This is a genomic window from Neobacillus niacini, assembly GCF_046591715.1.
In the GTDB taxonomy this organism is placed as follows: Bacteria; Bacillota; Bacilli; order Bacillales; family Cytobacillaceae; genus Neobacillus; species Neobacillus niacini_L.
This window is the reverse complement of the sequence record NZ_JAWVNQ010000007.1, coordinates 1-57671: the sequence shown is the minus strand read 5'-3', so window position 1 is coordinate 57671 and position 57671 is coordinate 1. Positions and strand designations below refer to the sequence as shown.

Genomic DNA, 57671 nt, shown 5'->3' with positions numbered 1-57671 from the left:
TTTCATAATGTTTGTGCCTCCTTTAATTTTTTGCGTATGGAGCTCTTCTTACAATTTGGCTTTAAGTTGAGAATCCCATACCTCGGTAATTAAATTACTCTACCCATCCTTTCAACAAATCTTTAAGTGGTTCGTTGTTGAAGATAAGTACCCGATATTTTCCTTTTCGCTTTGAATTTACGAGCCCTGCATCCTCTAAAACAGAGAGATGTTTAGCAATGGCTTGCCGCGAAATGGAAAGATTGTGCTTCATAACGAGACGAACCGTCAGTTCATACAACGTCAGTTCATTGCGGTCCGATAGTTCGTCTAATATAAGCCTTCGATTCGAGTCGCCCAGTGCTTTGAAAATAGCGTCTTTGTCCCAATTCATATCCTTAGTATAAGCAACTCTGTGGTTGCTTGTCAATGACATGCAACTGAAAAGTTGCGTGATACATGAACCTTAATATTCCCCCCTCGTAATAAGAAAAACGATTGTTATGATAACAAACATATAAGGGAGATTTTAAAATAAGTAAAAAATGACTATCAAATACATTTTGATAGTCATTTTTATTAATAGGGTCCGAACCGCCTACTTTGGCAGCTTTATTTTAAAAGTAGTCCCTTTTGAAGGATTGGGAATGACTTTTATCGTTCCCTTATGCTGCTCAACAATCCATTGGGCAATCGATAATCCCAGACCAACGCCTCCCGATTCACGCGTGCGGGCCTTATCCTCACGGTAAAAACGTTCGAAAATTTGCTTGTGATTTTCTTCTTTAATCCCGATTCCGGTATCACTCACCTCTAACACAATCCGGTTTTCCTCCGAATACATCTTAACCCCAATACTGTCATTTTCACTTGTGTATTTTAGGGCGTTATCCAATAAAATAACCAATAGCTGATGGAGGCGGACTTCATCGGCTTCAATCTGAAAGTCACTGCTTAAATTCAGCCAAAAGTGCTTGTCCTGAGATTCCGCAATTTCGCTGTAAGGAACACAGACATTTTGAACAAAGGAATCCACATGAATCATTTGTTTTACGAGCTGCGTTTCCGAAGAATCCGCACGCGCCAATGTCAGCAAGTCGGATGTGAGCTTTGACAGCCGCCGGGTTTCCGCCAGACTGAGCGCAATATTTTCAAATTTGCTCGCAATTTTCTCCTGTGGTGATGTAAGCAAAAGCTCAAGTTTGTTCTGGATAATGGTTAGTGGCGTCCTGAGTTCATGTGAGGCATTTTCAACAAATTCAGCCTGCTTATTCCAGGAGTGGATGATAGGTTTCATCATTTTTTTCGATAAAAGATAGCTTGCTGAAATCGACAAGACAATGAAAATGGCAGAACAAATAATGATGAGCTTTCCAAAATTGTTAAGGATTAATTGTTCTGGATCAACGTTAATCATCAGCTGCGTGTAGGCAATCTCATCGCCTTCATTGGTATCTTCAATCAGGATGTAGCGGAAATCATACAAGTCGTGAATTTGTGTCATCGTTACCTGATCAATATTTGTTTTATCAAGTTGATAATCGTATAAATAGTTTTCATAGAGAAGTGTCCCAATTTCATCCTTGTTCAAGATTTGTCCGTCCTCGCTCCATTTAACCACCATGATCCGGGGATTCGGATTCTTCTGCCTGCCATTTGGCGGACCATTAGGATCCAAACCCTTATTTGGCATAGGGGATTTCACTGCAGGATGATCACTAATTTTATTTTTAAAAGATAAAAGCTCTTCATCTGTTTTTGAATATAACGTGTTTTGGACTTGGCTAAAAATAATTACGCCGAATATCGCAAAAATAATGGTAAACGCCAGCAGGTTAAGAACCATGAACTTAAGCTGCTGCTGCCGGAAGATCTTCTTTTTGAACATTAGCTTTCATCCTCTTCGGTGAGCATGTAACCCAGTCCGCGGAAGGTCTTGATATAGTGATCGTACCCAACCTTCTTCAGGTTTTTCCGCAAGTTACTTGCATACACCTCGACCACGGTTGTCGAAGTATCGGACTCGAATCCCCAGATGCGGTCAAAGATCTGCTCTTTTGTTAAGATGGTATTTTTATTGTTAATCAAATACTCGAGCAGGTCGAACTGCTTGCCATTCAGCTTTACGGATTCTCCGTTGATCTCGACGGTCTTATTTTTTAAATGAAGCTTTAGTTCTTTAAAGGACAGGATGTTTTCCTTAAACCGGCCCCCGGCTCTCCTCACCATTGCCTCTAAGCGTAAAAGAAGTTCCTCGCGGTGAAACGGCTTCACCATATAATCATCAGCGCCGACTTTGAAGCCCTGTATCTTATCATCGATTCCATCTTTCGCCGTCAGCATGATGACCGGCGTTTCAATATTACTCTTCCGCAGCTCTTTTAAAACCTCATAGCCATTCATTCCGGGCATCATAATGTCCAAAATTATGACGTCAAAGATATTTTGTTCTGCCAGAAAAAGCCCTTCCTCGCCATCGAAGGCCTGAGATGTTTCGAACAAGTCCTGGGTGGTTTCGCGAATCGTATCTGAAAGATGCTTATCATCTTCTATGATTAATAGCTTCATGGACGTTCATCCTTTTCTATGAGCTTTTGATATGTCCGATTATAGAGGCAAACTTCAGAATTGCAAATGATTTTATTTTTTAAGGTTGCTTTAAGGTTTGTCCTTAATAATGTGGCGTATAGGGAAGACAACCAGCAAATTTTATCAAAAAGGAGCTAATCATATTGAAAAAGAAATTAAAGTTGGCTGCACCGCTTTTGTGCTCGGCGCTTCTTTTTGGCTGCAGCAATAATAGCAGCGAGAGTGACAATAGCAGCGTGACTACGGTAAAAGCAGAAAGTTTGAGCACCATTGGTGATAAAAATATTGCCGATGTCATTAGCGGAATCGTTACGTATGACAATGATGACCTTTACAGTGATTGGAAAAGTGAGGATCCCACAACCATTAATCTAACGGGCACTGGAGCGGAGGTTGATGAATCCGGTGGAGGGGCAATGGTTGATGGATCTATCATCACCATTAAAACGTCAGGAACCTATGTGATCAGCGGAAAGCTGAACGATGGGCAAATTATTGTTGATGCCGAAGACAAAGCAACTGTTCGGCTTGTCCTGAATGGGGCGGAAATCAATTCCTCTCAGAACTCACCGATTTATGTGAAGAAGGCGGAAAAAACGGTCATTTCTCTTGAGGAAGGGACGAAGAATTCAATCACGGATGGAAAAACCTATCAACTTGAAGGCTCGGAGGATGAACCGAATGCGGCAATCTTCAGCAAAGATGACCTCACGATTAATGGTACGGGGAAGTTGATGGTCACGGGAAATTACAATAATGGGATTACCAGCAAAGATGATTTAAAGATTACGGGCGGAGCCATTGAGATCGAGGCAGCTGATGATGGACTGATGGGCCGTGATTTATTGGCTGTTAAGGATGGAAAAATCACTATTCATGCAGGCGGCGATGGTGTAAAATCCACGAACGATAAAGATGCTTCTAAAGGAGTTATTGCCATTGAAGGTGGAGAATTTGATTTAGTTGCGGCCAATGATGGAGTCCAGGCGGTAACCTCGTTATTGATTGCTGATGGAGACTTTAGCATCTCAACCGGCGGCGGAAGCCCTGAAGTGGTTGGAAATAAAGGGGGCGGGGGCCAAAGTCCAGGCCAGACTGCAACCACTTCTACGACGGCTGCTTCCATATCGGAATCGGATAGTGCAAAAGGCTTGAAGGCTGGAACAGAGGTCGGCATTGGCGGCGGTACCTTTAAGATTGATTCCTTAGATGATGCTGTTCACAGTAATAACAGTGTAACGATCACGGGTGGAAAAATGGCCATTGCCACTGGTGATGACGGGATTCATGGCGATTCAGCGGTGTTTGCGAATGGCGGTGATATCAGTATTAGCAAAAGTTATGAAGGAATTGAGAGTTTGGTTATTACCATTGTAGCAGGGAACATCGAGATCAATTCAAGTGATGATGGTATCAATGTTGGCGGCGGTGTGGATGGGTCTAACCCTGACATGCAATCAACTACATCGGATAGCAACCTCCTTTCTATTCAAGGCGGTAATATTTACGTGAATGCACAGGGAGACGGTTTGGATTCGAATGGATCGATTGCGATGACAGGTGGAACCGTGATGGTCAGCGGTCCGACGAATAATGGCAATGGGTCTCTGGATTATGATCAAAGCTTTGATATTTCTGGGGGCTTGCTGATTGCTGCAGGAAGTTCTGGGATGGTGCAGGCTTCATCAGAGAGTTCAAAACAAAATTCCATTATAATGACTTATCCTGAAACACAGGCAGGAGGAACAATCCTGCATTTGGAAGACAGCAAAGGGAATTCGATTGCAACCTTTGCACCTGAAAAAGACTACCAAGCTGTATTCATCAGTTCTCCTGAGCTTGAAAAGGATGGAACTTATACACTTTACTCGCATGGCTCTGCGACCGGAAAGGAATCGAATGGGCTGTATACGGATGGAGAATATTCAGGTGGTAAGAAGGTAGTTGAATTTACAATTGCCGATTCTGTAACCTGGCTGGATGAATCTGGAGTTACTACCGCTAAAAGCTTCGGACCAGGCGGAAGCGGTGGTCCGGGTGGCGGCCGCGGAGGGCAGGCCCCGATGGATGGAGGCCAACCCCCAATGGATGGAGGTCAACCGCCAATGGATGGAGGACCTGGCGATATGTTTTCCAACCTAGATGAAGAAACAAAAGCAAAAGCACAAGAAATCATGGAAAAAGAACGTGCCGGAACCATAACCAGAGAAGAAGCACAAGCCCAGCTTGCAGAACTTGGGATAGAATTTGGAAGAAGACCGTAGGAAAGACCGTAGGGACGGTTCTCGTGGACACAATTAGCAAAAAAAGACCGGGAGAACCGTCCCTCTGGTCACCAACAAACAATTGAAAATTATTCTCAATTACCTATTGACACCAATTGTCTGAAAATATATCATATAAATCATGATAATGATAATCATTTTCAACTACAGCAAAAAACTAGGAGCTGATATAAATTTAGATTTAATTAATAGACAGATAGATTTTTAACTACCTAGAAGGAGCGATACAAACGGCTGTACATAAGTATCTTGAATAAATTTAATTAAAAGGAGACAAGACAGATGAAAAAACTACGGTTTATTTCTATTATGTTTGCATTTATTTTATTATTAGCTGCATGTGGCACCGCAGAGGAAACGAACAAATCTACAGGTTCTGAAGGAGAAAAGACAGAAGAAAAGTCAAAAGAAGTGACCATTACCCATAAATACGGAGAAGTAACCCTTGAAAAGAACCCTAAGAAAGTAGTTGTATTTGATTTTGGCGTACTTGATGCGTTAGATACATTGGGTGTAGAGATCGCGGCGCTTCCCCAAGCAATCGTCCCTAAGACGTTAGAGAAATATGCAGGTTCAGAATATACCAATGTTGGAAGCTTAAAAGAACCTGATTTTGAAGCACTGCATGAATTACAGCCAGATGTTATTTTTATCTCAGGAAGACAAGCTGAGCTTTATGACCAATTTGCTGAAATCGCTCCAACGGTATTTGTAGAGGTAGATTATGCAAACTATATGGGTTCACTAGAGAAGAATTTTAAACTCTTAGCTGAGGTTTTTGAAAAGGAAGACGAACTTGATTCCAAAATGAATGAGTTAACAGCAAGTATCGACGAGCTAAATAAGGAAGCATCCGCAGCTGACAGCAAAGCGTTGATCTTATTGGCGAATGAAGGAAAAATAAGTGCCTTTGGCCCAGCGTCACGCTATGGTTTTGTGCATGATGTGTTTGGTTTCAAAGCAGTAGACGAAAACCTTGAAGTGTCACAGCACGGTCAAAGCGTTACGTTCGAGTATATCTTAGAAAAAAATCCAGATGTTCTCTTTGTAATCGACCGCTCTGCCGCAATTGGCGGTGAAGTAGGGGCTAAAGAAACCATTGAAAATGAGTTGGTACAGAAAACAAATGCCTATAAAAATGGAAAAATCATCTACCTAGACGCCGTAAACTGGTACATTGCAGGTAATGGAATTACCTCAACAAAATCCATGGTAGATGAAGTAAAAGCAGCATTAGAATAGAAGGAAAGCCGGAACCATGTTCCGGCTTTTATTTTTGTGTCCAGGTGACCATGGGGACGGTTCTCGCGGTCACAATGAACACGGAAAGACCAAGAGAACCGTCCCCGCGGTCACACCCGCGATCACATTAACCCCAAAAAGACCAAGAGAACCGTCCCCATGGTCACCCATGGTCATTTTTTTCCTAGGATGGTATATTCTTAGTAAAAAGGCAGTGCCAAGGATGGGGGGTGTTTTATGTGCCGAAGGTATCTGCAGATTATAAAGCGAAGCGAAGGCAAGAGGTTATTGAGAGTGCTCTTTTATGTTTTGCAGAAAAAGGGTTTGAATCATCCACAATGGATGATATTGTTGAACGCTCTGGCACCAGCAAAGGGCTTGTTTATAACTATTTTAAAAGTAAAGAAGAACTTTATACTTCCTTAATGGAAGAAAGAAGCAGCAAAATGTTTTTCACTTTTAGGGAGAAATTTCAGCAGTTACATACAGCAACAGAGAAATTAAAGGAAATCTTTTCCTATTACCAAGAGGCCCTTAAAAAAGAGGGATATCAGGATTATTTAAAAGTCCATTTTGAATGGATTATTTATGCGTCAAGGAATGTAAAACTGAAACAAAAAATGGTTGATCGCTTTGAAAAAGAAGTGTGTGCATTTGTAGAAGAGATTATTAATGAAGGTATTGCAAATGGCGAATTTAATCCAAATCTTGCTACAGGTTCAGTGGCAGCCATTTTTTGGGCCAAAGTAGATGGAATATCACTGGCCTATGCTCTTACGGGGAATCAGGATCAGTATAGAGATAGCCTCATTGAATCAGAAAAGATGCTAATGAAGTACCTTACAACCCAGCTCAATAAATAAAAGAATGGCCAGCCATAAGGTGAAGATACTCTGAACTGGCCCGAATCAAGCTGGGTGGATTCTAAATTATTTGAAATTTCAAACCTAAATACTATACAAAATTTAAAGAAGTCACTTATAATAGACTCATCAGTCTATTTTATTTTTAGGAGGAGTATCCATGAAAAGCTTTGAAGATAAATTGGATCAATATGCTGAACTCGTGGTCAAAATCGGTCTTAACATCCAAAAAGGACAGAGATTACTAATCAATTCTCCAATTGAAGCCGCTGAATTCACACGGAGAGTTACAAAATATGCATATGAACTCGGATGTAAACGAGTGTTTGTAGACTGGGTTGATACCGGACTTAATCGAATTCATTATTTACATGCATCGGAGGATGTTTTAAAAGATTTCACTCAACCATGGGAAATTGATAAGTACAATAGCCTGGCAGATCATAACGACTGTATGTTGTTTATTGCAGGTACGGATCCAAATGCATACGCGAATATCCCGCCTGAACGAATTATGTATGTTCAAAAAAACGCAGGTGACAAACTGCAATCGATCTCTCAAAAAAGAATCAATGGTGATGTGCCTTGGGCAATCATTGGCTACCCTACTGAGGCTTGGGCCGAAAGTATTTTTCCAAATTTGAAAACAGACGAAGCGGTTGCTGCATTATGGGAAGCAATTTTTAAAACAGTAAGAATCGATCAACCCGATCCAATCGCAGCGTGGCAGGAACATTCAGCTGCTCTTACAAAAAAAGTTGATTATTTGAACGAACAGAACTTTAAAACACTGCATTACAAGTCAAAAGGAACCGATCTTAGCATCGATCTTCATCCCGATCACAAATGGGTAGGCGGGGGGCATCCATCCACTTTTGGAACCACTTACATCCCAAATCTTCCAACAGAGGAAGTGTTTACGACTCCTCATAAGTTTGGGGTAAATGGAACCGTGACGAGTAAGAAACCATTATCTGCATTAGGGAACTTGATCGAGAACTTCTCACTCACATTTAAAGAAGGAAAAGTGGTTGATTTTTCAGCGGAAAAAGGCTATGAGACGTTGAAACAGCTTCTTAATTTGGATGAAGGGATGCTCTATCTTGGTGAAGTGGCTCTTGTCCCACACGATTCCCCTATTTCGAACTCCGGTATTATCTTTAATAATACCTTGTTTGATGAGAATGCATCCTGCCACTTGGCGATTGGAAACGCGATTACCATGGCACTTAAGGATACAAACGTTTCGACTAAAGAGGACTATGCGAAAAGAGACATCAACCATAGCAGCGGTCACACTGACTTTATGATTGGTTCTGCAGATCTTGAGATTGAAGCGGAATATCATGATGGCAGAAAAATTCCCTTGTTCAGAAATGGAAACTGGGCAAATCTTTAAAGCAGTATGATTTAGGGGGGGATGGCGGAGAATGTGTACGATGACCGTGGGGACGGTTCTCGCGGTCACAATTTAACAAAAAGACCAGGAGAACCGTCCCCATGGTCTCCCCCATGGTCTCCTGGAATTTACCCCTTTCGAAAAAACCAGACACAAAATAAACGAGTGATAAATAACGCAAGGCCAATGGTAATGAGTGAAATATACCACTCCCAATGGATGTAATTGATGGTGTCGGTATATTTTTCAATAATGACTTCAGCGATTGTTAACGCGGAGCTGACTCCTAAGTAATACCCGAATTGAATAAATTTGCTTCGATTTTGGGGATACCAGACATTAAAGGCGGCACAAATGACTGGAAAAGCAAAAAATTCATAGGTGAAGCTCGTTCGATTGATAGAAGCAAAAAAACGAGTTGGATACTCTATCAGCCCAAATTCTACGACCAGTAATCCAAAAAGAAACGTAATCATCTGTTGGGACAAAAAGGCCACTACTGCCAATCGAAATCTATCTTTCGGAATGCAAAAAAGGATTCCTGCTGCAACTATGTATACGGATGATAGCAGCCACCATTCAATTCTCATTCATTTTCCACCGCTCCGTCTGAAACATGGATTGATCCTTAAAGAACCAATTACAACACACTTGACTCACATAAAAGAGAAATCCAATGTAGATCCACATTCCATACCATTTCAAAATTTCATACTCTAATAAATCCGTATATCGTTCAAGAACAATATCAAATAATGCAGCGGCAGTCACCCAAACAAAATAGTAGGTGAATCTGACTATCAGGCTGGCGCCTATTTTCCTATGGACATAATATATTGCAAACAATACCGGATAAAAAAAATAATCGATGGTAAGGGGGAGGTCAGCTGCTTTTGGAAGCTCTCGGAAAGGCGCCCTTAATAAATCATATTTAAAAGCAGGCATATCACAAAGCCAGATGATGGCTTGAAACATCAAGAATGCCAAGAACCCCTTGCGCCAATCTTTGCGAGGAACAAACAGAAAGAAGCCAATAATGCCAAACAGCCACATTGCAACCAGGATCATATGCTCCATTCGCATGGCAAAACTCCCCCTCACATGATTGAATTCCAAGCAATCTGTTCCATTCCACATGGTAACCTATAGAAATAAAAGGATATTAGTATTTATTTGCATATCTTTATTAATAAATACATGCTTAATGTGAGTGGGGGCAGGGGGACGGTTCTCGCGGTCACGAATATCTTTATTGTTATCGGTCCACGCAAAAAAAGACCATGAGAACCGTCCCCAAGGTCTTTTTCTCTTAATTTGTCTGCGCTGCAGGCTTGATTTGTGCGCGTCCCTGCTGTTCTAGTTTTCTGACGACATCTTCGCTTGTGTCGACGCGTTTGACGAATAGTGCTAATACTAGAGCGACGATGTTAATCACTAATGTCACATAGAAGGAGTATTGAATTCCGGCTAGTAAGGCTTGCTGTGTTAATAAAGCAGTTGATGCTTCGGTTAGAGTTGTTGGATCGACACCAGTCATCAGGCTTTGTGCTTCTGTTTTTGTAACAGAGTTCATAATTGTAACGAGAACCGCTGTACCGATGGAACCAGACACTTGCTGAGCCGTGTTGTTAATCGCTGTACCATGTGGATTTAACACAGTTGGTAACTGATTTAACCCGTTTGTCATAATTGGCATCATCACCATGGACATCCCTAACATACGCAGCGTGTACACCATAACAATATAGGTATAGCTAGAATCAATTTGTAAATGCGCCAGCATATATGTGGATAAGCCAGTAATTGTAAGCCCGATAACCGCTAGTACACGCGGACCAAATTTATCAAATAACTTACCCGTGATAGGCGACATAATCCCCATCACAACCGCACCTGGCAGCATCATTAAACCTGAATCAAGTGGTGAAATCCCACGAACGTTCTGTACATAGGCAGGTGTTAAAATCATCCCTGAGAACATGGCGATTGCGTTAACGATAGCAATTACTGATCCAAGAGCAAACATCGGATACTTATAGACACGTAAGTCTAACAATGGCTCATCCATTTTTAATTGGCGAACAATAAAGGCGATTAAAGCAATACCGCCAACGATGATTGTAGTTAAAACGATAGTATCGTCCCAGCCATCCGAGCTTGCAGAACTTACCCCATAAAGTAACCCGCCAAAACCGATCGACGACAATATTACTGATAGGTAATCTAGAGTGGCATTTTTGTTTTGTTCCATTACATTTTCAAGCTTCCAAACAGCTAATAATAAACTAATGACAGCTAATGGTAAAATCATTTCAAACAGTAAGCGCCAGTCGTAGTATTCTACGATATAACCGGAAAGTGTCGGTCCGATGGCTGGGGCAGTAATCATAACTAACCCGAAAATCCCCATTGCTGCACCGCGTTTTTCACGCGGGAAGCTGACTAACATAATATTCATTAACAATGGTCCCATCACAGAAGAACCAGCTGCTTGAATCATCCGCCCTGCTAATAAGAGGCCAAAGTTTGGTGCAAAAGCGGCTAGTGCTGTACCTAGTGTGAACAGTACCATTGATGTGATGTATAAACTGCGATTCGAAAAGCGTGTCAGCAAAAAGGCTGATGCCGGGATTAAGATTCCGCTGACGAGCATATAGCCTGTAGCCAGCCATTGTACGGTTGAATAGTCTTTAATGCCTAAATCAACCATGATTGAAGGCAGAGCCACATTTAACAGCGAGTTATTTAAAAAAGAGACAAATGCCCCAACAAATAAAATCGCAATCATTAAATATGGTGGTTTTTTTTGTAACGATGTATCCATATATGTTTTCTCCCCTTTGTGTTTCGTTATTTCTTCTGTAATCCTCTCTTAAGTAAATCTATTTGTGTCAGATAATTTCTTAGTGCTTCTTCATCGGTATAATCCTTCACGAAAAGTTGAACAATATTTTGGAAGGTCACGCCCATCAGAATTTTTAATACATGATGCAATTCTTGATCATCCTGTATGTTCAAATTGCTGGTATCGATTAATTTAAGAGTACTAAGAAACTGGTTCTTCTGATTTTCCTCGTAAACATTACTTGCTAAGGTCTTTTCATGCTTATAGTTCATATTTAAATAAACATTTTTGAAAAAGTTTTTGTGTTCCTCGTTTCGATGAACCTCAATCATAAATTGAAAAGTAGCAATAAACGTCTCAAATAAATCTCCATTTTTCTCATTTAGGACGGAAATAAATCGTTTATTATTCTTCTCAGCTAGTCGAGTCAGCAAGTAATAAAATAGATCGTCTTTATCCTCAAAATATTGATAAAAGCTGCCCCTAGGAATTCCAGCACTTTTGATGATGTTAGCAACGGAAGCTTCATGTAAGGGAGCTCGAGAAAATTCCTGTTTCGCAGCCTGAATTAATGTATCCTGTTTATCCTTCGATAAGTGAAAAAACGTTTGTTTTGGCATAAATTCATTCTCCTATCATTCAATGTGACACCCTGTCATAATTGAGCACCTACAGATTATATATGACACCGTGTCATAAAGTCAACAAAAAAGTGACACAGTGTCACAAAAGACCATGGGGACGGTTCTCGCGGTCACAACCAGACCAACATACACACTAACCAAAAAAGACCAGGAGAACCGTCCCTACGGCAACTGCATAAGTTAATTTGTAGAAAAAATATATAGATGAAGGAAGGAAATATTTATATGGTTACGAACTTGGACTATTCTTCATCCACAGCACAGTTTACCTTTGATATAAATACAAGCCCAGTAATGAAAAAGGATCATCAAAACTATATTAATGTTTTGGGGATTAAGCAGCTTAATACACTTGAAAATGTGTCTTTACTCGATATTTTCTTAAGTAAGGGTAACGTGATTGAACCACATTATCATCAGAATGCGGCGGAACTCGTTTACTGCATTTCTGGAGCCGCAGTGGTTTCAATCCTGAATCCATATACCAAGCAAATTCAAAATTACCCAATTACACCCGGTCAAGTAGCCAACGTCCCTCACGGCTGGTGGCATTATGAAGTGGCGACGGCTGATAACACACACCTATTAGCGATTTTTAATGCACCAACGCCTGAAGTCATTCTAGGATCCGACCTCATAAAGTTGACACCTTCGGATATTATGGCCCACACCTATTGCCTCGATGAAAACCAATGGAAAGAAGCAATCAAACCAGTTCAGCCCTCTACATTTATAGGTCCAACGAAATCCTGCGAAAGAAGAAAACGAAGAAACGAATCATATTTTGGTAACCACAACCAAACCACCGGTTATATTGCACCAACATATTATCAACCACAGTATCGGAATCCTTATTGGCCGGAATATTAAAAGACCATGGGGACGGTTCTCGCGGTCACCAACACGAGCAAAAAAGACCAAGAGAACCGTCCCCATGGACACCCATGGACACTTTAATGTTTTAGTAGTTGAATTAAAATGATGTAAGCGTTATACTAAGTATGTACAGAATACGAGATTTTGTATATTGAGAATAAAGAGGTATTTACATGAGTCGAATTTGGGAAAGTTTATATTCGAAAAATGGTTTAGCAGCAAAGTTTATTGCGAAGGAATTAATCCAGGTTCTTGAAGGGGAGAGAATCCCGAGAATTAGTGATTTTACAGAAAAACTTTCATTAGGAAGAGGAACGGTTCAGGGAGCGTTAAAGGTGTTGGAGGATTTACATGCGATTTCTCTAGAATCAAGGGGTCATCTTGGTACATTTTTAATAAAGCGGGATCTTAACCTTCTTTATGAAATTGCCGGAATCGGACCAATTGTTGGTGTTATGCCATTGCCGTACTCGCGGAAATATGAAGGTTTAGCAACAGGGATTGTCGAAGGAATCGAGAAGATTCAAAAAAAGTCCGCTCTTGCTTTTATGAGAGGAGCAAAAAATCGCCTGGAAGCACTTAAATCCCGACGTTATGATTTTGCTATTATGTCTGTTTTGGCAGCTGAAGAAGCCATTACAGAATCTGACAACTTGGAAATTCTTCGGGCACTTGGTCCAGAAACGTATGTTACGTCACATAAAGTCTTCTTCTCCGACCAGAAGCAAAAACAAATTACAGCTGGTATGCGTGTGGGAATAGATTATTCATCACCTGACCAAGCCAATATCACCCTCTTGGAATGTGAAGGGCTGGATGTTGAATTTATCGAAGTGAATTATATGCATCTGTTCTCCATGTTGAAAAACGGCAGTATTGATGCGGCGGTGTGGAATTCAGATGAAACAAGGGCACTAAGATCGCTTGCTTCTTCAGGATTTCAATCGAAAAAGGCACAGGAACTTGCAGAAAAAGCATCGATGGCCGCACTGGTGATTGAATCCGAAAGACAGGGGATTAAAGAGCAGCTGGATATGCTGGATTATCACATGGTTATTGAGATACAAAAGCTGGTGGAAGCGGAAAAGAAGTACCCCCACTATTAAACTGGTGGGATATTTCTCTAATGCTATCAATATACTAAATACAGTATACTGGAGGATACAAAAAATGAATTTAACTGATTTAAACGAGAGACTGGACATTCTGTTAACGTCCGCTGTCATCACAAAGAAAGCTGCAGAGGTTGCGACAAGCGCATTTACCCATCTTCAGTCCACTTTGAAAAAGGATGAAATTGACCAGGCTGAAATGCTGTTTACGCATCTGCCAATGGCGCTCTCAAGAATTGAAAAAGAGGAAAAGGTGGAAGCACCGCATCCAGATATGTTAACAGAAGTTAAGAATTCACCATATGCGCCACAGGCGGGCAGGGAAATCGACTATATCCAATCTTTATGGAGTGGGAGATTACCTCAGGAGGAATTAGATTACTTATTGATTCATTATGCGACATTATTACAAGTAAACGAAGGAGGAAATGAATAATGAAGATTGTTATTGGAGGACAGGTTGATAAAAAGGAAATTGAGCAATTAATCAAGGGGCTGGACAGCTCGATTACGACGATGGTTAAATCCGATCTTGAAGCAGCGATGGCAGTGAAAACAGGTCAGGCTGATTATTATGTCGGCGCATGCCATACTGGAGGCGGCGGTGCGCTCGCGATGGCGATTGCCCTATTAGGAATGCCAAATTGTGAAACCGTTTCAATGCCTGGACACCAGCCATCGGCTGAAAAGATTGAAAGCGCTGTAAAGGCAGGGAAAAAAGAGTTTGGCTTTACAGCTGACCATAAGGATCAAGCGGTTCCAATGATTATTAATGCCTTGAAAAATAAATAAAAAATAGGTGTTGGGGGGAATAGAAACATGGAAATGGCGTTTATTATTTTAATTGGTGCGATTGCTGCCATGTTAGCAAATCGAAGTATTGCGGTTTTTAATGACGGGCTTCGCCCCATTGTCTCTGAGCACGTAGAAGGACGGATGACGCGAAGAGACCTTGGCTTCACAGCCTTTGCCATGAGCTTTGGGCTTGTAATCGGCTTCGGAATACCGTTTACCCTTTCCGCTAGTATTATCCTTGTTCATAGTATTTTACTTGGAACAGATATTATCGGTTTAATGACTCCAAAGAATAAATGGGGAACGCCGCTTGCAGCCCTTATTGGCGGTGCTTATGGAGCAGGATTGTTAGTAGGCTTGGAAGGCTTTGTTAAGCTGTTTGATTACCTGCCGCTAAACTTCCTAGAAGCAATGGGAGGCGTTGGAGCACCGGTTGTTGTTACGTTCATGGCATTCCCTGCGTTAGCTGTAGCGATGCAGTTTAGTGTCAAAAAAGGTGTTATCACGTTTATTGTTGCTGCTCTTGTTCGTCAGCTGGCTGTTTGGTTAAATGGCACGGAAGTTTTAAATTTCTCTGGTACTCCTGTCGTACTGAACCAAGAAGGTATGGCGCTTATTGCCGGAATGATCTTTTTAGTTGTATTTGCCATGAAGGAAAAATCAGAAGAGGGTGCTGGTGTTAACCTAGCAGCCATCTTCAGTGATAAGGTTGCGAAAATCAGAAAGAATGTTGTGTTTTTTATGGTGATCGGCGGATTAATCGCTGCTGCAACCAATCTTGCGATTATGGCTGGAGATCCAATTTCGCTGCAATTATTGGCAGATGGTAAAGGATCTGAAGCTGGTTTGGCCGCTGCGGCTCGTGCGCTTGGATTTATTCCGCTAGTAGCGAGTACCGCTATTGTTACCGGAGTATACAGTCCGGTAGGATTTACACTTATCTTCGTTGTCGGCTTCTTCGCGCCGAATGTATGGGTTGCTTTAGTACTTGGAGCGATCATTATCGCGTTAGAAGTTTTCCTATTAAGCTCAATTGCTAAATTCCTAGATAAATATCCTGGTATCCGTAATTCTGGTGAAAACATCCGCGGTGCCATGACGAAGCTCCTTGAAGTGGCGCTATTAATCGGCGGTGCAAATGCTGCTAATACGATTGCCCCAGGATTTGGTTTCTTCTTCATTGCAGGTTTCTATCTGCTGAATGAAATTGCCGGCCGTCCAATTGTCCGCATGGCTGTAGGTCCTGTAGGTGCTATTGCTGTTGGGATTATCGCCAATATCCTTGTTGCGCTTGGATTAATGGTCATTCCGCAGTAGTTTTTGAAAAAAATTGTTTAGAGGCCCTCATTAGCAGGGCCTTTGCAACTAACTCACATCAGAGAAACGGAGTGGAACAAAAATGATACAAACCGTTCTTGGAAAAATTTCGCCTGAAGAATTTGGAGTTTGCTCAGCACATGAGCATCTCTCGATCGATTTATCAAGAATTAAGAAAGACCCTGATACGATTTTAGATGATGAACAGGGCATGATAGAGGAGCTTGAAGACTTCTACCGCCTGGGCGGCAGGTCAATGGTCGAAGTGACCAACGACGGAATGGGCCGAGATGTACTGCGTTTAAAGAGACTAAGTGAAGCGACCGGTGTTCATTTGGTTACATGTACTGGTTTTTATAAGGATCCATTCATCCCTGAATTTGCACATGGCTGGAAGGCTGAACAGTTTGCTGCGCATTTTATCAAGGAAGCAACAGAGGGGATCGGTGACACCGGAATCCTGCCGGGCGTGATTGGTGAAGTAGGTACAAGTCATAATGAAATCAAGCCCATTGAAAGAGAACTGCTGATTGGAGCGGCTATTGCTGGAAAGGCTACGGGTCTTCCTGTCACTACGCACACCACACTAGGAACTCTTGGGTACGAGCAGGTTCAGCTCCTAACGGAATATGGACTGCCGGTCGACCAAATTATTATTGGACATCAGGATTTGAATGCCAATAAGAATGAAGTACTGGCAGTATTGGAAACCGGTGCGTACATTGCATTCGATACGATTGGGAAAGTGAACTATCGTCCTGATGAAGAGCGAGTGGAGTTTTTGCTTGATTTTATTAAGCTTGGATTTGAAAAACAGATTCTACTGTCTGCTGATTTAACACGCAAGTCGCATTGGAAAAAGCACGGAGGTCCTGGGTATGGACTGGTCCTTGAAGACTTTATTCCAAAAATGAAGGCAGCAGGCATTTCACAGGAATTGCTTGATCAATTTTTAATATTGAATCCATCTAGAGCCTTTTCCATAAGGGAGCGATAAAACATGACAACATATAATCGGGCGGAATTAAAGTATGCGTATTCCGTTTTGCCTAGTTTATCTATAGAAGAAGCACAGGAAAAACAATTTAAATTGGTTCATATGATGAGCCGCCATTTTGAAGGAAGACAGTTCCTTTCCATGGGGGACCTTGGGGTTGCTCCAAAATATAAGAGGCCGGAACAGACATATCTTGTTGAAAGAGTGTTAGCTGATTTCTTTGGAACAGAAGATTGTGCCCTGGTCCGAGGTGCCGGAACTGGCGCGATTCGCAACATTTTAAGTATGCTCATGTCGGCAGGTGAGCAGATGTTCATTCATACCGCTCCTGTTTATACGACGACAAAAGAAACGATTCGGATATTAGGGATTAAAACGGTCGCTGCAGATTACAACGATTTGGACAATGTTCGTGCGGCGATTCGAAACCATCCTGATGTAAAAGTGTTTTATGTCCAGCATGCCCGTCAGCAGCCAACAGACCATTACAATCTCGAAGACGTGATCAAGACCGTTAAAGAGGAACGACCTGATTTACCAGTCGTCGTGGATGATAACTATTGTGCGATGAAAATGAAGGGAATTGGTGTAGAGCTGGGGGCAGATTACTCTACATTCTCTGGCTTTAAGCTGCTTGGGCCTGAGGGGATCGCTGTTATTGCAGGGAAAAAGGAAGGTATTGAACGCGTTCATCAGTATAACTACTCTGGCGGCGGTCAGGTACAAGGCTATGAGGCAATGGAAATGCTCCGGATGATGACTTTCGCTCCTGTATCTCTCGCGATCCAAGGGGAGCAAGTGGAAAAGCTTTGTCAGGAATTAAATGAAGGCGCGGTCGATGGAATTCGTACAGCATATATTACCAATGCCCAATCGAAAAACGTAATCGTTGAGCTTGAAGATCCCATTGCACAAGAGGTTATAAAACTAAGTGACACGCACGGTGCAGCGACACACCCAGTTGGAGCGGAATCTAAATATGAAATCATACCGATGATCTACCGCGTCTCTGGAAGCTTTCTAGAAGCTCAGCCTGAATTAAAAGAATATGGATTGCGGATTAATCCGATGAAATCAGGTGCTAACACGATTATTGATATTTTACGAAAAGTAATCCCTTTAGCAAAAGAAAACAAATGATGATCAACTAACTAGAAACTCGTAAAGAAAGGGGGAACTTCGATGTTTTTAGATGTTACTAAGCGTAGAAATCCAAAACTGATCCAAGCAGGTGTGAAGCTGCATCAAGGCGGGGTAATACCCCCGAATACGTATGTGATTGACTTGGATCTTTTAAAAGAGAATGTGGAAGCTTTGGCCAGAAAGGCAAGTGAGCATGATTTCCAGCTTTATTTTATGAGCAAGCAGCTCGGCAGACTTCCCTTTATTGGCCAGTTTATTGCAGAACATGGCATTAAAAAAGCGGTGGCGGTTGAGTTTGATGAAGCAAAGACCCTTTTTGATGGCGGCGTTGAAATTGGAAATGTCGGTCATCTTGTCCAGCCAGGGAAAAATCAATGGCCAGAGGTTTTGTCCTGGAACCCGGAAGTGGTCACACTGTTTTCTTACGACCGTGCGTTGCAGCTTTCGTTAGCAGCGGAAAAAGCAGGGAAAGTCCAGGATGTGATTCTGAAGATTTATCGACCTACAGATTTGATTTATTCTGGGCAGGAAGGCGGTTTTCTGTTAAGCAAACTAGGTGAGGAGATTGAGCAATTAAAGAACCTCAAGGGGATTTCTGTGGTGGGTGTCACAACCTTCCCTAATTTTCAGCTTGCACAAGACAAAACCAAAATGGTGCCTACCTCTAATTTTGAAACCTTATTACAGGCTAAAAAAGTCCTTGAAGATCATGGTATAGAAGTAAAGCAGGTGAACGGACCAAGTGCTACGAGCTGCGAAACGATCCCATTTTTGGCTGAGCAGGGTGTGACACATGGTGAACCAGGACATGCCCTAACGGGAACGACCCCTCTGCATGCTTATTATGACCTAGCAGAGAAGCCGGCGATTGCTTATGTAACAGAAGTCTCGCATGAAGATGAAGAACATTATTATGTGATTGGCGGAGGCTATTATGGCCGTTCGAATCTAACAGGCTGCCTTGTCGGTCATGATGAGAACACCATAATGGAACAGTATGTACCTGCGATTGAACCATCACCAGAAGCGATTGACTACTATGGAGCCATTGAAAAGCCAGAGGGTTTTTCGATTACGGCAGGTGATACAGCAGTTTTCTCCTTTCGAACACAGGTGTTTGTGACGAGAGCGCATGTTGCGCTTGTTAAAGGAATCCAAAGCGGCAAGCCGGAATTGGTTCACTTTGAAAGGAAATGGTAAGAATGGCAAAAGCAATACTACTCGTATTGGACAGCTTCGGGATTGGGGCAATGGATGATTGTGAAAAATTTAACCCAGCAGACTGTCATGCCAATACGTATAAACATATTCGAGAAACTGTTAGCTTTTTAAATATTCCGACATTATATGGACTGGGTCTCGGTACTCTTGTAGACAGACAGGAGGCACCGTTGAATGCCTATGGATCCTCTAGGCTTGCCCATCACGGAGCAGATACGTATTTGGGACATCAGGAAATTGCAGGAAGCTGCCCAAAGCGTTCGAACAAAAGATTGATGAAAGATATTCATGGTATGCTCGCTGGTGCACTAAGAGAAGCGGGTTATCATGTGGAATATCCATGGAGTGAACGACCGGTCTTACTTGTAAATGGTGCATGCGTGATAGGAGATAATCTCGAATCTGCAGTCGGAAACATTATCAATTTAACTGCGGATTTTAAAAAAATGCCCTTCTTTGAGTTAAAGGAAGTGGGCAAGATAGTTCGGCAGCATGTTGATACGAGCCGAGTGATTGCCTTTGGTGGACCATATACGTCGATTGAGCATATCCTGTCTACCGTCCATGAGAAAAACCCTGGACAGTGGGGTGTGGATGCGCCCAAAGCCAATGTATATGGAAAAGGCTATGAGGTCTATCATATGGGCTACGGGGTAAACATTGATGGTCAATTCCCGATGATTGCTGCACAAAATGGATTAAAGGTTTATCGAATTGGAAAAACAGCGGATGTCTTGCATGGCGAAGGTCCTTCTTATCCAATAGTAGATACAGAGGCAGTTTTAGGAGTTTTAGAGGAAACATATTTGAAAGAAAGTGGAGAGGCAGCTTTTCTCGTCAATGTCCAAGAAACCGATTTAGCTGGACATGCGGAGGATGCAGAGTGGTATGCAAAACTATTAAATACCACAGACAAGTGGCTGGCGAACTTCCTGCCTAAAATGGAAGAAGAGGATATCCTTATCATCATGGCAGACCATGGGAACGATCCAACCATTGGGCACTCCAATCATACAAGAGAATACGTACCGTTAATGATCGCAGGCCGCAAAGTCAAGGCTGCTCATATTGGCAGAAGAAACTCAATGGCTGACGTCGGAGCCACACTAAGTGAATTCTTTGGACTTCCACAGACAGAAGAAGGAGAAAGCTTTTACAGTGTGATTCTCTAATAGAAAGACCATAGGGACGGTTCTCGCGGAAAGACCATGGGGACGGTTCTCGCGGTCACAAACACTGGCAAGAAGACCATGGGGACGGTTCTCGCGGTCACAAACACTTGCCAAAAAAGACCAAGAGAACCGTCCCCCTGCCCCTATTCCGCACCCAGCCTGCTCTTAAATTGCTTCGGTGTTACTCCGGCAAATTTTTTGAAGATTTTTGTGAAGTAGCTTTGGTCATGGAAGTTTAGTAGGCTGCTGATTTCTGTCAGGCTGTGTGATGTGTAGGTGATTAAGTTTTTTGCTTCGTTAATCTTGGCACGTTGGATATACCCGCTAATTGAGATCCCCACTTCTTGTTTAAAAAGGGCGGAAAGATAACTAGGGCTCATTGCAGCAATTTCCGCCAGCTGATTCAACGTAATATCCTCATAGAGATGAGTGAAGATATAATTTTGACAGGCATAGATGGGGGCAGAAAACTGCTCCCGTTTGCTTTGCTCCACCCGTTGGCTGAATTCCAAAAAGGCACTCTCCAGCAGTTGATCTACTCCCTTACTGTCATGTATTTCCTCCATGTTTTGGATGTATAAATCACTCAGTGTATAGGCGATTTCAGGGTAAAGCCCTCCATCTAAAGCGGCGCGAGTGGCCAGTGTAATACCGGCAATCGCCAGGTTTTTTTGGCTGCGTAAATGACTTTTTTTCGATAAGACACCCGCTTCTCCTGTTTCTCCAAAGGCCTTCATCGCATTGATGACCTCAGCTGTTTTCCCCTCGCGAATACAATCGAAAAACTTCTTCTCTGCCAATGGGTCTTGGTGCACCTTAATATTTTGGCGTCGTTCAGCAATTTCCACATCAGGCTGCTCTATTTCCACTTTTTCGCTTTCCAGCTGTTTATTTTTCTGTAAAAGTTCAACCAAATCTAGCTGCTGTTGAAAAAGCATATAGTAAAACACCATACTCATATTGATAAAGTTTAAATTACTTAAAACGGGAAGAGCTTGATAGTACTGAATTATTTCTTCTCTATTACCCTTTTCATGAAGGTCATGACTGAGGCCCTTAATAGAAGCCTCTGACAGCTTTGAATAAAGGACAGGTCCGACCAGGAGACTTCCTTGTGAAGGGATTTGAATAAGAAAAAAGTTCTCCAGAGTGGTAGTCGATTTAAATATTGGAAAAGTGTAATGGTTGTCTTCGGTGATCAATAGATCTATTTTTGAATGGAAAAGGTGAAAAGAATGCTCGTTAAGTGAGTGTTCCACAGCCAAATTCCCGTTGTGATCAAAAAAAGAAATCGGTATTTTGTAGGTGTTAAACAGCAGTTTGCAAATATAATCAATCTCTTCTACTTTCAAAAACTCCATCATTTTCCTCCCAAAGCTTTAAATATTCCATAAAATAATACCATTTTTCTAAAAAATGTACCATTATTCTGAAAAAAGACACCCTATAATAAAAAACAAGAAATCGCTTTCTAAAAAACTTTCACGAGGAGGATATTCATGGTAAGAGATATAAAAAAATTGATCGCTGAAATGACCCTGGAAGAAAAAGCAAGCTTATGTTCTGGATTGGACTTTTGGAATACGAAAGGAATTGAACGGTTAGGTATTCCTTCCATCATGGTAACGGATGGACCGCACGGCCTTAGGAAACAAGCTCAGGGAGCCGACCACTTAGGAATTTATAATAGTGTTCCTTCTACTTGTTTTCCATCTGCAGTAGGTTTAGCCAGCACATGGAACAAAGAATTGATTCATCAAGTAGGGGAGGCTTTAGGTGAAGAATGCCAGGCGGAAGATGTAGCCGTGCTGCTTGGACCTGGTGCCAATATTAAGCGTTCGCCGCTTTGCGGAAGAAACTTTGAATATTTTTCAGAAGATCCTTACCTTTCTTCAGAAATGGCTGCAAGTCACATTAATGGTGTTCAAAGTCAGGGAGTCGGAACTTCACTCAAGCACTTTGCTGCCAATAATCAGGAGCACCGCCGGATGTCAACGGATGCTATCGTCGATGAGCGGACACTCCGTGAAATCTATTTAGCTAGTTTTGAAGGCGCTGTTAAGAAAGCGCAGCCATGGACTGTAATGAGCGCGTATAACAAGGTAAATGGCGAATATGCCTCTGAAAATAACTATCTACTAAATGAAATTTTAAAAGATGAGTGGGGCTTTGAAGGATTTGTCGTTTCCGACTGGGGCGCAGTGAATGAACGTGAAGCTGGTTTAGAAAACGGGTTAGAGCTGGAAATGCCTTCAAGCAATGGGATTGGTGATAAGAGGATTGTTGAAGCTGTCAAAAACGGTCAGTTATCTGAGGAAAAATTAGACACTGCCGTTGAACGCCTTCTCAACATCATCTTTAAAGCTGTTGACAATAAAAAAGAGAATGCCAGCTATAGCAAGGATGCTCACCATCAGCTTGCTAGAGAAGTAGCAAGAGAAAGCATGGTTCTATTAAAAAATGAAGATGCTATTCTTCCATTGAAAAAAGAAGGGAAAGTAGCTGTTATTGGCGGATTCGCGCAAAACCCTCGCTACCAAGGCGGCGGAAGCTCTCATATTAATCCTACGAAACTTGAAAATATTTTAGAAGAAATTGATACTGTTTCAGGTGAAAATACAACTGTTTTATATGCGCAAGGATACAACCTTGCAAGTGATGAGACAGATGAAGCCTTGATTAAGGAAGCAAAAGAAGTGGCTGCTTCAGCAGACTCTGTGATTTTATTTGTCGGTCTGCCTGACCGCTATGAGTCAGAAGGATATGACCGCGAGCATTTACGCATGCCAGAGAATCATATTCAGCTTATTCATGCGATTGCAGAAGTACAAAGCAATATCGTGGTCGTTTTAAGTAATGGTGCTCCGATTGAAATGCCGTGGATTGGTAAAGTAAAAGCAATCCTGGAGGGTTATTTAGGTGGACAAGCACTTGGCGGTGCGATTGCCGATTTATTGTTTGGTGAGGCAAATCCAAGCGGAAAACTTGCAGAAACCTTCCCGAAGGTTTTAAGCGACAATCCTTCCTATTTAAACTTCCCTGGTGAAGGCGATCGAGTGGAATATAAAGAAGGCATATTTGTCGGGTACCGTTACTATGACAAGAAAAACATACAGCCGCTATTCCCATTCGGTTTTGGTTTAAGTTATACAAACTTTGAATATAGCAATCTTACTGTCGGTAAAAAGAATATCAAGGATACTGAGACTGTATTGGTTACGGTAACCGTGAAAAATACTGGTGCTGTTGCAGGAAAAGAAACAGTTCAGCTATATGTACAGGATGCAGCAAGCAGTATGATTCGTCCTGATAAAGAGCTTAAGGGCTTTGAAAAAGTAGAATTGCAGCCAGGCGAAGAAAAGACTGTCACGTTTACATTAGATAAGCGTTCGTTTGCTTACTATAACGTTGAGTTAAAAGATTGGCATGTTGAAAGTGGAGATTTTGCGATCCTTGTTGGGAAGTCTTCAAGAGACATCGTACTAACAGACACTATTCATGTTGAATCTACTGTGTTCATTTCAAAACCTGTTCACCGCAATACCACAATGGGCGACCTGCTTTCCGATCCAGTGCTGGCTCCGATTGCGAAAGAACTTTTAGCAAAAGCCAATGAAAATAATCCGTTATTCAATATGGAAGAAGAACCGGATGCAGAGGCAGCAGAAATGATGGCTGCGATGATGAAGTACATGCCGCTCCGTGCAATGGTGAGCTTTAGCCAGGGAGCATTTACAGAGGAAATGTTAGCGGAAATGATTAACGTTTTAAATGGACAACTTGTAACAAATTAATTGAATTTGCCTTTCATGATTTCAAATGCCGGCTTGAATCATGAGGGGATTTTTAGATAAATAATGAAATCGCTCTCACTTAGGAGGAAGGAAAATGGCTGAACGAACAATGATGGGCCAGGTAAAAACGCCATTTGGCAGATTAACTTTTGGAATTATGCTTGGATATACGTGTATGATGGTAGGACTGTTAACGCCGGCTGCCATGCTGCTAACATTTAAAATGATGGAAATTGATCCAAATGGCTACACCGCATCTTACGGGCTAATTGCTGGAATTGGTGCATTTTTTGCCTTAATCGGTAATCCAATTGGAGGAGCTGTCAGTGACCGGACGAATATTGCATTTGGCCGCCGACGTACTTGGATTCTCTTCGGACCTATGTTTGGCTGCGCAGCTTTGTTTGGAATTGGGTTAGCGACAGAAATTTGGCACGTGATTGTTTGCTGGTGTGTGGCACAGCTCTTCTTCAATTTTGGAATGGCCGCTTACACCGCGTTAATTCCAGATCAAGTTATGGAAGAAAAGCGCGGCACCATTTCTGGATTATTGGGATTAGCTATGCCTGTTGGTGTTGCTATTGGTATGGTGCTGATGATGTTTATTCCTACAGCCACGACTCTCACGAAATGGTCTCTTGTTTCTATTATTGGTCTTGTTGGCCCAATCATTAGCTTGTTCATCATCCGTGACGGCAAAGTAGAAATTCCTAATGTGGTAAAAGAAAAAGTATCACTTAAGGAAAAGTTTAACAAGGTCTACCCAAGTCCGCGTAAGTTCCCTGAATTTACATGGGCCATCGTTTCAAAGTTTCTCCTCATGATGGGATATTGTGCCACTCTTTATACAACGGTTATGCTCGTCAATCGTTTAGGATTTTCACAAGCGCAAGCAACAACCAGCGTTGGAACTATTACACTGATTGGATTAGCTGCAACATCTCTAACTAGTATTCTTGGCGGTGTTTTATCTGATAGATTGAAAAAACAAAAGCCTTTCTTGTATGGATCAGCCTTTGTGATTTTAGTTGGTTTGGCCATCTTTACTTTTATTCCAAATTATACTGCTGTTATCATTGCTTCCGTCATCTTAGGGCTGGGGTATGGATGCTTCTCATCCGTTGACATGGCGCTGGTGACGCGAATCTTACCAAACAAAGAAGATGCGGCGAAGGACTTTGGTTTAATGAACGTCGCCAATGCGCTGCCACAATCCATCGTACCCGCAATCGCACCACTGCTGTTGGGTATTGGCGGTTGGACCTTCTTCTACCTATTCTTGGCTGGTTTTATGGTCCTTGCGATGTTAGCGCTTAAACCGCTGCCTGAAATCGGGGCATATAAAGGAGAAAAGCTGGAGAAAACCGCTTAAGGGACCATGGGGACGGTTCTCCTGGTCACAACCAAGAATCTTTCACATGACTGCGTGAATCAGAGTAGAAATAAGGAGCAAGATGAGTTCTTGTGTCCCTCCGCACTGGCCATTATGGAACTAGGGGAGTCAAAACCTAGTTTTAGTTCCCTCCCAACCTTCGTTTACTATCAAGAGGGAACCAAAGACGATTTTTGGTTCCCTTTAGTCTGTTGTTTACCATCTGAAGGGAATCAAAGACCTCTTTTGGTTCCTTATAATCCCCTTTTTACCTTCTGGAGGGAATCAAAGCATTTAGTCCCAAAATCCACCACCCCGCCAACACTCAATAAAGTCAAACCCATTTTTAATTCCCTTATTTATAGAAAACCCTTCTAAACCCCATAAAAAAAGCTAGCCAAAAAGGTTTGCCGGCTAAAACAAAATCATTTTTTATACCTAGACGGGCTCCAATTTCTTTTTACTGTGTATGATATAGGGTATTGGCCAACTAGCTCTTATGCAAATGAAAGGAAGTGTAACAATGGATAATATGATTCCATCAAATACTATGGGGGCTAATGTACTTCCCCAACATCCAATGCATTACGGCTATGCTGCTCCATGTGTTGAAACCCGTGGCTGCGATAGTTTTATCATAATAATCGTTTTGTTTATTTTATTAATTATTATTGGTGCCTTTGCATTCTGTGATTAAAAGGGCGGGGACCATGGGGCGGTTCAGATGGTGACCTGAAATAGCCATTGTGACCATGAGAACCGTCCCCACGGTCACTTTCAAGCCCAAAATGACTGATGATGGCAGTTCGTCCAAACCGTTTTCGAACCTCTTAATAAACTAACTATATAAAAGTTTGTTAAGAAGGGGAGTTAGGGGAATGAAAGGTAAGAAGAAGCATCATCACAAGCATCATCATGGTAAAGACAAGCACGAGGATAAGGAAAAACAGAATCATAACGGCCAGCAGGATGATTGCGACAAATGTCAGGACAAAAACGACAAGCAAGACGACTGCAACAAAAAGCAGGACAAAAACGACAAGCACGACGACTGCAACAAAAAGCAGGACAAAAATGACAAGCAAGACGACTGCAACAAAAAGCAGGACAAAAATGACAAACAAGACGACTGCAACTGCAATAAAAAGCAGGACAAGAATGACAAGCACGATGACTGCAATAAAAAGCAGGACAAGAATGACAAGCACGATGACTGCAATAAAAAGCAGGACAAAAATGACAAGCATGATGACTGCAACTGCAATAAAAAGCAGGACAAGAATGACAAGCACGATGACTGCAACAAAAAGCAGGACCAAAACGACAAGCATGATGACTGCAACAAAAAACAAGACATGAATGACAAGCACGATGATTGCAACAAGAAGCAAGAGCACAACGACAAACAAGATTATTACAAAAAGTATGATTGTGGCTGCAGAGAAAAAAGAAACGACCATTATGGTCAAAAGAAAGACAATGATTGCAATCGTTGCAATCATGAAAAAAAGCAAAACGATTACAACGAACGCAAGCAATGCCGGAATATTGGCTGTTTATTTAGATGCAGATGCTGGTAATGTAAAAAGGGAGGTTTCTATTTAAGTAGAAACCTCCCTTTTTTTAAAAAAATTCGCCTCAAATGATTTGAATTATAGCCCTGTTCTCCCGCTATAAAAGTGTCTATGCGGCCGGAGGCCTTCAACGGTGGTGACGCCATTAAATTCATGATAATGCCCGCCATTTTGAAGAGGGATGGCAGGTCCTGTTACTCCTTGAATTTGGTGTCTATGCCTGTCATCAACCGAAGTAAAGGTAAAATATCTATGGGTATGCGGGACCCCGGTGGGTGCCGGTTCGGTCTGCCCTGCATATTGATGGCTGTGTCCATCGTCAAAGGATGTGATACCGCTAAAACCATGAACATGAACGGGACGTCCGTCCCAAGAAGTAATGTATAGCCGATGGGAATGCATCGGGTCTGAGCCATCTGAAGCATACATAAAACCGGAAACAGGGATATCCATGAGTTTTCACTCCTAAAAAGCTTTTTAACACGTTATTCACTTTATGCATTATTTGTGCAGATGCCTGCATCAGAAATTCTATGACAAGAGGCATTTCTTAAAGTATGTTGCTCTTTTTCATGTAGTAAAAGAGAGTTAAGATGAATAGTATAGGCAGGTGTAAATGTTATAAAGGGGATTTAATTTATATAAATAAAAGTGCCGAGGTGAAAGGATGAACATAGGTAAAGAGTATTTGAAAACAGTTACGCAGCGCTTTGTCGAAGCAAAAGTAACAGCTGAAAAAGCCATCGAGCAATTAACCGACAGCGAATTATTTTGGTCTCCGAATGAAGATTCCAATAGTATCGCGATTATTATCAAACACATGAGTGGGAATATGGTATCCCGCTGGACGGATTTTCTTACCACCGATGGGGAAAAACCATATCGAAATCGTGATGATGAATTTGCGGGAGATCTTACAACAAAAGAACAGGTAATGGAACGGTGGAAGCTTGGGTGGGAAACCTTTTTCACTGCATTGAATAATCTTAAGGAGGAACACCTCTTACAAACTATCACCATCCGAAATGAACGCCATTCCGTGATAGAAGCGATTGAACGCCAAATGTACCATTATTCGTATCATATTGGGCAAATCATTTATATTGCTAAGTATTTGAAATCTAGTGATTGGCAGACCCTAACGATTCCTCGAAAAAAGTAACATTAGTAGATCAAATAAGAAAACTCCCTTAAATAGGCAAAGGGAGTTTTGTATGTCATAAAGCTGTAAATAAGGTATTTTTAAAGATATCCAATCCAATGATGTCCTTCAGGAAATTGCGTTATCAGGGAAAGTTTCAGCCAGTCTTTTTCTTCTTCCGTTAGTACCGGGAGCAAGGTTTGAAAATCTTTAAAATCCTTTTCTCTCATTCTCGATGAACCAGCCTTATATAGTAGTTGAATTTCCGGCTTCAAATAGGGGATGCCCTCACTCGTTTTTAGATAGATCCTGCTTTTTGGCACCCTAATAGACTTTTCTCTTCTATAAACCCACTCATCATTTACGCTTTCGAGAAACATCAACTGAAATGAAAAAGGAGAATTTGCATTCTTACTCACCCAAACATCATTGATAGACTCTAAAAATTCCCCATCTCTCCAAGGTGTAAGCTTTTTGTTTGATACTTTATATAACGTCCACTCCCTGCTTAGAGACTGGTAAAGTATTTGCTGCTGCTCCCGATAGATGACAACATCGACATCACTATGTTCTCTGCTTTTTTTACCCATGTGTAAATCTAATGCCTCTCCTCCTGCCAAACACCAAAATGCCGGGATATTCGAGAATACTTGATGGATTTCTTTTATGGAAATCGGTAACCAATTGTCTATATCCGTCCTCAACAAAATGCTAGCCTCCCATATTCGAAGAAACTAAATCAGGTTCAAAATTTCAGATGCGTAAGATTAACATTGCTCAAGTTCTTCACGAGTTACCAGTCCAGGGTTATGCTCAAAGGTTAGATGGAAAGCCTTATTTTTTTGAGCCAAGTATTTCAGATAGGAAATGGAATCTCCATACAGTTCATTTTCCTGGTGAAAGGGAAGGACTGGCAGATGCCTCTTCATTACATTTCCATAGTATGTATTACTGTAATGAACTAAATAGACAGATGGATGGATTTCATCAATTAAGGAGTAAGGATTAAATCCTGGAAACGCTCTTTTGTGATAGTCCAAGCGTTGTGTGTCTAACACTACCCCAATCTCAGGATACTTTTTGAACATTTCTACATATACTTCTTGAAATTCACCGAAAAAGTCATATTCCAATACGATTCTCTGATTATATTTATTTTGAAAATTCACCAGACTTTCAAATAAGCAGGAGCTGTAATCCCGCAGCTGCTCTTTGGTATAGTCACTATAATCAAAGTATGCATAGTCTTTTGGCTCTTCCCAAAGCCTGTTATTTTTCAACTTTGGAAATATAGGCGGGAAGGGATAATGAAATAAAATATAATCGGGACGTACAATACTTGAATCTGCTACTTGTCTCTCAATCTCTACGATAGCCTGTTCTCTTTCGTGTTTGTCGGTACTTGAGAGTAAAGGATAGTCCTGATGAGAATATATTGGCGCATGAATCCCTATTTTCAAGTTTTGTTTACTAGAAAACTTACTTAATAAAATATAATCTTCTTTAGAGGTAAATTGAGATACCTCTAAGCCTGTAATGAGAGTATGACTGTATTTTTTCCAGAAAGATGGGTCAAAGCGATGCCACATCCCTATTTGTAATCGCCTCATTAAATATTGCTCCTCATAGTAATATTTTTACATAAAAACAATTAATTGGATTATCTCAAAATACAATATAGCGTGACAACTTTTTGTTATGCACTTATTGGATTGGCAGAGGAAGGATTCTTACTATTATTATAGAAATAGTACTGAATACAAATAAGAGGAATAGAGGACCCTAAAATTGGAGTTTATCGCGAAGAATGCTAAAATAATCTATCTATTCGCCGTTTTATTTATGTTAGTGAAGTCATTTTTATCTATTGAACAGCCCTATAACATTGCACTTAGCATCTTATTCGTTGTGATCGTTCTTCCTGTCCTAATCATTGAGTTTTATGTGAATAAAAAAAGGCTGGGAGTAATCCCAAACACAAAAAATAAAATGAAGGGAGTCAAATAAATGTCTTTAGAAGAAAAGCCAAGAAAAGTAATTTTAGATTTAGCCGTTACGTTAGATGGTTTTATTGAAGGGAAAAATGGAGAAATTGATTGGTGCATCATGGACGAGGACATGGGGTTTCTAGATTTCTTAAACCAAATTGATACCATTCTTTATGGCAGAAAGAGCTATGAATTATGGGGGCAATATAGGCCGGAACCAGGAGCTGCTGACCCGGAAAAAGAATTATGGGACGTCGTACATCGTAAGCAAAAATATGTATTTTCCAGAACCCAAAAAAGGACAGACCATAGCGCAACCTACATAAATGATCACCTAGCCGAAGAAGTCCATAAATTAAAGAACCTGCCTGGTAAAGATATCTGGCTATATGGCGGAGCAAGCCTGATCACCAGTTTTATTGAGTTAGGGCTTGTTGATGAATTTAGATTATGTCATTTTGGGAGAAGGAAAACCGTTGTTTATGGATTTACAAGAGAGGGTAAATTTGAAATTGGTCCAAACAAGATCGTTCTCCTCGGGTGTTGTCCAGCTCATCTATCATTTGAATAAGGAATCATGAGTAAAGCCTGATGCCGCCAAGCACAGGCTTTACTCATGATCCATCCCACTCAATAAATACGGAATGGCAGGTTTAATGAAATCCTCCGGCTTGACGTTCATACCCTTACGTTTCCATTCCACAGAAGCCCCGTAAACGCCCCAGCTTAAGATAACTGCGATCCCTTTAAGGGCTTTATCTTCCGCAAAAGCCTTTTGTTTAACGAGCATTTTATAAAAAATAATTTCGAGCTGCTCTCTTATAATACGGGCAATGGTATCTTCGTAGCCTCTATGACAGCGATTGGATAATGACTGTTGAAAATTAGTGATCGCTATGAAAATACTAACAAACACTTCTTCATTTAGCGTGTCATCCTTGTACACATCAGCATCCAATTTCACCAACAAAACTTCCGACAAAGCCTTCTCCAACAAGTCATAAATATCTTCAAAATGATAATAAAAAGTGGCCCGATTGATCATCGCCTCAGTCGTAATATCTTTGACGGTAATATCCTTAAATTCCTTTTTAGCGGAAAGTTCAATGAACGAATCCATAATTAATCTCCGAGTCCTGAGCACTCGGGGATCGGTTTTTGGTTGAGTCATTTGTGGTCACTCCTATTTTTTCAACAATTTCTTCAATGTGTTGGATAAACGACATATCGAAGGAACTATTGGTATGGCTCCCTTTCATTATTTACTAAGATAGTCTTATAAAGCAAATAGAACACATTATAGGAGGATGGAACAATGAAGAACAATAATATGGTATGTGATTTAGAAACGGGTGTATGCGGCGTCGCTGGGGACGAAGAAATGGAGATGATTGATTTTAATCAGCCAAAGAAATCCATAGAAGTTTATTATGTTACGGATCCGATTTGCTCACATTGCTGGGCGATTGAACCGGTCCTTCGCCGATTTAAAGAGCAGTACGGTCACTATTTTAACTTTCATCCGGTGATGGGTGGATTATTGGAAAAATGGCATGATGGACCCATCGATCCTGCAAATGGGATTTATAAACCGGCAGATGTCGCTCCTCACTGGAGGGAGGTTGGAGAACATTCCCGTATGCCAATTGACGGGTCCCTGATGATTGACAATCCCGTTCAATCCTCTTTTCCGCCTTCGCGTGTCTATAAGGTGATTCAAAAAAATCATGGAGAGGCATTGGCGTATGAATTTTTACGACGTGCTAGAGAAGAGCTTTTCGCCTTTAATCAAAATATTGCAGAACTCCCGGTGATGGTTGATATCGTCAATAATCTGGGTCTTGATGGAGCAGCGATTGTCCATGAAGCGGAACAGCCAGCAGGACAGCAATTATTAAATGAAGATTTTGCTCTTGCGAGAAAACTCGGTGCGAGAGGATTCCCAACGATTATTATGATCAATGAAGAAAACAAAGGGGTAAAAATGGTTGGCGGACGTCCTCTTGAATATTATGTGGATGGATTAAAGCGCGTTCTAAATCAGGAGGAAATGCAGCCAAAGCCACAGCCTTCTCTTTCTAGCTTACTTGAAAAAGAAAAACTGTTATTTGCAAAGGAAATTGAGGTTATGTACGATCTTGAACCGTCAGATTTGATCGCCTTTGTGGAAAAAGAGCTTATACGAGGCAGTTATCAGCAGAAAGAAATTTTAGGGGAACTTTATTTTAAAAAATAGTGGGAAATGGGGGGCAGTTGAGACGTCTGCTCCTTTCGGGACCGTGGGGACGGTTCTCATGGTCTTCATGGCACTAGCCACATGGGACCATGAGAACCGTCCCCACGGTTTTTTGCCTAATTGTATAAATTATCCAATATTACTCTTGTAATGCAAGGTATATTATTTTATACTGAATACATACCTTGCAATACAAGATAGTGAGAGCGGTGAAGCTATGTCACAAACACAGATGATGAAGGGAATATTAGACGGGTGCCTCCTGGCCATCATTGCCAGGAAGGAATGCTATGGATATGAGATGGCCGAAAGTTTAAGTGAGTATGGTTTTGATACGATTAGTGAAGGGACCATTTATCCATTATTAATGAGAATGCAGCGTGAAGGATTTGTAACATCTGTCCTTAGAAATTCAACTGCCGGCCCAAAGAGAAAATATTATTCGCTGACCGCTAAGGGTCAGCAGGAATTAGAAGAGTTTCAAGTGAGATGGTTTCAGCTTGAGAAATGTGTCAACGCGGTTTTAAAAGAAGGGAATTAAAGCGAGAGGTGGAGATTTGGTGGAATATCAACTTTCAAAAAAAAGCCAGAAATTTATCGATGATCTAAAGCTATACCTGTTTTCAAGCGGGAAGAACGATCAGGAGATTACAGAGATTACCGAAGAACTTGAGGTTCATCTATTAGAAGCCGAACAAAATGGCAAATCGATTGATCAAATTGTAGGTGCCTCTCCGAAAGAGTATATGATGAGCATTTCGAGTGAGATGAAAAATGACTATCGAGCTTGGGCAAAATATGTTCCGCTCATTATCCTAGGTGCGATGTCGTTTTCAGTTTTGGGTGACCTGATAGAAGGTCCGTTAAGCTATAGTTTATTAAAGATTCTCGGAACGGTGGTTAATAGCATCCTGTTTATAGCGGGAGTGATGTTTGCCTTCCGTTATGTAGCTAGGAATCAAGTTTCGAGAATGAAAGAGCTTTTGATATTTATGTTACCGATTATGATTAGTATGCTTTTCATTGGGGCTATATTGATTGTTGATACTATCTATAAAACGCCGGTTATTGAATTTGGCTTGGCGGTCAGTTACCTTATTGGAGCGATCTTTCTATTGTTTATTATTTTCTTTTCGGTTTGGGCAAAGACAGCGGTGCTGCCTATAACCTTAATTGCCCTTCACCTTCCAACCTTGCTGCTTTCTTTTACTACTTTTAACGAGGAAGCACGATTAATTACAGGCATGATGTTCACCTATTTGATCATGGGGCTATATATGCTGTATGTAGTGAAAAAGGAGAAAAGGAAGAAGGAAGGAACTCTAACGTGACCATGGGCGTGACCAGGTGACGGTGACCATGGGGACGGTTCTTGTGGTCATCACTAACTAAATAGGACCATGAGAACCGTCCCTATGGCCCCTTAATATCCCTAATCCAGAAGGCAAGCTGGATTAGGGATATTTTTTTCTTTCTTCGACAATCCTTGCACAATTTTTCACAAGGAAATCAATGGTACTGTTGGTTTCTTTCTCAATCTAATCAAACGTTTGATTAATAATATTTTTAAGTAATTTTGTCGAAAGCTAGGTTAATTGTACGATTAGCAGGCGGGTTCTTATTAAAAATAGAAGTCTTAAATTCGGAAAGTTTCTAATTATGTGTTTTAATAGAGTGATACGGTAGAGTAGTGAAAAGGAGAGGGATAAGTTGTTAACGAACCATTTAGATTTCAGACTTGAGCCGCAATTAAAGGAATTATATGAGGAACATAAACGAAGGGCTGCAAAAATAGATTGGGGCTATCATGATTTCCTGCCTTGGGATAAAGCGCAGAGTTTCAAGAGAGTACCGTGGAAACCAGAGCAGGTAACACTGCCGCAAGGTGTGGTAACGGCAGTAGAGACGGCACTTTTAACTGAGGTGAATCTGCCTTGGTTTACCTCCCATTTGGATCAAACTTTTAAAGGGTCGCTTTCTGTTATCAAGGATTTTGTACATACCTGGACGGCAGAAGAGGATCAGCATTCCAACCTTTTGGAGACCTATCTATTGATTACAAGAAACGCTGATCCTAACCGGATTCGCCAATTGCACAAGATGACGGTAGAAGGAGGCTGGGAGCCCGATTTTCATACCCCTTTCGAAACGATGGTGTATACCTCGCTCCAGGAACTCGCGACGATGGTTTTCTATTATAATGTGGCGAAGGTTGCAGGACCGCATGATAAAGAATTGGCGACGCTTCTTAGAAGACTGGCCAAAGATGAAACCTTGCATTATGCCTTCTATCGCGATGTTATTAAGCTGCACCTGCAATTAGAGCCGAACTATTGCTATTACCTTGGATATGTGATTAAAAACTTTCAAATGCCAGGGACAGTCATGCCTGATTTTGAAGATCGGATGGCTATTATCGCAAAGGAGGCCAATTACGGTCCGCTTGAGTATTTTGACCAAGTGCTGGATGTCATTGTAGAGTATTGGGACATCGAGAACCTGCGGCCGATTGCTCCAGAGGCAGAAAAGGCACGGCTGGATATACTGAATTACCATGCGCGGCTAAAGCGGGTGAGGGACCGGTTTTATGCTGGTGCTAATCGTAAATAAATAGTTGTTCTCGTTTTTTCAAAGACCGTGGGGACGGTTCTTGTGGTCACAGTCAGGCTTTTTCGCCTGGCTTTTTTTGCTATTTGTCTAAGAAATAGTCATGCAGGTAAATGAATGGATTTGGCAGGTGGAAGGTTTAATCATGCAGGTAAACAAATAAATTCTGCAGGTAAGAGAGAGTTTTTTCGCAGATAGGATTTTTTTCAGGAAAGACGGGACTATAAAGAAGTCTTCAATTACTGGATTGATGCTGGATTTCAGACTGATTTGAACATACATTTACTTAAGCCAGGCTGCCGCCTGGCTTTTTTAGCTACTTGTATTAGTCTTTGAGATAGGTATGCAGTAAATAAAAGGAATTGGCAGGTGAAAGGCTTAATCATGCAGGTAAAAAAATGTATTTTGCAGGTAAGAGAGAGTTTTTGGCAGGTAGGATTTTTTTCAGGAAAGCTGGTACTATAAAGAGTCTTCAATTTTTGAATCGATGCTAGATCTCAGGCTGATTTGACATTTAACTACCTAAGTCAGGCTGTCCGCCTGGCTTTTTCAGCTACTTGGATTAGTCATTGAGATAGTCATGCAGGTAAATGGCAGGGATTTGCAGGTGAAAGGGCTAATCATGCAGGTAAAAAAATGATTTTTGCAGTAAGGAGAAGTTATTCGCAGGTAGGCTTCCTAGGTTTTTCAGCTAATAAAAAATGAGAAAAAAGGCCCGTTATCAAAAAGATATATAACTACTACATATTATTACGCTTCTTCGACAAGTTTCTTCGCCGATTTCTGACACTAGTGCCTTTATAGGAGGGTTTGTAGCATATTAAATCAATCGTTTGATTAAATGAATATCATCGGAATATTGTCGAGTTTAATCGATTGTTAGCTGGTGAAAAATGGTAGAATAGTAGGAGGTATTCATGATAAAGGGGGGATTAGGTATGAGAAGAACAAAGAAACAACAGCGAAAAATAGATGAGGCAATAAATTTAATTTTTTTACTAGTAGCCAGCGCTTCCTTATTTATTACAAAAGATCTTTATGTCACTGGTGTGGTTGTTGTTTTGACAATGATTGTAATGGTTGTCATCGCTTCGAATAAAAGAAAAAGGGCCAATGAGCGGCTGCGAAATTCTAGAATTGAAGAGATTGATTCGATGGACGGGATTCAATTTGAGTATTATTTAAAGGAGCTATATTTGTCTAGAGGGTATGGAGTGGAAGTGACAAATGCCAGTGGAGACTATGGCGCAGATTTAGTACTAAAGAAGGAAGGGAGAAAAATCGTCGCCCAAGCAAAGCGGTATTCTAAAGACGTCGGAATTAAGGCTGTTCAAGAAGTTATCGGGGCGAAGTCTTATTATAAGGCAGATGAAGCATGGGTCGTTACGAACAGCTATTTCACAAAAGCAGCCAGAGAGCTGGCACAAACAGGAAATGTTAGGCTGGTAGACCGAGATGAACTAATAGATTTTATTCTTGAGTTAAATTCAGCGGCAGCTGTTAAGCCAGAGCAGGTTAAGCAAAGGATGACTGAAACAGTCAGCAGTCACGGAAACTGCAGTAAATGTGGCAGCCAGATGGTGCTGAAAAAAGGAAAAAGAGGAGAGTTTCTAGGGTGCAGCAGTTTTCCGAAATGTAGATATACTAAAAATGTGGGATAACTGCTATGCAAAATAAGAGGCCGATTTCCATTTGGAAACCGGCCTCTAAAGACAATGGGGAAGGTTCTTGTGGTCAGAGGAAACCAAGTAGGACCATGAGAACAGTCTCCAAGAAAAACACTCTTTATTTCAGAGTAATGATATAAGATGCCTGATCTTCAGTCCATTGAATTACATTTACATTAACTTCGCTGCCAACTTTTTGAGAAATATAATCTACCAAAGCTGGCATGTTTTCTTTATCATCTTCATTAACGAGGTCTATCGATATTGAAAAACCATATCTATCATCAGATACTGCAAGCGATACTGTTAAGCCTAATTCATTAGCAAAACGGTCCAATTCCTCTTGTAGTCCAGGAAATTGTTGGACATATGGAGTGATGAAATAAAATTCTACTCCTAATCCTGATGGACTAGAACCCGGAGTGTATAACTCTAATCCAGTAAATTGTTCCATTACCGAGTATACTTCATGGGAGTTAAAGAGATAGTTTACTGAATCAATATTTGCTGTTTCAACTGTGATTTTAGGATAAGTCTTTCCATCAAGAGAGTTTACATATGTTTCCTGTTTAATGGATGTAACGATACCAGTGTTTCCTAATAATGAATTAAGCTTCATCTCAAGTGAGTCTTGTTGTACGTAATGAGGATTTTTTGGGTTGTTCCAGCCAAGGTGCTTACCATTATTTTCAGCACCTACTGCATTTCCACATGTAAGTAAAAGACCAATTGTTAAAATCCCTGCTGTAAGTTTTCTCAAGTTCTATCAATCTCCCGAAATAGATTTGTAATTCACATATAAAACCCAAAATACTAAAAGTAAATTAAAGCAGCTATATTCTCTTGCAGCTCATAATCCTCATTATATTGCCTAGTGATACATCCAACAATTCCTCAATATCTACCAATAATTCATAAACCGTAATATCACTTTTAATACTTTTCTGCTATGAATTCCATGACATTAATACCTGCGACAATGTGGGATTAGATGCCGTGCCATGCAAACTAAGAGGCCGGCTTCCATTTGGAAACCGGCCTCGACCTATTAAATAATCTCATACTCCGTTACATTTCGGTCAATCACTCGCGCTCCTTTAACAGAAGCATAATTACCGTTTGCAGATGTGAAGACTCCTGAGGCGATCATTTCCTCCATCGCTGCCTTTACGACTGCTTCCTCAATCGGTTCCTTCGGATTTTCTACGGATAAACGAGCAGGTTTCCCATACTCCGTAACAAACTCCAATTCTAATGTTTTAGCCATTTTCTCACCTCCTCTAACTCTTTATTTTCCGATTACATTAGTAAATCAGAATTGTCGACTCTCTCGATACTGCTAGATGTATCATTAGATAAGCTGATAATTGCTTGGGCTGCTTGCAAGAGCTGGTCAGCGGTCGCTAACTTTTGAATATTACTGAATGTCTTCGCCTTTAGAGCTGGTTTGCCATCCTCTCCTACACCCACCTGAAACACCAAACGTAACTTCGACGTTGTGATCATTGCTTGTGCCATCGTTATCACCTCCTTTCACCCTTTTATATATGGAAAAGCGGGCAAAAAGGACAGGGGCGGTGAAGATAAATTTGTAGGAGTTTTCTTTTAGTTTTTCGACATTCTTTTTATCGAAGTCTGACCTAGAAGCTTGTTTTAGAGTTTTTTTCGTAAAAACTAATCAAACGTTTGATTAGGACCATGTTATAGTGAAAATGATAGATAAATGATATATGAGGGAGAATTGAATTTTTTTCGAGGAACATTGTAAAATGAACGGATGAAGGCTAGCAGGCAATTCGACAAAAAAATTTCCTTGGAAATGAGTAAATACGTTACATACAAGTCCCACTATAAGAACTAATCAATCGTTTGATTAGCAGGAAGTTCGAAGAAACAAGTCGAATAGTAGACGAAACGATAGAGTTTCTAAAAATAGATGAAAGAAGTGTAAATGATGAAGTTAAAGAAAATACACCATATCGCGATTATTTGTACTAACTATGAAGTGTCCAAGGATTTTTATGTAAGAGTTTTAGGATTTACGCCTATTAGAGAAGTGTATCGTGAAGAAAGAGACTCCTATAAACTGGATCTTGAGGTGAATGGCCAATACCAAATCGAGCTGTTTTCGTTTCCGAATCCGCCAGCACGGGTCAATAACCCGGAAGCTGCGGGTTTGAGACATTTAGCCTTTGAAGTAGATAATATTGAAGAGTCCGTTCGCCATCTTACTGACATGCATGTAGAAGTTGAAGATATTCGGGTAGACCCCTGGACCCAAAAGAAATATACTTTCTTTGGTGATCCAGATGGGTTGCCGATTGAACTTTATGAATATTAATATCCGAAATAAAAGGGGAAATCGCAGGATTTCCCCTTTTATTACGACGATTCATCAGCAAACAATTCACCCAGATATTCTGAGTGCTCAAGATAATGCAGCACAAATTCCTCTAAGGTCATAGGGATGTTGGTATCTTCTAACCAATAATCATAACTTAACGCAATGGTTTTTTTGATAAGGTCATTGCCTAGCCACTTTTGGGCAAGGTGATGTGGAAGGCTGGTGAGGACTTCACTTACATCCTGAATGCTGGTAATGGTTAACACCACCTAAAAATAGCTTTTATCTACTATATGTCAGAGCAAATATTTCAGTCTGCCATCGCCCGAAAAAATATATGAATTTTATTGTACTTTAAAATCAGCTTTAGGAGCTTAATGTATGTGGATGGAACTATGCGAAATCAATTAAATAGTTTGATTGACCTCTAATTACATACAGCCGAAGCCAGTAAATTCAGGAGAAACCGGTGTAAAACCAGCTTGAGTAGCGAAACCGCTAATCTCAAAAAACTCAACAAGGTCATCAATTTCCGGTCTATCCCTAAATGCAACAGAAAAGTTTCTAGGTGTAGGGTCACCTTCTACTACACCTACTCCATTTACTGTAATTCTACATTCTCCTAGACCTTGATCCTCGCAAATGACTTCATTAATAACGGTTGAAGAAAAAGAGAAACTTCTATTAATTCCATCCATATTAAGCATATCTACAAAATCTAAGGTAACTGAGCCATCTGGTACCGTTTCTGAACAAGCATCGGCTGTATAAGTAGCTGTCCCTATCCCCAGAACTGAGGGTGAACCAAAGAAGAAGAAAACATTATTTCCAACAGTGTCGGGTGTCGTAAACACACCACATGTACATCGTAACCCCATTTTAATCCTTCTTTCATCATGAATTATTCGTATTATATGAAACCAAGGGACGAGCAGATTGTGTAAAAGCCACTGTTCTTCTTCATTTGATTGTTTATTTTTTTATGTTGGTGCACCTCTTTTGATTTACCATTTTTCGACATGTAAAAGATACATGTCTTAATATTCGCTGTGTGGTCAGTTTCGAGTTTTAAAAAGTTGAAATGACCGGAGGGACGGTTCTCGTGGTCACAATGACCTCAAAAAAGACCAAGAGAACCGTCCCCATGCCCCCGCCCCCATGTTTTAAAAAAGATGATATCAGGAGATAGTAATAAATGAAGATTTGTGTTAGCATTTAAAGCACTGTAGAAAGAGGAAGTGAGCTTGCGTGATTAATATTACTGTTCCAAAGCCAGATGTTACCATTACCAAACAAGATAAACCAGAGATGAGCAATATTTATGGATTTACTGATTTTCATCTTATCCCACGTGATAAGGGCGGTATCTTCATGTTTTATAACAAGAATAAAGAGCTGTTGTTCGTAGGAAAAGCTAGGAAGCTGCGTCCGCGAATCAAGAAGCACTTTGAGGATAGTGTCTCTCCAGTCAAGAACCATCGCGATGAAATCACAAGAATCGAAGTTTGTGTCGTTGATGATCCAGCACATCGAGAAATTTATGAAACGTATATTATTAATGAATCCAAGTCAAAGTACAACATTGACAAGGTGTTTTTTAGATAATGAACGAGGCAATGGGGAAATCCTATTGTCTTTTTTATATGGAAAGGTGAAGAGAATGGGTACCTTTATTTATACATATGCCGGCTATGAAGATGAACTTTCATTGCGGGCCTTGGAGATGCGCTCTTTCTTCGGGATTGAGTCGCAAACGAACATTTTGGAAAGTCCGGTAAAAATTGATCCAAGTCGAAGCCCGTTTATGAAGGAAAGAATAGCTGTTATTTTGGAAACAGAAAGTTATCACGAGCTGCTCTCGAAGACCGCAGCCTTGGAAACTGAACAAACCTTTAAAGTGATCTATGTGAAAAATGGCAGTGTGGAGGAACCCTTTGAGAAGCGGCGAAGAATTGAGAGGGAAGTTGGGTTACAGATTAAGGGTAAGGCTGATATTCGGCAGCCAGAGCGATTATTTGGGATAATGAATCTCGGCGGCGGAAGATGGATATTCGGTGATTATGTAGAAAGTGAATCAGTTTGGTATCAACATCAACAAAAGCCGCATCAATATTCCACGGCGCTCAGCACTCGTGTGGCAAGAGCCGTAGTGAATATCGCTATCCTGGATCCAACCGGCATCAAAGCGATTGACCCTTGCTGCGGAATCGGAACGGTCCTGGTAGAAGCTCTTTCCATGGGAATTGATATCGTGGGGAGCGACAATAATCCAGTTATTCTCGCGGGAACAAGAGAGAATATCGCGTACTTTGGTTTATCATGCGAAGTGAAGTTTGAAGATATGCGAAACATCACAAAGCATTACGACACAGCGATCATCGATTTACCCTATAATTTGTGTTCGGTTATTTCGCCTGAAGTTCAGCTGGAGATGCTTCAAAGTGCCCGGAGGTTTGCGGATAAAGTGGTCGTTGTAACGGTTGAACCAATCGATGAAATTCTGCTTGTGGCGGGGTTTAACATTGTTGACCGAGGCGTTGCAAAGAAAGGGGTATTTATCCGTGAGGTAATCGTGTGCAGATGAGGTATTTGTTATTAATTGTGTTGAACTTTATCATAAGTAAGTGATGTTTCTATTGTTACATAAATGAAAAGAGGGTTTTGTATGAGATTTTTAAATCAATCCTTGGCTCAGGAAATTGTGAATCGAACAATGAAAATTATAAAAAGAAATATTAATGTTATGAATGAGAAAGGGGTTATTATTGGTTCAGGAGATAAGAAAAGGATCGATTCTATTCATGAAGGAGCCGTAAGGGTAATTGAGACTCAATCTGGGTTTGAAATTAGCGGCTCTGAAGCGGAAACCCTTCAAGGAGTTAAGGCCGGTATAAATCTTCCAATTAACTTTCATGAAAAAGTAGTTGGAGTCATTGGGATCACAGGAGATCCTGATGAAATTCGAAACTACGGGGAACTGGTCAAAATGGCTGCAGAAATGATTCTTCAGCAAGCTGTTCTAATTGATGAAATGCAGTGGGATGAACGATTAAAGGAAGAATTGACGAGCCAGCTGCTGCATAGGGCGGGAAATTTAGATTCATTATATTTTGAAAGAGTTAAGCGGCTCGGGATTAACTTAGATATCCCGAGAGTTGCGATTATCCTTAAGGTTCAAAACCAATCACAGGGGTATAAATGGATTCGAGATAAATTGGAAAAAGACGATTTATATGTGATGGACCATGATCATATCGTTCTATTAAAAAAAGTAGTGATGTCTCAAACAGAATGGGATTATTCCAAAACTTTAAACCAAATGGAAAAATGGGCTGTTGGACTGGGAAATTATCAGGAGACATATTGCAAAATTGCAGTTGGGACCTGTCATCCAGCTTTAGAGGGTTTATCCGAATCTTATCAGGAAGCAGTCTATACTTTGAATGTAGGAGAGAAGCTAGATCCTCATAAAACTATATATTTTTATGAGGATTATAAATTGCCTATTTTTCTTGCACGAGCTAATCAACTAGGAATTGGTGAAGAGATTGGTCCATATTTTCAAAAATTAAAGCAACATGATAAAAAAGGGGAATTGTTAGAAACATTAGCCGTTTTTATTGAGGAAAATGGAGATGTCAATAAAGTGGCTGGAAGACTATTTATTCACAGAAACACGCTTAGATATCGGTTGGTGCGGATAGCAGAATTGACAAATAAGGACCCGCGTAAAATTAAGGATTTACTCGAACTCTATCTTTCCATCTTACAAAATCAAATTAAGTAAATTTGTGCAAATGCACAAAAAAGGCTTGATTCATACAAGCCTTTTTTTGATGGACTGAACAATGTATTTCCTTTCGCAAACGCTTACAATGAGTATACAACAATCAAGGAGGAGTTCAAAAATGGATGCTCAAATTCAAGTAAGCGCTTTAGGTGCAATCGTTGCACTAATTGTTGCGATTGTTTTAATTCTTAAGAAGGTATCCCCTGCCTATGGAATGATTGCCGGTGCGTTAGTCGGTGGTCTTATCGGAGGAGTTGATATAGCCAATACCGTAACATTAATGATGGAAGGCGCTAAAGGAATTATTCCAGCCGTATTAAGAATTTTGGCTGCCGGTGTTTTAGCTGGAGTTCTGATTGAATCAGGTGCTGCTGCCGTCATTGCCGAAACGATTGTGAAAAAATTAGGAGAAACAAGAGCATTGCTTGCTTTAGCGATTGCTACAATGATTTTAACAACAGTTGGTGTTTTCATCGACGTTGCTGTAATTACAGTTTCCCCTATTGCTCTTGCGATTGCGAATAGAGCGGGTATTTCTAAAACGGCAATTTTATTAGCAATGATTGGCGGAGGTAAAGCTGGTAACATTATGTCACCAAACCCAAATGCCATCGCTGCTTCAGATGCTTTTAATGTTCCCTTAACCTCTATCATGGCTGCAGGGATCATTCCTGCCATTTTTGGACTCTTTGTAACGTATATTATTGCTAAAAAACTTGTAAAAAGAGGCTCAACGGTTCAGGTGCAAGAAATTCAAACTCATAATGGCGGGCCGCTTCCTTCGTTCTTAGCAGCTCTTATTGCCCCTATTGTAACTATTATATTATTAGCCTTAAGACCGTTGTTTGATATTAGTATTGACCCTTTGATTGCCTTACCTGTTGGAGGTATTGTGGGAGCTATTGTAATGGGTAGAGGAAGAAAAATAAACGACTATGCTATTTCAGGCTTAGGAAAAATGTCAGGTGTAGCCATTATGCTTCTTGGAACAGGTACGCTGGCTGGAATTATTGCTAATTCTGGATTGAAAGATGTTTTAATCGAAGGATTAAATGCAATTGGACTTCCTGGTTATGTTCTTGCACCAGTGTCAGGTATCTTCATGTCAGCGGCAACCGCTTCTACCACTGCTGGGACGGCAGTAGCCAGCCAGGTATTTAGTTCAACCATCTTAGGAATGGGTGTTTCCGCGATTGCTGGTGCTGCGATGATTCATGCCGGGGCAACCGTTCTAGATCATTTACCACACGGAAGCTTCTTCCATGCAACAGGCGGGAGTGTCAATATGGAAATTAAAGAACGTCTAAAAGTACTTCCATACGAAACGCTAGTCGGTTTAACTTTAGCTATTATTTCTACTTTAATTTATGGTGTATTTCATATATTTGGTTAATATCACATAGTCAGGAGAGGGGAAAAGATGAAGATTGTCATTGCTCCAGATTCATTTAAAGAAAGTTTATCAGCATTAGAGGCAGCTGAGGCCATCGAAAAAGGTTTCAAACGGGTTATTCCTAATGCTGAATATGTAAAAGTACCAATGGCCGATGGTGGAGAAGGCACGGTCCAGTCATTAGTGGATGCAACTGGTGGTGAAATCCATTCTAAAATCGTTACGGGGCCGCTGGGTGAACCGGTAGATGCTTTCTTTGGAATCCTTGGTTCTAAAAGAACAGCTGTAATCGAAATGGCTGCCGCTTCAGGATTACATCTTGTACCAAGAGAGAAACGAAATCCCCTCGTGACAACGACTAGAGGGACTGGTGAATTAATTGCTGCAGCTCTTGACTACGGAGTTAACCATATCATTATTGGTATCGGCGGGAGTGCTACAAATGACGGCGGTGCGGGAATGGCGAAAGCTCTCGGTGCACTTCTCCTTGATAAGGATGGAAAGGAAATAGGAGATGGCGGCGGATCTCTAGGTGACTTAGCCTCTATTAATCTCTCGAAATTAGATCACCGTTTAGCAGATATTAAAATCGACGTAGCATGTGATGTTGAAAATCCGCTTACGGGGGAAAAGGGAGCTTCGGCAATCTTTGGACCACAAAAAGGTGCAACACCAGAAATGGTCGAACAACTGGATCAAAATCTTGGTCATTTCGCTGCTATTATCGAAAGAGATCTTGGTAAGAAAATAGTTGATATACCTGGCGCCGGTGCTGCAGGCGGCCTAGGTGGAGGATTATTGGCCTTTTTACCTTCAGAATTGAAACGGGGCGTCGAAATTGTGATAGAAGCTACTGGTCTATCCCGCATCGTAGAGGATGCAGATCTAGTCATTACTGGAGAAGGTAAGATTGACGGACAAACCATCTTTGGCAAGACTCCAGTTGGTGTTGCGAAAGCGGCTAAACAATATAACGTACCTGTTGTGGGGATTGCTGGAAATGTATCGAAGGATAGTCATGTTGTTTATGAACATGGGATTGATGCATTATTCAGTATTGTTCCCGGGGTCACCACATTGGAAGATGCCTTTAAGCATGCAGGAGAGTACGTAGAGAGAACAGCTGCAAATATAGCTTCTGTTTGGAAAATGAAATCATAGGTTCTAGAAGGTCTGACGCTGCAAAGCTCAGGCCTTTTTTAAATGTATTAGAAGTATGTCAAGAAAGGAAGTAGGACAAGGTGTCATTGCCCCCTTGTCCTTTGTCCTTTATGACTGATTGCTATTCTTTCGGTTTTTAAAAAAAGCAATTCCTAAGAGCAGTAAGGGAATCATGATAAAGAAGAATGGGTGTACATATCTTGTAACAAATTTTAATCCTTCCTCTAAATGTTCAGCATAGTTGCTTGCGATTGTAACAGACATGAACAAAACCACCATTCCTAGCGGATAGGTTAAGTTTGATGGTTTTTTTATCTTAAATATAACTGCTGTGCTGGAAACTGCAGCATAGAAAAATAAACTTACTTTAAAAAAAATACAAATGACTGTAGAGATCATAAAAAAAACATCAAGACGTTCAAGAAATTCTGCCACTTGTATGCTTTGAATCGTACTTAAAAGCGGAAATGGCGAGCGGGAGGTTAAGTCTACGCCGAGTACACCAATATTGATCGCCATCGTAATGGAAAGGTTAATCCCGCTTAGTGCAACAGCAAAAAGCCCTGTCATTTTCGCTTTTTTCCGGTCTGTTACATAGGGAAGAATCATCGAAAATACGAATACCTCACCATATGGAAATACGATGGATTGAGTTAAAACTACTCTTCCTACAGAGAGAATACCATTCTCGAGTACAGGTTTTAAATTATTTACATCAATAAGTCCAGAGAAGGCAATCAGAATAAAACCAACAATAGCAAGAAAATAGATAAAAACAAAAAATAATTCTCCAGTTCTTGCCACCACCTCAATGCCTTTGCTGACCGCAAAAATAATGACCAGCATAAGCAGTGCATTTACAATAAATAAGGGAGTTTCGAGATAGGCAAAGGTCAGGAGCATCTCACCAAAATCACGAAGTACTCTGGCTGCAATATAGATGAAGAAAATAATATAACAAAAGGCAATGATATTACCTAGGATTTTTCCAAGCAATTTTTGCATATATTCTGGAGGTGATAAATCTGGATAGTAAAAAAATAACCGGTAATATACCCAGTATAAGAAAAGTCCTCCCACCATGCCAAACAGAATAGCCATCCAGGCATCCTGTTTGGCATCCATGGCAAGAGGCACTAATATCGCACTGCCGAGTTCAAGTAACAAGATCAGGACAAAAAGCTGGTATAAGCTTATTTTTGCCTTTTCCATGCCTTTGTCACGTCCTTTTCATCCTTTGTAAGTATTACTTATTAATTTGGTGGGGAGCGTTACGCAAACCAGTCCGACGAATAAAGGCATCCACTACGATATCTGTTTTCACTTCTGGAAAATAAATATCATGCCATTTAGGGGCCATTTTTGCCCATTCCTTAGGATTGGTTCGATGAAGTGCATCTCCAAAACCAAAAATGTCGGATTTATTTTTTTGGGCTTGCTTCACAGCTATCGAAATTTCGTTTTTAATTTCCTTTTCAATTTCCTTTTCTATTTTTAACAGCACATCAGGATTCGTAAGGTCTGTAGGCACCTTTATCTCACCAATATTCCCCTCCGCTGAAACCTCAATGGAAACATGGGGCTTTCCTTTTTCCAATTTTGCACTTACCGTTGTTTTTTGCCTGATTAATTCATATAGTATAGCCTCGTCTTTTCCTTCCCATTTTACACCAATGGCAGAGGCGTTTAATTTGTCGAGGAGAAATACAGATCCTCTTGCCGTATTTCCACCAATCCAATCCGTTAACTTCCCGTTTTTAAAAATCGCGAGACCCCCTGCATATAATAAAGAGGAGGGTTCAGTTTGCTGTGTACTCTCTATTTTTTTCCCTTTATCTACATCTCCGCTTAACCGAAATCCCGAAACGACTAGTTCCTTACCGGGTGAGACCAGTATCTTTATCGCATCTTGCATCGTAATAGCGATATTTTCCCCCCACGTTCTTTCAGTGAATTTTAATGTTTTAATTATTTTATTTGAAGGAATTTTATCAATGGCTGTCAACACTTTCACAATGTCGGAAGCTTTCGATCCCTGGGCAATTACAAGAATAGCTGTACTTCTGAATGCTGCATCCCGTTCAAGCGAATCAAGAATGGTGGTGAGGGGTTCCTCTCTTGCAAGATCTTCACCAATGACAACTAGATTGGTATGTGCATAATACAGTCTTCTTGACAATTTACGGGATGCCTTTCTGCTTAACTCGACAATACTATCTCCCGTTCCTGTTATAACGGAAACAGGAGGTCCCTGGCTCCCTCCGCCGCCTTGCATGCCGCTTGCAACGTTACCTGGATTGATAATTTGCAATGTGCCAACATATCGCCCTTCTTCATTTTTGTCTATCCCAATAGCGGCAACGATCGCCAAGTCTGTTAATTCCTTTTTACTCCAACAGCCTGACAACAGTAGGGCAGCGCCTATAACAAGTAAGAAACACACTAAGTTGTTAATTTTCTTCATCTTGGTCACCTTTTTCTAATGAAGCGTTGACCATTCCCTTGCCCTCAGGAGGCTGGGGTTTCTGGTTATCTCCGACCCGATTCTCCGTATTACTGCTAAATAGCCTTGGCCGTTTTTTCTGGGCCCACATGGGCAGGCGTAAGATGGTATCCCCAAGGCTTGCCGGGACAAGGGGGGCCATTGGGGTTAAATAAGGGACTCCAAAAGACCGGAGACTGCATAAATGTACGGCTAGAATGATGACCCCCAAAATGATCCCGTAAAAGCCAAAGGTTGCAGCGGCGAACATAAATCCAAAGCGAATTAATCGTGCGGAAATCGCCACTGCAAAAGCAGGAGTTGCAAAATTAGCTATTGCTGTAATCGCAACAATAATAACCATAGCTGGGGAAACAATTCCTGCTTGTACGGCTGCTTGCCCAATTACCAGTGCACCCACAATGGAGATAGCAGACCCCACAGCCCGGGGCATTCTTACTCCTGCTTCACGAAGGATTTCAAAAGCAACTTCCATGATCAAGGCTTCGAAAAAGGCAGGAAAAGGCACAGCTTCCCTTTGGGCCGCAATGGCTATTAACAGCTGTGTGGGAATCATCTCCTGGTGAAAGGTAGTCACCCCAATATAAGCCGCTGGAGCAATAATGGAGATAAAGAATATTAAAATCCTCAAGAATCTAAGCGCCGTTGCAATATCAGCCCGTCCATAATAATCCTCAACCGACTGGAAAAATTGAATAAAAACTGCCGGTGCGATTAACACGAAAGGAGTTCCATTCACAATGATCGCAATTCTGCCTTCAAGAAGATTGCCCGCGACCATATCGGGCCTTTCCGTATGATAAAGGGTTGGAAATGTAGTGAATGCTTGGTCTTCAATAAGCTGTTCAATATAACCGGACTCAAGAATACTGTCGATTTCAATTCTTTTTAAGCGATTTCGGACTTCCTCTACAATTTCTTCCTTTGCGATCCCTTTGATATACATAATGGAAACATCTGTTTTTGTGACGCTGCCGATTTTCATATTTTCCAGCCATAAATCAGGGTTTTGAATACGTTTGCGAATTAAAGCGGTATTGGTACGAATGTTTTCAGTGAACCCATCTCGAGGACCCCTAACGGTTACCTGGCTCCCCGGTTCTTCAATGGAACGCTGCTCTCCGCCTCGCGTGCTGGCACTAAGTGCTTTTTTTGCACCGTCAACAAGGATAATACTCTCACCAGACATTAAGGAAAGGTATAAGTTGTCCCAATCGGTAATTTCTTTTACATCACCCAGTGCTACTGCCTTTTCAAGCAGGACTTCAAAAATAGACCTGCTGGTCGGAACATTACTATTATTCATAATTGATTCAATCAAAAAGTCGTTAATGACCTTACTATCCGAAATCCCTTCCACAAAGACAACCGCTATATCGGGACCATTGCCATCCCTAAGCTGCAATTTTCGGATGACAACATCAATGCTATTCCCAGTTTTTTCTCTAATGTAATTTATTTGATCTTCCAAAGAGCTTTGGATAGCTTTCGATGACTGGTCGTTTTGTTGAGTGGTATGTTTCTTTTGCAGTTTTAACTTTTTTATTTTTCTGGATAGGGAAAATAGAGACATTGTCACTAAACCTTTCCTGCTTTTTTCTTATTTTCCACCAATAAAGAAAAGGTATTCCCTTTTTTCTAGAAAGTACCAATGCACTTCCATGCAAAAAGAGGAATCCTACCTAAAAAGGTGATAAAAATGAAAATAATTATGATTACACTATTGATGTTAGCAACATTAATAAGTTGTTCCTTCGGTATAGACCTCCTGCTCGGATTTGAAATGAAAACCGCCATGCGCAACGCCGTAAGTCCTTTTAGAGTCATGGAAATCCCTGAATACTTTGCCTTTATCTTTCTAATCGCCATTTATGTATTAAAGAAGCTATATAGTTTGGTTAATAAAAGAATCAGCAGGAAAATATCGAAAATGTTAGAGTAGCGGGGGCAAGGGGGTGACCAGGGGGACGGTTCTCGGGGGGACCTGACCGTGGGGACGGTTCTCTTGGTCATTTCAATATGATTGGGAAATAAGCGGAGTATTTCCGTCTATTTTGGGAAATACCTAAATTTCCTTTAAAATAAGAGGAGTTTTTCCGCTTATTGTCTCCAAATCCTTTGATTTTTTCTTTTTTACAGCAGTTAACCGGAAAACCTCCGCTTATATTTGCCCATTAAGCCTCCTCTAGATACAATAGCAGGAAAATCTCCGCCTATGGGGGGACCAGGGGGACGGTTCTCTTGGACATTTTTCTGGATTCTTGCACTTGGTCAGTGTCTCACTGCCGTGTAATCATTAACCAAGTGAAAAGACCGCGAGAACCGTCCCCACGGTCACCTGTGATCATGCTATAGTGTTTTTATTTTATTGGCAATGATGTCTGTTGCCTTTTTCGGATTTAAGCGGTATAAGAAGTCCATTATTTTTGAATCATTACCGGCTAGTACTCGGTATTTTTTATTTTCCATACCATGAATAATGATGGCAGCCGCTTTGTTTGGGCTAAGCATCTTATAGTTATGGCTTTCCACTCCTGTTCTTTCAATTCCAGCATTTTGAACGATGTTGGTATCAACCCCGCCGGGAAAGACGACGGTTACGCCGACATTGGTATCTCTCAGCTCTAAATGAAGACCTTCCGTTAACATTTTGACAGCTGCTTTAGATGCCGCGTAAATTGATTGACGCGGCACAGGGAGAAATCCGCCCATGCTTGAAACATTCGTAATGTGAGCTTCTGGTCGAAGTAAAAGGTGTGGTAAGAACGATTTGCACATATAAAGCGTCCCGTAAAAATTCACTTCCATGACCTTTTGGATTTGTTCATAATCAAGGTCATTTACGCTATGGAAATGTTGAATAATTCCGGCATTATTAATGATTCCATCTATGCATCCATGAACGGAGATGATTTCTTCTGGAAGCTTTTCTACATCCTCTCTGTTCGCTAGATCAGCAATGTGGATTGAAATTCTGTCACCATAGATGGCTGCTAAAGACTTTGTTTCCTCCAGCCCAGATTTGTGAAGAATGGCTGCGACTATGGCCCCTTTTTCTAAAAGCTGGACAACGAGTTCTTGTCCAATCCCGCCGCCAGCACCAGTTACGACAATGACTTTATTAAATACTTTCATACCATTCCCCCGTTATTTTGTTATTAAAATAGAATCAATTAAATTAACATATGTGAGATAAGAATATGAAATTCTACTAAAATAGAACTACTATAGTGGTGAAAAATTACATTTCGGTACAAGAAGGAGGGCCTGCAATATTAGCGGGGAATTTTTGGTTAATTCTGCAGTATAATCGTATGTAAATATTAGGAGTCTTCAAAATCAATTATCCCACAATAGCCTTCAAAAATGGTTTACTATATTAATACTATTTAAGTTAGTATTATTATCTTAATGGGTTTCTAAAATAGGTACCTCCATTATAAAAATTTTTTTAATCAGGCTAAGGTTATTCCAACTTCATTCAGAGTGGGGGTGAGGGTCAGTGAATTATTGTCCTTTTTGTGATGGTCAAGGGATTGTTCATAAAGCAAAGATAGAAAAGACTAATCGTACTATATATATTTGTGATGAATGCGATAGTATTTGGCTGGATGATAAGGAGATTAACGTAAAGAAAGTTAAAAGGTTTGATGATTTCATGAGAAAAAACAATCTTAAGCCTTTATGGAGTGAACTGACTGATATTGAGAGAGATTGGAATAATGGGGAATGACCAGAGGGACGGTTCTCCTGGTCATTTTTTGTTTCCGACGCCACCACTGTAGAAGTATTACCCCTTTAGGTTAAAGAGTATAAAAGATAATACTTGGGAATAGAAATGATAGTATCATGATTACCACTCCCAGTATGATCACAATGACTTTCTTCTTCCATATCCCCAAATGAACAACTGCTAATCCTAAGAGAAAACCGATAAAAATAATCCTGCCGCTTGCTCTTAAAATGATAAATCCACCGATTAAAGCAGTCACCAAAAAACTAATGATAATCAGCAATTTCATACACCCTTTCGGATAGAAACCATTTACACTTTTTATCATTATATATGATACTATTAAATAAACGATGAACATGTTGAAACACTCTGTCTAATGTTAATAGCAGCATAAACAAGGAGGCATAACATGAAACAGCTATATATTAAACAAAAGGTTCTCAGTCTTAGCGGCAAATTTACCGTAAAGGATCACAAGGAGAACGATGTCTATTACGTTGAAGGGAGTTTTATGAAGGTTCCTAAAACTTTCTCCATTATGAATACAACTAGAGATGAAGTTGCCTTAATCACGAAAAAGACGTTAAGCTTTTTACCGGAGTTTTTTGTTGAGGTAAATGGTCGAGAGGTTTTCAAGATTAAGAAGGAGCTTTCCTTCTTGAAAGCACGTTATACGATAGATAGCGCAGGTATTGAAGTGCACGGTAAATGGTGGGATATGGATTTTGAGGTATTCCAGCATGGTAAAATCGTCGGTAAAGTGAGCCAGGAGTGGTTTACTTGGGGTGATAGCTACAAGGTTCAAATCATGGAGGAAGAGATGGAAACCATTATGATTGCACTAGTTGTTGCCATTGACTGTGTGAAGGCTGATCATGCAACTGCTTAAGCAGCAGGGACTCCTTAACGGCAGAGTGTAAATAGTAAAAGTTAAAGATTACCTTAACCAATAGTTTGTCCTTCGTCCATTGGATGAAGGGCATTTTTATTTAGATTTAATGTTGACCTAAATCAAGGTAATAGAGGAGGGGGCTCGCTAAAATAAGCGTATTAAAGGAAAAGGAGAAATTCATGATGAGAATACATATCAATGGTCCAAAAATGGCGTTCGTATGGACTGTATTACGAATTTGGCTGGGACTTCAATGGATTGAAGCGGGATTTTATAAAATGAACTCTGGCTTTGAGGTTAGTGGATTTTTACAAGGAGCCATTGCCAATGCAACCGGAAATCACCATCCAACCGTCCAAGGCTGGTATGCTGGATTTCTAGAGGGGTTTGCTTTACCCAATGCTGACTTTTTTAACATCCTGATCCCTTGGGGAGAATTTCTTGTTGGCTTGGGATTAATTTTAGGATTAGCGACGATTCCTGCTTTAATCGCGGGCGCCTTCATGAATCTGAACTTTATGATGGCGGGTGTTGGATTATTTGGCACAGATACAAAGCTTTTCGCCATTGCCATGATTCTTTTATTCATTGGAAAAGGGAGGTATTTCTACGGCTTTGATCGATTTTTACTTCCATATCTAAAAAAGCATATTTTTATAAAAAGATTAATTGAGGACTAACCCCATCATGATTCTACGGCATTCCAAATCCCCATATACTGTAGAGTACTCATCATATTAAGGGAGGATGAATAAGCATGCCAATCAGTTCGTTGATTCGGAATCTTGGAATCTTTTCTTTGTTTGGCGGTTTATTGATGATTGTCACTCAGATATGGTTTTTGGTTAATCCTGAAGCATTCACCGCAGAATATCTTGACCACTTTGCTTTTGTCCTGATTCTTCTAGGAATGATAGGAATCTACATCGCGCAATTTGATAAATTAGGTGTACCTGGATTTATTACCTTTATTTTAATGATTGCCAGCATGTCACTCTGGTTAGGAGCAAAATGGTTTATCACCTTTGCGATTAATGATATTGATAAAGCTAACCCCGAATTATTGGAAAATGGCCTTGAGACTGTTGGAATGGGCTTTACAATCTCGCTCTACTCACTATTTTTATTCATCTTTATTTTTGGTATCTTACTAGCTGTAAAAGGAACGCTGCCCCGGATTCCTGCATATCTCATCATCCTCTGCCCGCTGGTAGATTTTGTTCCATACGGCTCTAACATCTCGCAAATGGTAGCAGGAGTCGCCTTCACTTGGCTGGGATATGCATTATGGAAAGGAAAACAAGGAGAAGTATCTTCAGGGTAAAGGGGGCAGGGGGACGGTTCTCCTGGTCATTTTCGTTTCCGACGATACCACTAAAAATAGGTAAAATTGTAATAGAAAAAGGCTGACCCCAAGTTAATTTCGGGGTCAGCCTTTCATGTTTTAAGCACAATTAAATGAATCATCCTCGTTTATTAATAATAAAATTCTTAGCAATTATTCCGGGATCAAATACCGAAAAATAAGGGATAAAGGGCTGCAACCTTCCGTTTCTAAGTGGGAGAATGGCCAGAATTATCTGAGCATTGAAATCATAATTAAGTTAAGTGATCTTTTTGGGTTAACCATCGATGAACTATTAAGGAGCGATGAGGTGTTAACAGAAAAAGTAATTAAAGATAGTAAGAAACTGGCATACCCAAAACTAAAATTTACTTTTGATGTTTTAGGGACATGGGGACGGTTCTTTTGGGCTGCTTTTCTGGTTACTTTACTTGGTATGTGTGTTTCCACTACCTTGTAATCATTAACCAAGTGAAAGGACCATGAGAACCGTCCCCATGGTTACCCCCATGGTTACCTAAAATCCCCCTTTTACTGGAAATAATAAGTTTGTCCAAGCAATTGCTTGTTTTCTACCATATGCATAGGTATGAAACTTCAAATAAATTTTTCATATAAAAGGAGATGGGATTTTGGGAATTAGAAGACCCAATTGTGAGGTTCTTAGGCATGAAGCTACAACAATCGAAATTTTGCAAATAGCTGGTACATTTACCTATTTTACGGATTTGACAGAAAATCACTATAAAGCAATGATTGGTTTGAGAATTACAAGTCAGGCAACAGGTGCTGGTGCGAACGGTCAGCTCATAGTAACGGCAAGAGATGGAACAAACACCATTATTGATTTCAGCGGCTCAGTTACCGTTCAAATAGAAGATGCTCTATCTGTATCTTTAAGGTCTACAGGCCTAGTTGGAGGGAACATGAGTATAATTAAGGATTTTTGTATCTGCTGCACAGATCAAGGAGAGGTACGTCGACATGAAGGTACTTTCGAAGCTGAGAACACTTTTCTTTTCACCGATCTGACTGAAAATCACTATAAGGCAATGTTTGTCATCCTAGGAAACGGTACGGGTGACACAACAAGTGGAACTGCTATCGTGACTCCTCGAATTGGAACTGCTACTACCATTAATCTCCCACCTCGTCAGCAAGCTGTCATTCAAGTAGAAGATGCCGAATCTGTACTTTTTAGTGGCCTAAGATTTCAACAAGAAGGCGGCCAGGATAATAATATCCAGATTATTAAAGACTTCTGCATCAGCTGTCCATAAAAAGATTAGGGGCATGGGGACGGTTCTCCTGGTCATTTTCGTATCCGAAGACACTGCCGTGGAAGTAGTCAATCTTAGGTTAAAAGTAACCAGTAATACAGTGAAAAAGACCACCAGAACCGTCCCCATGGTCACCCCATGGTCACCCCCGTGGTCACCTAATATTCCCCTTTTATAACAAAAAACGTTCCCCGAATGGTTCCAGCCAGTTTAGATTTCTGCCGGGCAAATTTAAACTTTCCTTCTAGCTCCTTCGGTACTTCCATCCCTTCAGAAAGCTTAAATCCAACAGCCCGCTTCGGCTTAGGGCCATCCAGCGTATAAAGAACGTTGACCTCAAGTCCATCTTCATAAAAGACGAACGCCCAATTGATATTCTCCACTTGAAAACGCGACGTTTCTAAAGGCTTGGCTGCAAACTCTATATCGCGTTCTATTTTCAATATTTGGCTCACATACTCAAGTGTGTCAGTGGACTCACTTGCGGGTACCACAGTAAATTCATGCTTATATTTGTTCATAAAGTAACGAGCTTCATTCGCGCGTAAACCAGCCAGTGTCTCTGCCACGGGTGAAGACTCTAAACCAACCGTCGAAACATTTTTAAAATCAACGATATAGGCCATTTTCATCCATCCCTTTATTTCTTATTTCCTAACAACCGGAATCCACATTTCACCATAAACTAAGCCATTGCGCTGCCCCATCTCAACAGATGCATTTGGCCCGCCAACATAGGCAACATCTGTTGCTTCTGGCAAGACTTGACCGAAGGCAGTGCCAGTCAGCATATTACTTAATTCTTCAGAACTTCCCGCTTCTCCTTTTACAACGATGTATTCCCCTTTTGGAAATTGGATCACACGTGTTGCATCTGGCAGCGTTTGCTCTGTCATAACCCCGGCATAATGCATCATCTTGTTATTCACCGCTTCGTTCACCGTAAAAATGTAGTCGTTTTTGGCAACGGCTTTTAAAGCGTCAAGTGTTCCATCTTGTTTAACAGCACTCCAAAAATCTGCTTTTTCCTTCGTGATGCCAGCATAGTCTGTGTAATTACTCTTAAGTTCTACTCCAAAACCTAAAACGGTAAAGCTGTCTTTTTCCTCTAATGTGTAATTTGCCATGTTCAAAACACTCCTTTTATAAAAATGAATCAAATAATTTCGCTTTTTATTTGATGTGTTTATAATAACTTTAAATAGTATCAAAAAATGACACTGTTTCGGAGGTGAGCAGCTGAATGAAAAAAGTTGAACGGATTAATACCATTATGCGGTATGTCAACAACCGATCCCACTTTACCATTACAGAAATCATGCAGGAATTTAACATCTCTCGTTCGACAGCTATTAGGGATATCCGAGAAATTGAAGCAATGGGGATGCCGCTTGTTGCTGAAGTGGGCAGGGACGGGGGTTATTTCGTCATGCATAATTCTGTGCTGCACCATGTGCGCTTTACCGATAATGAGGTAAAAGCTCTTTTTATTGCCTTTATGGCTACAAGGAATCAACAGCTTCCCTATCTAAAGAGCCGGCAGTCATTAGCTGAAAAACTGCTGGGCATCATCTCCGAAAACCAGCAGGATCACCTTGTTCTATTAAATGAAATCCTGCTATTTGAAGGGACAAACCCGAATAATCCTGACCTGCTCGATTTGTCAGACCTCCCACATCCCATGTTAGAAAAACTCATTCAGCTCCTGCTTTTGGATCGGAATTTATTGATTACGATTAAAGAAGGGAAGGTCATAAAGTCTTATCATATCTATCTTTTGCACCTTTATCGTGAAAAAAGCCTGTGGTTGATTGAAGGCTTTGACATAAAGGAAGAAAAGAAGCAGATTTTTCATGTCGACAATCTCATCGACATCAAACCCTGCCCAACGAACAAAAGCTGGAGTAAGAAAAAGATTTTAGAAAAATTTAAGCAGCAGGAAGAGGTATCCAACGTAATCCTTGAACTTGGTCCTAAAGCAATTGCCCAATTTAAAAAATATCACCCTTTAAAAATGTCCATTTCCTATACAAATCCATACCAGGCCACAGCCATACTAAAGGCTTTTATCAATGTCAACAATCCTGAAGAATTGACCGAAATAACCAATTGGCTGCTCTTCCTAGGTGAAGATATCAAGATTAAAGAAATACCAACAGAGATACACGAAAGAATACAAAAGAGAATAGAACTATTCTGCCCATAAGGACTGCTGGTTAAAACCGTGACCATGGGGACGGTTCTCCTGGTCTTTTCCTGAGATTTTTCCCCGCAAATAGTAACAGCACCCTTTACAAAAAGGTGCTGTAAGCCAGTAGGTTTGTCCTTCATCTAAGGTCTTAAGGACAAATCATTAGCGCCGCCAGTAA

Annotated in this window: 63 protein-coding genes and 2 pseudogenes (1 of these 65 running past the window's edge); 39 read left to right on the top strand and 26 right to left on the bottom strand. The window is 40.7% G+C overall.

The window, feature by feature from the left end:
• From SFC47_RS17260 to SFC47_RS17245, 4 genes are all read right to left on the bottom strand, one after another.
• Positions 1-6 carry the 5' portion of a VOC family protein gene (locus tag SFC47_RS17260; RefSeq protein WP_411255549.1) on the bottom strand. The gene continues 378 nt to the left of window position 1, outside the view, so 6 of the gene's 384 nt are visible here — the first part of the coding sequence; it begins with the start codon at positions 4-6; its stop codon lies off the left edge, out of view.
• 88 nt (positions 7-94) lie between these two features.
• Positions 95-373: an ArsR/SmtB family transcription factor gene (locus tag SFC47_RS17255; RefSeq protein ID WP_411255679.1), complete on the bottom strand. Its 279-nt coding sequence runs from the start codon at positions 371-373 to the stop codon at positions 95-97.
• A 204-nt stretch (positions 374-577) separates the two neighbouring features.
• Positions 578-1867 (bottom strand): sensor histidine kinase, encoded by a 1290-nt coding sequence (locus SFC47_RS17250; protein WP_411255548.1) that lies wholly within the window; start codon positions 1865-1867, stop codon positions 578-580.
• On the bottom strand, positions 1867-2547 hold the full coding sequence (locus SFC47_RS17245; protein ID WP_411255547.1) for a response regulator transcription factor: 681 nt from the start codon (positions 2545-2547) through the stop codon (positions 1867-1869). Before SFC47_RS17245 ends, SFC47_RS17250 begins: the two co-directional genes overlap by 1 nt.
• A gap of 164 nt (positions 2548-2711) precedes the next feature.
• Here SFC47_RS17245 and SFC47_RS17240 point away from each other — a divergent pair, with 164 nt between their 5' ends.
• The 4 genes from SFC47_RS17240 (at position 2712) to SFC47_RS17225 (ending at position 8357) form a co-directional block, all read left to right on the top strand.
• Positions 2712-4832, top strand: a complete 2121-nt coding sequence (locus SFC47_RS17240) for a carbohydrate-binding domain-containing protein (protein ID WP_411255546.1) — start codon at positions 2712-2714, stop codon at positions 4830-4832.
• Between the two features lie 303 nt (positions 4833-5135).
• On the top strand, positions 5136-6095 hold the full coding sequence (locus SFC47_RS17235; RefSeq protein WP_411255545.1) for a siderophore ABC transporter substrate-binding protein: 960 nt from the start codon (positions 5136-5138) through the stop codon (positions 6093-6095).
• Between the two features lie 239 nt (positions 6096-6334).
• The gene (locus SFC47_RS17230) at positions 6335-6958 is read left to right on the top strand and encodes a TetR/AcrR family transcriptional regulator (protein ID WP_411255544.1); all 624 of its coding nucleotides are present in this window, start codon (positions 6335-6337) and stop codon (positions 6956-6958) included.
• Positions 6959-7118: 160 nt separating this feature from the next.
• Positions 7119-8357 carry an aminopeptidase gene (locus SFC47_RS17225; RefSeq protein ID WP_411255543.1) on the top strand — a complete coding sequence of 413 codons (1239 nt, stop codon included), beginning with the start codon at positions 7119-7121 and terminating at the stop codon, positions 8355-8357.
• Between the two features lie 128 nt (positions 8358-8485).
• On the opposite strand, the gene SFC47_RS17220 is transcribed toward SFC47_RS17225, so the two are convergent.
• From SFC47_RS17220 to SFC47_RS17205, 4 genes are all read right to left on the bottom strand, one after another.
• Positions 8486-8947, bottom strand: coding sequence for a CBO0543 family protein (locus tag SFC47_RS17220; RefSeq protein WP_411255542.1), 462 nt, complete (start codon positions 8945-8947; stop codon positions 8486-8488).
• Positions 8937-9440: a CBO0543 family protein gene (locus SFC47_RS17215; protein ID WP_411255541.1), complete on the bottom strand. Its 504-nt coding sequence runs from the start codon at positions 9438-9440 to the stop codon at positions 8937-8939. Before SFC47_RS17215 ends, SFC47_RS17220 begins: the two co-directional genes overlap by 11 nt.
• Positions 9441-9666: 226 nt before the next feature.
• Positions 9667-11181 carry a DHA2 family efflux MFS transporter permease subunit gene (locus SFC47_RS17210; protein WP_411255540.1) on the bottom strand — a complete coding sequence of 505 codons (1515 nt, stop codon included), beginning with the start codon at positions 11179-11181 and terminating at the stop codon, positions 9667-9669.
• Between the two features lie 26 nt (positions 11182-11207).
• Positions 11208-11822 (bottom strand): TetR/AcrR family transcriptional regulator, encoded by a 615-nt coding sequence (locus SFC47_RS17205; RefSeq protein WP_411255539.1) that lies wholly within the window; start codon positions 11820-11822, stop codon positions 11208-11210.
• 249 nt (positions 11823-12071) lie between these two features.
• Here SFC47_RS17205 and SFC47_RS17200 point away from each other — a divergent pair, with 249 nt between their 5' ends.
• From SFC47_RS17200 to SFC47_RS17160, 9 genes are all read left to right on the top strand, one after another.
• Positions 12072-12716, top strand: a complete 645-nt coding sequence (locus tag SFC47_RS17200; protein WP_411255678.1) for a cupin domain-containing protein — start codon at positions 12072-12074, stop codon at positions 12714-12716.
• A gap of 179 nt (positions 12717-12895) precedes the next feature.
• Entirely contained in the window at positions 12896-13828 is a 933-nt protein-coding gene (gene yhfZ, locus SFC47_RS17195) for a GntR family transcriptional regulator YhfZ (RefSeq protein ID WP_411255538.1), read from the top strand.
• A gap of 64 nt (positions 13829-13892) precedes the next feature.
• On the top strand, positions 13893-14270 hold the full coding sequence (locus tag SFC47_RS17190; protein WP_411255537.1) for a PRD domain-containing protein: 378 nt from the start codon (positions 13893-13895) through the stop codon (positions 14268-14270).
• Positions 14270-14626 (top strand): DUF2620 domain-containing protein, encoded by a 357-nt coding sequence (locus SFC47_RS17185; RefSeq protein ID WP_411255536.1) that lies wholly within the window; start codon positions 14270-14272, stop codon positions 14624-14626. Before SFC47_RS17190 ends, SFC47_RS17185 begins: the two co-directional genes overlap by 1 nt.
• 27 nt (positions 14627-14653) lie before the next feature.
• Positions 14654-15946 carry a YhfT family protein gene (locus SFC47_RS17180; RefSeq protein WP_411255535.1) on the top strand — a complete coding sequence of 431 codons (1293 nt, stop codon included), beginning with the start codon at positions 14654-14656 and terminating at the stop codon, positions 15944-15946.
• Positions 15947-16028: 82 nt separating this feature from the next.
• On the top strand, positions 16029-16943 hold the full coding sequence (locus tag SFC47_RS17175; RefSeq protein ID WP_411255534.1) for a phosphotriesterase family protein: 915 nt from the start codon (positions 16029-16031) through the stop codon (positions 16941-16943).
• Between the two features lie 3 nt (positions 16944-16946).
• Positions 16947-18083, top strand: a complete 1137-nt coding sequence (locus tag SFC47_RS17170; protein WP_411255533.1) for an aminotransferase class V-fold PLP-dependent enzyme — start codon at positions 16947-16949, stop codon at positions 18081-18083.
• Positions 18084-18125: 42 nt separating this feature from the next.
• A complete protein-coding gene (locus SFC47_RS17165) occupies positions 18126-19286 on the top strand; it encodes a YhfX family PLP-dependent enzyme (protein ID WP_411255532.1) in 1161 nt (386 codons plus the stop codon).
• A 2-nt stretch (positions 19287-19288) separates the two neighbouring features.
• Positions 19289-20479 carry a phosphopentomutase gene (locus SFC47_RS17160; RefSeq protein ID WP_411255531.1) on the top strand — a complete coding sequence of 397 codons (1191 nt, stop codon included), beginning with the start codon at positions 19289-19291 and terminating at the stop codon, positions 20477-20479.
• A 143-nt stretch (positions 20480-20622) separates the two neighbouring features.
• Here the strand turns inward: SFC47_RS17160 and SFC47_RS17155 are convergent, their stop codons facing one another.
• Entirely contained in the window at positions 20623-21840 is a 1218-nt protein-coding gene (locus SFC47_RS17155; RefSeq protein WP_411255677.1) for a helix-turn-helix domain-containing protein, read from the bottom strand.
• Between the two features lie 138 nt (positions 21841-21978).
• Here SFC47_RS17155 and SFC47_RS17150 point away from each other — a divergent pair, with 138 nt between their 5' ends.
• From SFC47_RS17150 to SFC47_RS17140, 3 genes are all read left to right on the top strand, one after another.
• Positions 21979-24273 carry a glycoside hydrolase family 3 C-terminal domain-containing protein gene (locus SFC47_RS17150; protein WP_411255530.1) on the top strand — a complete coding sequence of 765 codons (2295 nt, stop codon included), beginning with the start codon at positions 21979-21981 and terminating at the stop codon, positions 24271-24273.
• A 94-nt stretch (positions 24274-24367) separates the two neighbouring features.
• Positions 24368-25645: an MFS transporter gene (locus tag SFC47_RS17145; RefSeq protein WP_411255529.1), complete on the top strand. Its 1278-nt coding sequence runs from the start codon at positions 24368-24370 to the stop codon at positions 25643-25645.
• 523 nt (positions 25646-26168) lie between these two features.
• Positions 26169-26342, top strand: coding sequence for a YjcZ family sporulation protein (locus SFC47_RS17140; protein ID WP_411255528.1), 174 nt, complete (start codon positions 26169-26171; stop codon positions 26340-26342).
• Positions 26343-26502: 160 nt separating this feature from the next.
• Here SFC47_RS17140 and SFC47_RS17135 read toward each other — a convergent pair whose 3' ends face one another.
• A complete protein-coding gene (locus tag SFC47_RS17135) occupies positions 26503-27054 on the bottom strand; it encodes a hypothetical protein (protein ID WP_411255527.1) in 552 nt (183 codons plus the stop codon).
• 16 nt (positions 27055-27070) lie between these two features.
• On the opposite strand from SFC47_RS17135, the gene SFC47_RS17130 reads away from it, so the two are divergent.
• On the top strand, positions 27071-27250 hold the full coding sequence (locus SFC47_RS17130) for a hypothetical protein (protein ID WP_411255526.1): 180 nt from the start codon (positions 27071-27073) through the stop codon (positions 27248-27250).
• A gap of 47 nt (positions 27251-27297) precedes the next feature.
• Here SFC47_RS17130 and SFC47_RS17125 read toward each other — a convergent pair whose 3' ends face one another.
• Positions 27298-27672, bottom strand: coding sequence for a YmaF family protein (locus SFC47_RS17125; RefSeq protein WP_411255525.1), 375 nt, complete (start codon positions 27670-27672; stop codon positions 27298-27300).
• Positions 27673-27886: 214 nt separating this feature from the next.
• Between SFC47_RS17125 and SFC47_RS17120 the strand changes: the two genes are divergently transcribed.
• Positions 27887-28381, top strand: a complete 495-nt coding sequence (locus SFC47_RS17120; RefSeq protein WP_411255524.1) for a DUF1572 family protein — start codon at positions 27887-27889, stop codon at positions 28379-28381.
• Between the two features lie 80 nt (positions 28382-28461).
• Here the strand turns inward: SFC47_RS17120 and SFC47_RS17115 are convergent, their stop codons facing one another.
• Both SFC47_RS17115 and SFC47_RS17110 read right to left on the bottom strand, forming a co-directional pair.
• The gene (locus SFC47_RS17115; protein ID WP_411255523.1) at positions 28462-29067 is read right to left on the bottom strand and encodes a nucleotidyltransferase domain-containing protein; all 606 of its coding nucleotides are present in this window, start codon (positions 29065-29067) and stop codon (positions 28462-28464) included.
• Between the two features lie 60 nt (positions 29068-29127).
• Positions 29128-29970 carry a sugar phosphate isomerase/epimerase gene (locus tag SFC47_RS17110; protein WP_411255522.1) on the bottom strand — a complete coding sequence of 281 codons (843 nt, stop codon included), beginning with the start codon at positions 29968-29970 and terminating at the stop codon, positions 29128-29130.
• 238 nt (positions 29971-30208) lie between these two features.
• Between SFC47_RS17110 and SFC47_RS17105 the strand changes: the two genes are divergently transcribed.
• Positions 30209-30367, top strand: a complete 159-nt coding sequence (locus tag SFC47_RS17105; RefSeq protein ID WP_411255521.1) for a hypothetical protein — start codon at positions 30209-30211, stop codon at positions 30365-30367.
• A pseudogene (locus SFC47_RS17100) lies at positions 30368-30929 on the top strand (dihydrofolate reductase family protein). It abuts the gene before it with no gap.
• Positions 30930-30958: 29 nt separating this feature from the next.
• Here the strand turns inward: SFC47_RS17100 and SFC47_RS17095 are convergent.
• Complete coding sequence (locus SFC47_RS17095; RefSeq protein ID WP_411255520.1) at positions 30959-31519, bottom strand: TetR family transcriptional regulator; 561 nt, start codon at positions 31517-31519, stop codon at positions 30959-30961.
• Positions 31520-31663: 144 nt separating this feature from the next.
• Here SFC47_RS17095 and SFC47_RS17090 point away from each other — a divergent pair, with 144 nt between their 5' ends.
• The 5 genes from SFC47_RS17090 to SFC47_RS17070 all read left to right on the top strand — a co-directional run bounded on the left by SFC47_RS17090 (position 31664) and on the right by SFC47_RS17070 (position 36852).
• The gene (locus SFC47_RS17090; RefSeq protein ID WP_411255519.1) at positions 31664-32584 is read left to right on the top strand and encodes a DsbA family protein; all 921 of its coding nucleotides are present in this window, start codon (positions 31664-31666) and stop codon (positions 32582-32584) included.
• 217 nt (positions 32585-32801) lie between these two features.
• Positions 32802-33125, top strand: coding sequence for a PadR family transcriptional regulator (locus SFC47_RS17085; protein ID WP_411255518.1), 324 nt, complete (start codon positions 32802-32804; stop codon positions 33123-33125).
• A 19-nt stretch (positions 33126-33144) separates the two neighbouring features.
• Positions 33145-33915, top strand: coding sequence for an HAAS domain-containing protein (locus SFC47_RS17080; protein ID WP_411255517.1), 771 nt, complete (start codon positions 33145-33147; stop codon positions 33913-33915).
• 379 nt (positions 33916-34294) lie between these two features.
• Complete coding sequence (locus SFC47_RS17075; RefSeq protein ID WP_411255516.1) at positions 34295-35194, top strand: acyl-ACP desaturase; 900 nt, start codon at positions 34295-34297, stop codon at positions 35192-35194.
• Between the two features lie 935 nt (positions 35195-36129).
• Positions 36130-36852 carry a restriction endonuclease gene (locus SFC47_RS17070; RefSeq protein ID WP_411255515.1) on the top strand — a complete coding sequence of 241 codons (723 nt, stop codon included), beginning with the start codon at positions 36130-36132 and terminating at the stop codon, positions 36850-36852.
• Between the two features lie 124 nt (positions 36853-36976).
• Here the strand turns inward: SFC47_RS17070 and SFC47_RS17065 are convergent, their stop codons facing one another.
• The 3 genes from SFC47_RS17065 to SFC47_RS17055 all read right to left on the bottom strand — a co-directional run bounded on the left by SFC47_RS17065 (position 36977) and on the right by SFC47_RS17055 (position 38376).
• Positions 36977-37618 (bottom strand): hypothetical protein, encoded by a 642-nt coding sequence (locus SFC47_RS17065; RefSeq protein WP_411255514.1) that lies wholly within the window; start codon positions 37616-37618, stop codon positions 36977-36979.
• Positions 37619-37906: 288 nt separating this feature from the next.
• Entirely contained in the window at positions 37907-38125 is a 219-nt protein-coding gene (locus tag SFC47_RS17060) for a DUF2922 domain-containing protein (protein WP_411255513.1), read from the bottom strand.
• Positions 38126-38157: 32 nt separating this feature from the next.
• Positions 38158-38376 (bottom strand): DUF1659 domain-containing protein, encoded by a 219-nt coding sequence (locus SFC47_RS17055; RefSeq protein WP_411255676.1) that lies wholly within the window; start codon positions 38374-38376, stop codon positions 38158-38160.
• 436 nt (positions 38377-38812) lie between these two features.
• On the opposite strand from SFC47_RS17055, the gene gloA2 reads away from it, so the two are divergent.
• Positions 38813-39199, top strand: a complete 387-nt coding sequence (gene gloA2, locus SFC47_RS17050) for an SMU1112c/YaeR family gloxylase I-like metalloprotein (protein WP_411255675.1) — start codon at positions 38813-38815, stop codon at positions 39197-39199.
• Between the two features lie 41 nt (positions 39200-39240).
• On the opposite strand, the gene SFC47_RS17045 is transcribed toward gloA2, so the two are convergent.
• Positions 39241-39471, bottom strand: coding sequence for a hypothetical protein (locus tag SFC47_RS17045; RefSeq protein WP_411255512.1), 231 nt, complete (start codon positions 39469-39471; stop codon positions 39241-39243).
• Positions 39472-39633: 162 nt separating this feature from the next.
• Entirely contained in the window at positions 39634-40080 is a 447-nt protein-coding gene (locus SFC47_RS17040; RefSeq protein WP_411255511.1) for a hypothetical protein, read from the bottom strand.
• Between the two features lie 370 nt (positions 40081-40450).
• On the opposite strand from SFC47_RS17040, the gene SFC47_RS17035 reads away from it, so the two are divergent.
• From SFC47_RS17035 to SFC47_RS17015, 5 genes are all read left to right on the top strand, one after another.
• A complete protein-coding gene (locus SFC47_RS17035) occupies positions 40451-40807 on the top strand; it encodes a nucleotide excision repair endonuclease (RefSeq protein ID WP_411255510.1) in 357 nt (118 codons plus the stop codon).
• Positions 40808-40832: 25 nt separating this feature from the next.
• Positions 40833-41786 carry a TRM11 family SAM-dependent methyltransferase gene (locus SFC47_RS17030; protein ID WP_411255509.1) on the top strand — a complete coding sequence of 318 codons (954 nt, stop codon included), beginning with the start codon at positions 40833-40835 and terminating at the stop codon, positions 41784-41786.
• A gap of 81 nt (positions 41787-41867) precedes the next feature.
• Positions 41868-42989 carry a CdaR family transcriptional regulator gene (locus tag SFC47_RS17025; protein ID WP_411255508.1) on the top strand — a complete coding sequence of 374 codons (1122 nt, stop codon included), beginning with the start codon at positions 41868-41870 and terminating at the stop codon, positions 42987-42989.
• 121 nt (positions 42990-43110) lie between these two features.
• Entirely contained in the window at positions 43111-44385 is a 1275-nt protein-coding gene (locus SFC47_RS17020) for a GntP family permease (protein ID WP_411255507.1), read from the top strand.
• A gap of 27 nt (positions 44386-44412) precedes the next feature.
• A complete protein-coding gene (locus SFC47_RS17015) occupies positions 44413-45546 on the top strand; it encodes a glycerate kinase (RefSeq protein WP_411255506.1) in 1134 nt (377 codons plus the stop codon).
• Positions 45547-45654: 108 nt separating this feature from the next.
• Here the strand turns inward: SFC47_RS17015 and SFC47_RS17010 are convergent, their stop codons facing one another.
• The 3 genes from SFC47_RS17010 to SFC47_RS17000 are packed head-to-tail and all read right to left on the bottom strand — an operon-like array spanning position 45655 to position 49622.
• Positions 45655-46758 (bottom strand): GerAB/ArcD/ProY family transporter, encoded by a 1104-nt coding sequence (locus SFC47_RS17010; RefSeq protein ID WP_411255505.1) that lies wholly within the window; start codon positions 46756-46758, stop codon positions 45655-45657.
• Between the two features lie 34 nt (positions 46759-46792).
• A complete protein-coding gene (locus SFC47_RS17005; RefSeq protein WP_411255504.1) occupies positions 46793-48010 on the bottom strand; it encodes a Ger(x)C family spore germination protein in 1218 nt (405 codons plus the stop codon).
• Positions 47997-49622: a spore germination protein gene (locus SFC47_RS17000; RefSeq protein WP_411255503.1), complete on the bottom strand. Its 1626-nt coding sequence runs from the start codon at positions 49620-49622 to the stop codon at positions 47997-47999. Before SFC47_RS17000 ends, SFC47_RS17005 begins: the two co-directional genes overlap by 14 nt.
• Positions 49623-49748: 126 nt before the next feature.
• Here SFC47_RS17000 and SFC47_RS16995 point away from each other — a divergent pair, with 126 nt between their 5' ends.
• Positions 49749-49991, top strand: coding sequence for a YczF family membrane protein (locus SFC47_RS16995; protein ID WP_411255502.1), 243 nt, complete (start codon positions 49749-49751; stop codon positions 49989-49991).
• Positions 49992-50398: 407 nt separating this feature from the next.
• On the opposite strand, the gene SFC47_RS16990 is transcribed toward SFC47_RS16995, so the two are convergent.
• Positions 50399-51184 carry an SDR family NAD(P)-dependent oxidoreductase gene (locus SFC47_RS16990; protein WP_411255501.1) on the bottom strand — a complete coding sequence of 262 codons (786 nt, stop codon included), beginning with the start codon at positions 51182-51184 and terminating at the stop codon, positions 50399-50401.
• A 367-nt stretch (positions 51185-51551) separates the two neighbouring features.
• Here SFC47_RS16990 and SFC47_RS16985 point away from each other — a divergent pair, with 367 nt between their 5' ends.
• Positions 51552-51782 (top strand): hypothetical protein, encoded by a 231-nt coding sequence (locus SFC47_RS16985; protein WP_411255500.1) that lies wholly within the window; start codon positions 51552-51554, stop codon positions 51780-51782.
• Positions 51783-51852: 70 nt separating this feature from the next.
• On the opposite strand, the gene SFC47_RS16980 is transcribed toward SFC47_RS16985, so the two are convergent.
• Complete coding sequence (locus SFC47_RS16980) at positions 51853-52065, bottom strand: hypothetical protein (RefSeq protein ID WP_411255499.1); 213 nt, start codon at positions 52063-52065, stop codon at positions 51853-51855.
• A 129-nt stretch (positions 52066-52194) separates the two neighbouring features.
• Between SFC47_RS16980 and SFC47_RS16975 the strand changes: the two genes are divergently transcribed.
• From SFC47_RS16975 to SFC47_RS16955, 5 genes and pseudogenes are all read left to right on the top strand, one after another.
• Positions 52195-52674: an LURP-one-related/scramblase family protein gene (locus SFC47_RS16975; RefSeq protein ID WP_411255498.1), complete on the top strand. Its 480-nt coding sequence runs from the start codon at positions 52195-52197 to the stop codon at positions 52672-52674.
• A gap of 185 nt (positions 52675-52859) precedes the next feature.
• Positions 52860-53357, top strand: a complete 498-nt coding sequence (locus SFC47_RS16970; protein ID WP_411255674.1) for a DoxX family membrane protein — start codon at positions 52860-52862, stop codon at positions 53355-53357.
• A gap of 77 nt (positions 53358-53434) precedes the next feature.
• Positions 53435-54001 (top strand): hypothetical protein, encoded by a 567-nt coding sequence (locus SFC47_RS16965; RefSeq protein ID WP_411255497.1) that lies wholly within the window; start codon positions 53435-53437, stop codon positions 53999-54001.
• Between the two features lie 223 nt (positions 54002-54224).
• A pseudogene (locus SFC47_RS16960) lies at positions 54225-54446 on the top strand (helix-turn-helix domain-containing protein); the annotation flags it as partial.
• 208 nt (positions 54447-54654) lie between these two features.
• Complete coding sequence (locus SFC47_RS16955; protein ID WP_411255496.1) at positions 54655-55302, top strand: hypothetical protein; 648 nt, start codon at positions 54655-54657, stop codon at positions 55300-55302.
• 158 nt (positions 55303-55460) lie between these two features.
• Here SFC47_RS16955 and SFC47_RS16950 read toward each other — a convergent pair whose 3' ends face one another.
• Positions 55461-55928, bottom strand: coding sequence for a phage tail protein (locus SFC47_RS16950; protein WP_411255495.1), 468 nt, complete (start codon positions 55926-55928; stop codon positions 55461-55463).
• Between the two features lie 21 nt (positions 55929-55949).
• Positions 55950-56429: a GyrI-like domain-containing protein gene (locus tag SFC47_RS16945; RefSeq protein ID WP_411255494.1), complete on the bottom strand. Its 480-nt coding sequence runs from the start codon at positions 56427-56429 to the stop codon at positions 55950-55952.
• Between the two features lie 116 nt (positions 56430-56545).
• On the opposite strand from SFC47_RS16945, the gene SFC47_RS16940 reads away from it, so the two are divergent.
• Complete coding sequence (locus tag SFC47_RS16940; protein ID WP_411255493.1) at positions 56546-57508, top strand: helix-turn-helix transcriptional regulator; 963 nt, start codon at positions 56546-56548, stop codon at positions 57506-57508.
• Positions 57509-57671: the final 163 nt, after the last annotated feature.

Bases quoted from the DNA above. Each gene is read 5' to 3' on its own strand.
- SFC47_RS17255 (WP_411255679.1), bottom strand. From the start codon at position 373: ATGAATTGGGACAAAGACGCTATTTTCAAAGCACTGGGCGACTCGAAT.
- SFC47_RS17250 (WP_411255548.1), bottom strand. From the start codon at position 1,867: ATGTTCAAAAAGAAGATCTTCCGGCAGCAGCAGCTTAAGTTCATGGTT.
- SFC47_RS17245 (WP_411255547.1), bottom strand. From the start codon at position 2,547: ATGAAGCTATTAATCATAGAAGATGATAAGCATCTTTCAGATACGATT.
- SFC47_RS17235 (WP_411255545.1), top strand. From the start codon at position 5,136: ATGAAAAAACTACGGTTTATTTCTATTATGTTTGCATTTATTTTATTA.
- SFC47_RS17225 (WP_411255543.1), top strand. From the start codon at position 7,119: ATGAAAAGCTTTGAAGATAAATTGGATCAATATGCTGAACTCGTGGTC.
- SFC47_RS17220 (WP_411255542.1), bottom strand. From the start codon at position 8,947: ATGAGAATTGAATGGTGGCTGCTATCATCCGTATACATAGTTGCAGCA.
- SFC47_RS17215 (WP_411255541.1), bottom strand. From the start codon at position 9,440: ATGCGAATGGAGCATATGATCCTGGTTGCAATGTGGCTGTTTGGCATT.
- SFC47_RS17210 (WP_411255540.1), bottom strand. From the start codon at position 11,181: ATGGATACATCGTTACAAAAAAAACCACCATATTTAATGATTGCGATT.
- SFC47_RS17205 (WP_411255539.1), bottom strand. From the start codon at position 11,822: ATGCCAAAACAAACGTTTTTTCACTTATCGAAGGATAAACAGGATACA.
- SFC47_RS17200 (WP_411255678.1), top strand. From the start codon at position 12,072: ATGGTTACGAACTTGGACTATTCTTCATCCACAGCACAGTTTACCTTT.
- yhfZ (WP_411255538.1), top strand. From the start codon at position 12,896: ATGAGTCGAATTTGGGAAAGTTTATATTCGAAAAATGGTTTAGCAGCA.
- SFC47_RS17190 (WP_411255537.1), top strand. From the start codon at position 13,893: ATGAATTTAACTGATTTAAACGAGAGACTGGACATTCTGTTAACGTCC.
- SFC47_RS17185 (WP_411255536.1), top strand. From the start codon at position 14,270: ATGAAGATTGTTATTGGAGGACAGGTTGATAAAAAGGAAATTGAGCAA.
- SFC47_RS17180 (WP_411255535.1), top strand. From the start codon at position 14,654: ATGGAAATGGCGTTTATTATTTTAATTGGTGCGATTGCTGCCATGTTA.
- SFC47_RS17175 (WP_411255534.1), top strand. From the start codon at position 16,029: ATGATACAAACCGTTCTTGGAAAAATTTCGCCTGAAGAATTTGGAGTT.
- SFC47_RS17170 (WP_411255533.1), top strand. From the start codon at position 16,947: ATGACAACATATAATCGGGCGGAATTAAAGTATGCGTATTCCGTTTTG.
- SFC47_RS17165 (WP_411255532.1), top strand. From the start codon at position 18,126: ATGTTTTTAGATGTTACTAAGCGTAGAAATCCAAAACTGATCCAAGCA.
- SFC47_RS17160 (WP_411255531.1), top strand. From the start codon at position 19,289: ATGGCAAAAGCAATACTACTCGTATTGGACAGCTTCGGGATTGGGGCA.
- SFC47_RS17155 (WP_411255677.1), bottom strand. From the start codon at position 21,840: ATGGAGTTTTTGAAAGTAGAAGAGATTGATTATATTTGCAAACTGCTG.
- SFC47_RS17150 (WP_411255530.1), top strand. From the start codon at position 21,979: ATGGTAAGAGATATAAAAAAATTGATCGCTGAAATGACCCTGGAAGAA.
- SFC47_RS17145 (WP_411255529.1), top strand. From the start codon at position 24,368: ATGGCTGAACGAACAATGATGGGCCAGGTAAAAACGCCATTTGGCAGA.
- SFC47_RS17140 (WP_411255528.1), top strand. From the start codon at position 26,169: ATGGATAATATGATTCCATCAAATACTATGGGGGCTAATGTACTTCCC.
- SFC47_RS17130 (WP_411255526.1), top strand. From the start codon at position 27,071: ATGATTGTGGCTGCAGAGAAAAAAGAAACGACCATTATGGTCAAAAGA.
- SFC47_RS17125 (WP_411255525.1), bottom strand. From the start codon at position 27,672: ATGGATATCCCTGTTTCCGGTTTTATGTATGCTTCAGATGGCTCAGAC.
- SFC47_RS17120 (WP_411255524.1), top strand. From the start codon at position 27,887: ATGAACATAGGTAAAGAGTATTTGAAAACAGTTACGCAGCGCTTTGTC.
- SFC47_RS17110 (WP_411255522.1), bottom strand. From the start codon at position 29,970: ATGAGGCGATTACAAATAGGGATGTGGCATCGCTTTGACCCATCTTTC.
- SFC47_RS17095 (WP_411255520.1), bottom strand. From the start codon at position 31,519: ATGACTCAACCAAAAACCGATCCCCGAGTGCTCAGGACTCGGAGATTA.
- SFC47_RS17090 (WP_411255519.1), top strand. From the start codon at position 31,664: ATGAAGAACAATAATATGGTATGTGATTTAGAAACGGGTGTATGCGGC.
- SFC47_RS17085 (WP_411255518.1), top strand. From the start codon at position 32,802: ATGTCACAAACACAGATGATGAAGGGAATATTAGACGGGTGCCTCCTG.
- SFC47_RS17070 (WP_411255515.1), top strand. From the start codon at position 36,130: ATGAGAAGAACAAAGAAACAACAGCGAAAAATAGATGAGGCAATAAAT.
- SFC47_RS17060 (WP_411255513.1), bottom strand. From the start codon at position 38,125: ATGGCTAAAACATTAGAATTGGAGTTTGTTACGGAGTATGGGAAACCT.
- SFC47_RS17055 (WP_411255676.1), bottom strand. From the start codon at position 38,376: ATGGCACAAGCAATGATCACAACGTCGAAGTTACGTTTGGTGTTTCAG.
- gloA2 (WP_411255675.1), top strand. From the start codon at position 38,813: ATGAAGTTAAAGAAAATACACCATATCGCGATTATTTGTACTAACTAT.
- SFC47_RS17040 (WP_411255511.1), bottom strand. From the start codon at position 40,080: ATGGGGTTACGATGTACATGTGGTGTGTTTACGACACCCGACACTGTT.
- SFC47_RS17025 (WP_411255508.1), top strand. From the start codon at position 41,868: ATGAGATTTTTAAATCAATCCTTGGCTCAGGAAATTGTGAATCGAACA.
- SFC47_RS17020 (WP_411255507.1), top strand. From the start codon at position 43,111: ATGGATGCTCAAATTCAAGTAAGCGCTTTAGGTGCAATCGTTGCACTA.
- SFC47_RS17015 (WP_411255506.1), top strand. From the start codon at position 44,413: ATGAAGATTGTCATTGCTCCAGATTCATTTAAAGAAAGTTTATCAGCA.
- SFC47_RS17010 (WP_411255505.1), bottom strand. From the start codon at position 46,758: ATGGAAAAGGCAAAAATAAGCTTATACCAGCTTTTTGTCCTGATCTTG.
- SFC47_RS17005 (WP_411255504.1), bottom strand. From the start codon at position 48,010: ATGAAGAAAATTAACAACTTAGTGTGTTTCTTACTTGTTATAGGCGCT.
- SFC47_RS17000 (WP_411255503.1), bottom strand. From the start codon at position 49,622: ATGTCTCTATTTTCCCTATCCAGAAAAATAAAAAAGTTAAAACTGCAA.
- SFC47_RS16995 (WP_411255502.1), top strand. From the start codon at position 49,749: ATGAAAATAATTATGATTACACTATTGATGTTAGCAACATTAATAAGT.
- SFC47_RS16990 (WP_411255501.1), bottom strand. From the start codon at position 51,184: ATGAAAGTATTTAATAAAGTCATTGTCGTAACTGGTGCTGGCGGCGGG.
- SFC47_RS16975 (WP_411255498.1), top strand. From the start codon at position 52,195: ATGAAACAGCTATATATTAAACAAAAGGTTCTCAGTCTTAGCGGCAAA.
- SFC47_RS16970 (WP_411255674.1), top strand. From the start codon at position 52,860: ATGAGAATACATATCAATGGTCCAAAAATGGCGTTCGTATGGACTGTA.
- SFC47_RS16965 (WP_411255497.1), top strand. From the start codon at position 53,435: ATGCCAATCAGTTCGTTGATTCGGAATCTTGGAATCTTTTCTTTGTTT.
- SFC47_RS16950 (WP_411255495.1), bottom strand. From the start codon at position 55,928: ATGGCCTATATCGTTGATTTTAAAAATGTTTCGACGGTTGGTTTAGAG.
- SFC47_RS16945 (WP_411255494.1), bottom strand. From the start codon at position 56,429: ATGGCAAATTACACATTAGAGGAAAAAGACAGCTTTACCGTTTTAGGT.
- SFC47_RS16940 (WP_411255493.1), top strand. From the start codon at position 56,546: ATGAAAAAAGTTGAACGGATTAATACCATTATGCGGTATGTCAACAAC.